General features: G+C 60.6%; 57 protein-coding genes and 1 pseudogene (2 of these 58 only partly in view). 26 read left to right on the top strand and 32 right to left on the bottom strand.

Going from position 1 to position 54120, the window contains the following annotated elements:
- Together QZW03_RS11970 and QZW03_RS11965 are read left to right on the top strand one after the other, a co-directional pair.
- Nucleotides 1-1625, top strand: the 3' portion of a protein-coding gene (locus QZW03_RS11970; protein WP_296510234.1) for an EAL domain-containing protein. 433 nt of this gene lie to the left of the window's left edge; only the last 1625 of its 2058 coding nucleotides appear in the window; the start codon falls outside the window, past its left edge; its stop codon occupies nucleotides 1623-1625.
- A 21-nt stretch (nucleotides 1626-1646) separates the two neighbouring features.
- Entirely contained in the window at nucleotides 1647-2252 is a 606-nt protein-coding gene (locus QZW03_RS11965) for a chalcone isomerase family protein (RefSeq protein ID WP_296510233.1), read from the top strand.
- On the opposite strand, the gene QZW03_RS11960 is transcribed toward QZW03_RS11965, so the two are convergent.
- From QZW03_RS11960 to QZW03_RS11950, 3 genes are all read right to left on the bottom strand, one after another.
- Nucleotides 2227-3396 carry an MFS transporter gene (locus QZW03_RS11960; RefSeq protein WP_296510232.1) on the bottom strand — a complete coding sequence of 390 codons (1170 nt, stop codon included), beginning with the start codon at nucleotides 3394-3396 and terminating at the stop codon, nucleotides 2227-2229. The genes QZW03_RS11965 and QZW03_RS11960 overlap by 26 nt on opposite strands.
- Complete coding sequence (locus QZW03_RS11955) at nucleotides 3393-4118, bottom strand: 16S rRNA (uracil(1498)-N(3))-methyltransferase (protein WP_296510231.1); 726 nt, start codon at nucleotides 4116-4118, stop codon at nucleotides 3393-3395. The genes QZW03_RS11960 and QZW03_RS11955 overlap by 4 nt, the downstream gene beginning before the upstream one ends.
- 61 nt (nucleotides 4119-4179) lie before the next feature.
- Nucleotides 4180-5304, bottom strand: a complete 1125-nt coding sequence (locus QZW03_RS11950) for a phosphotransferase (protein WP_296510230.1) — start codon at nucleotides 5302-5304, stop codon at nucleotides 4180-4182.
- A gap of 102 nt (nucleotides 5305-5406) precedes the next feature.
- On the opposite strand from QZW03_RS11950, the gene QZW03_RS11945 reads away from it, so the two are divergent.
- From QZW03_RS11945 to rsmA, 3 genes are read left to right on the top strand one after another with little or no spacing between them, the layout of a single operon-like run.
- Nucleotides 5407-7767: an LPS-assembly protein LptD gene (locus QZW03_RS11945; RefSeq protein ID WP_296510229.1), complete on the top strand. Its 2361-nt coding sequence runs from the start codon at nucleotides 5407-5409 to the stop codon at nucleotides 7765-7767.
- A complete protein-coding gene (locus QZW03_RS11940; protein WP_296510228.1) occupies nucleotides 7764-9083 on the top strand; it encodes a peptidylprolyl isomerase in 1320 nt (439 codons plus the stop codon). The genes QZW03_RS11945 and QZW03_RS11940 overlap by 4 nt, the downstream gene beginning before the upstream one ends.
- The gene (rsmA, locus tag QZW03_RS11935) at nucleotides 9080-9871 is read left to right on the top strand and encodes a 16S rRNA (adenine(1518)-N(6)/adenine(1519)-N(6))-dimethyltransferase RsmA (protein ID WP_296510227.1); all 792 of its coding nucleotides are present in this window, start codon (nucleotides 9080-9082) and stop codon (nucleotides 9869-9871) included. The genes QZW03_RS11940 and rsmA overlap by 4 nt, the downstream gene beginning before the upstream one ends.
- A gap of 90 nt (nucleotides 9872-9961) precedes the next feature.
- Here the strand turns inward: rsmA and QZW03_RS11930 are convergent, their stop codons facing one another.
- From QZW03_RS11930 to QZW03_RS11895, 8 genes are all read right to left on the bottom strand, one after another.
- Complete coding sequence (locus QZW03_RS11930) at nucleotides 9962-10177, bottom strand: hypothetical protein (protein ID WP_296510226.1); 216 nt, start codon at nucleotides 10175-10177, stop codon at nucleotides 9962-9964.
- Entirely contained in the window at nucleotides 10156-10557 is a 402-nt protein-coding gene (locus tag QZW03_RS11925) for a barstar family protein (RefSeq protein ID WP_296510225.1), read from the bottom strand. The genes QZW03_RS11930 and QZW03_RS11925 overlap by 22 nt, the downstream gene beginning before the upstream one ends.
- Before the next feature lie 34 nt (nucleotides 10558-10591).
- Nucleotides 10592-10930, bottom strand: a complete 339-nt coding sequence (locus QZW03_RS11920; RefSeq protein ID WP_296510261.1) for a ribonuclease domain-containing protein — start codon at nucleotides 10928-10930, stop codon at nucleotides 10592-10594.
- A gap of 201 nt (nucleotides 10931-11131) precedes the next feature.
- A complete protein-coding gene (locus QZW03_RS11915; protein WP_296510224.1) occupies nucleotides 11132-13492 on the bottom strand; it encodes an NADP-dependent malic enzyme in 2361 nt (786 codons plus the stop codon).
- Nucleotides 13493-13635: 143 nt separating this feature from the next.
- Nucleotides 13636-14823: an FAD-dependent oxidoreductase gene (locus tag QZW03_RS11910; protein ID WP_296510223.1), complete on the bottom strand. Its 1188-nt coding sequence runs from the start codon at nucleotides 14821-14823 to the stop codon at nucleotides 13636-13638.
- A complete protein-coding gene (locus QZW03_RS11905) occupies nucleotides 14820-15059 on the bottom strand; it encodes a DUF2061 domain-containing protein (protein WP_296510222.1) in 240 nt (79 codons plus the stop codon). The genes QZW03_RS11910 and QZW03_RS11905 overlap by 4 nt, the downstream gene beginning before the upstream one ends.
- A gap of 158 nt (nucleotides 15060-15217) precedes the next feature.
- Entirely contained in the window at nucleotides 15218-16591 is a 1374-nt protein-coding gene (locus tag QZW03_RS11900; RefSeq protein WP_296510221.1) for an ATP-binding protein, read from the bottom strand.
- 4 nt (nucleotides 16592-16595) lie between these two features.
- A complete protein-coding gene (locus QZW03_RS11895; protein ID WP_296510220.1) occupies nucleotides 16596-17129 on the bottom strand; it encodes a heme NO-binding domain-containing protein in 534 nt (177 codons plus the stop codon).
- 128 nt (nucleotides 17130-17257) lie between these two features.
- Here QZW03_RS11895 and QZW03_RS11890 point away from each other — a divergent pair, with 128 nt between their 5' ends.
- Both QZW03_RS11890 and ypfH read left to right on the top strand, forming a co-directional pair.
- Nucleotides 17258-18460 carry a multidrug effflux MFS transporter gene (locus QZW03_RS11890; protein WP_296510219.1) on the top strand — a complete coding sequence of 401 codons (1203 nt, stop codon included), beginning with the start codon at nucleotides 17258-17260 and terminating at the stop codon, nucleotides 18458-18460.
- Between the two features lie 29 nt (nucleotides 18461-18489).
- Entirely contained in the window at nucleotides 18490-19173 is a 684-nt protein-coding gene (gene ypfH / locus QZW03_RS11885; protein WP_296510218.1) for an esterase, read from the top strand.
- 34 nt (nucleotides 19174-19207) lie between these two features.
- On the opposite strand, the gene QZW03_RS11880 is transcribed toward ypfH, so the two are convergent.
- Together QZW03_RS11880 and QZW03_RS11875 are read right to left on the bottom strand one after the other, a co-directional pair.
- On the bottom strand, nucleotides 19208-20611 hold the full coding sequence (locus tag QZW03_RS11880) for an aminopeptidase P N-terminal domain-containing protein (RefSeq protein WP_296510217.1): 1404 nt from the start codon (nucleotides 20609-20611) through the stop codon (nucleotides 19208-19210).
- Entirely contained in the window at nucleotides 20608-21426 is an 819-nt protein-coding gene (locus QZW03_RS11875; RefSeq protein WP_296510216.1) for a nucleotidyltransferase family protein, read from the bottom strand. The genes QZW03_RS11880 and QZW03_RS11875 overlap by 4 nt, the downstream gene beginning before the upstream one ends.
- A gap of 165 nt (nucleotides 21427-21591) precedes the next feature.
- Between QZW03_RS11875 and QZW03_RS11870 the strand changes: the two genes are divergently transcribed.
- From QZW03_RS11870 to QZW03_RS11860, 3 genes are all read left to right on the top strand, one after another.
- A complete protein-coding gene (locus tag QZW03_RS11870; RefSeq protein ID WP_296510215.1) occupies nucleotides 21592-22386 on the top strand; it encodes a ParA family protein in 795 nt (264 codons plus the stop codon).
- A gap of 107 nt (nucleotides 22387-22493) precedes the next feature.
- Nucleotides 22494-24782 carry a PBP1A family penicillin-binding protein gene (locus tag QZW03_RS11865; protein ID WP_296510214.1) on the top strand — a complete coding sequence of 763 codons (2289 nt, stop codon included), beginning with the start codon at nucleotides 22494-22496 and terminating at the stop codon, nucleotides 24780-24782.
- Nucleotides 24783-24895: 113 nt separating this feature from the next.
- Entirely contained in the window at nucleotides 24896-25528 is a 633-nt protein-coding gene (locus QZW03_RS11860; RefSeq protein ID WP_296510213.1) for a PEP-CTERM sorting domain-containing protein, read from the top strand.
- Between the two features lie 58 nt (nucleotides 25529-25586).
- On the opposite strand, the gene QZW03_RS11855 is transcribed toward QZW03_RS11860, so the two are convergent.
- Entirely contained in the window at nucleotides 25587-26708 is a 1122-nt protein-coding gene (locus QZW03_RS11855; RefSeq protein ID WP_296510212.1) for an NADH:flavin oxidoreductase/NADH oxidase, read from the bottom strand.
- A 132-nt stretch (nucleotides 26709-26840) separates the two neighbouring features.
- Between QZW03_RS11855 and tkt the strand changes: the two genes are divergently transcribed.
- Together tkt and gap are read left to right on the top strand one after the other, a co-directional pair.
- A complete protein-coding gene (gene tkt, locus QZW03_RS11850) occupies nucleotides 26841-28931 on the top strand; it encodes a transketolase (RefSeq protein ID WP_296510211.1) in 2091 nt (696 codons plus the stop codon).
- A 97-nt stretch (nucleotides 28932-29028) separates the two neighbouring features.
- Nucleotides 29029-30027: a type I glyceraldehyde-3-phosphate dehydrogenase gene (gene gap / locus QZW03_RS11845; protein ID WP_296510210.1), complete on the top strand. Its 999-nt coding sequence runs from the start codon at nucleotides 29029-29031 to the stop codon at nucleotides 30025-30027.
- Nucleotides 30028-30106: 79 nt separating this feature from the next.
- Here gap and QZW03_RS11840 read toward each other — a convergent pair whose 3' ends face one another.
- Nucleotides 30107-30811: a Crp/Fnr family transcriptional regulator gene (locus QZW03_RS11840; protein WP_296510209.1), complete on the bottom strand. Its 705-nt coding sequence runs from the start codon at nucleotides 30809-30811 to the stop codon at nucleotides 30107-30109.
- Nucleotides 30812-30908: 97 nt separating this feature from the next.
- Here QZW03_RS11840 and QZW03_RS11835 point away from each other — a divergent pair, with 97 nt between their 5' ends.
- Genes QZW03_RS11835 through rarD form a run of 3 tightly spaced genes read left to right on the top strand, consistent with a single transcriptional unit; the run spans nucleotide 30909 to nucleotide 33184 of the window.
- Nucleotides 30909-31430 (top strand): Mpo1-like protein, encoded by a 522-nt coding sequence (locus QZW03_RS11835; RefSeq protein ID WP_296510208.1) that lies wholly within the window; start codon nucleotides 30909-30911, stop codon nucleotides 31428-31430.
- The gene (locus tag QZW03_RS11830; protein ID WP_296510207.1) at nucleotides 31427-32284 is read left to right on the top strand and encodes a bile acid:sodium symporter family protein; all 858 of its coding nucleotides are present in this window, start codon (nucleotides 31427-31429) and stop codon (nucleotides 32282-32284) included. The genes QZW03_RS11835 and QZW03_RS11830 overlap by 4 nt, the downstream gene beginning before the upstream one ends.
- 9 nt (nucleotides 32285-32293) lie before the next feature.
- The gene (gene rarD / locus QZW03_RS11825; protein ID WP_296510206.1) at nucleotides 32294-33184 is read left to right on the top strand and encodes an EamA family transporter RarD; all 891 of its coding nucleotides are present in this window, start codon (nucleotides 32294-32296) and stop codon (nucleotides 33182-33184) included.
- Here the strand turns inward: rarD and QZW03_RS11820 are convergent.
- From QZW03_RS11820 to QZW03_RS11800, 5 genes are all read right to left on the bottom strand, one after another.
- Nucleotides 33178-34686 (bottom strand): O-antigen ligase family protein, encoded by a 1509-nt coding sequence (locus tag QZW03_RS11820; protein ID WP_296510205.1) that lies wholly within the window; start codon nucleotides 34684-34686, stop codon nucleotides 33178-33180. The genes rarD and QZW03_RS11820 overlap by 7 nt on opposite strands.
- Nucleotides 34679-35554: a hypothetical protein gene (locus QZW03_RS11815; protein ID WP_296510204.1), complete on the bottom strand. Its 876-nt coding sequence runs from the start codon at nucleotides 35552-35554 to the stop codon at nucleotides 34679-34681. Before QZW03_RS11815 ends, QZW03_RS11820 begins: the two co-directional genes overlap by 8 nt.
- A gap of 1 nt (nucleotide 35555) precedes the next feature.
- On the bottom strand, nucleotides 35556-35960 hold the full coding sequence (locus tag QZW03_RS11810; protein ID WP_296510203.1) for a 5-carboxymethyl-2-hydroxymuconate isomerase: 405 nt from the start codon (nucleotides 35958-35960) through the stop codon (nucleotides 35556-35558).
- A gap of 84 nt (nucleotides 35961-36044) precedes the next feature.
- Entirely contained in the window at nucleotides 36045-36833 is a 789-nt protein-coding gene (locus QZW03_RS11805) for a tRNA-uridine aminocarboxypropyltransferase (protein WP_296510202.1), read from the bottom strand.
- The gene (locus QZW03_RS11800; protein WP_296510201.1) at nucleotides 36826-37311 is read right to left on the bottom strand and encodes a MarR family transcriptional regulator; all 486 of its coding nucleotides are present in this window, start codon (nucleotides 37309-37311) and stop codon (nucleotides 36826-36828) included. The genes QZW03_RS11805 and QZW03_RS11800 overlap by 8 nt, the downstream gene beginning before the upstream one ends.
- A gap of 69 nt (nucleotides 37312-37380) precedes the next feature.
- Between QZW03_RS11800 and QZW03_RS11795 the strand changes: the two genes are divergently transcribed.
- Together QZW03_RS11795 and QZW03_RS11790 are read left to right on the top strand one after the other, a co-directional pair.
- Entirely contained in the window at nucleotides 37381-37836 is a 456-nt protein-coding gene (locus tag QZW03_RS11795) for a hypothetical protein (RefSeq protein ID WP_296510200.1), read from the top strand.
- A gap of 61 nt (nucleotides 37837-37897) precedes the next feature.
- Complete coding sequence (locus QZW03_RS11790; protein WP_296510199.1) at nucleotides 37898-38536, top strand: dienelactone hydrolase family protein; 639 nt, start codon at nucleotides 37898-37900, stop codon at nucleotides 38534-38536.
- 79 nt (nucleotides 38537-38615) lie between these two features.
- On the opposite strand, the gene QZW03_RS11785 is transcribed toward QZW03_RS11790, so the two are convergent.
- Nucleotides 38616-38975, bottom strand: coding sequence for a restriction endonuclease (locus QZW03_RS11785; protein ID WP_296510198.1), 360 nt, complete (start codon nucleotides 38973-38975; stop codon nucleotides 38616-38618).
- 48 nt (nucleotides 38976-39023) lie between these two features.
- Between QZW03_RS11785 and QZW03_RS11780 the strand changes: the two genes are divergently transcribed.
- Nucleotides 39024-39194 (top strand): hypothetical protein, encoded by a 171-nt coding sequence (locus tag QZW03_RS11780; protein ID WP_296510197.1) that lies wholly within the window; start codon nucleotides 39024-39026, stop codon nucleotides 39192-39194.
- 64 nt (nucleotides 39195-39258) lie between these two features.
- Here QZW03_RS11780 and QZW03_RS11775 read toward each other — a convergent pair whose 3' ends face one another.
- From QZW03_RS11775 to QZW03_RS11765, 3 genes are all read right to left on the bottom strand, one after another.
- A complete protein-coding gene (locus QZW03_RS11775; RefSeq protein WP_296510196.1) occupies nucleotides 39259-39612 on the bottom strand; it encodes a DUF4148 domain-containing protein in 354 nt (117 codons plus the stop codon).
- Nucleotides 39613-40349: 737 nt separating this feature from the next.
- Nucleotides 40350-40703, bottom strand: a complete 354-nt coding sequence (locus QZW03_RS11770; protein ID WP_296510196.1) for a DUF4148 domain-containing protein — start codon at nucleotides 40701-40703, stop codon at nucleotides 40350-40352.
- 228 nt (nucleotides 40704-40931) lie between these two features.
- Complete coding sequence (locus tag QZW03_RS11765) at nucleotides 40932-41789, bottom strand: PA4780 family RIO1-like protein kinase (RefSeq protein ID WP_296510195.1); 858 nt, start codon at nucleotides 41787-41789, stop codon at nucleotides 40932-40934.
- Nucleotides 41790-41830: 41 nt separating this feature from the next.
- On the opposite strand from QZW03_RS11765, the gene QZW03_RS11760 reads away from it, so the two are divergent.
- A complete protein-coding gene (locus tag QZW03_RS11760; protein ID WP_296510194.1) occupies nucleotides 41831-42205 on the top strand; it encodes a hypothetical protein in 375 nt (124 codons plus the stop codon).
- An 83-nt stretch (nucleotides 42206-42288) separates the two neighbouring features.
- On the opposite strand, the gene QZW03_RS11755 is transcribed toward QZW03_RS11760, so the two are convergent.
- A complete protein-coding gene (locus QZW03_RS11755; RefSeq protein ID WP_296510193.1) occupies nucleotides 42289-42669 on the bottom strand; it encodes a VOC family protein in 381 nt (126 codons plus the stop codon).
- A 98-nt stretch (nucleotides 42670-42767) separates the two neighbouring features.
- Here QZW03_RS11755 and QZW03_RS11750 point away from each other — a divergent pair, with 98 nt between their 5' ends.
- Nucleotides 42768-43163, top strand: coding sequence for a YdeI/OmpD-associated family protein (locus QZW03_RS11750; protein WP_296510192.1), 396 nt, complete (start codon nucleotides 42768-42770; stop codon nucleotides 43161-43163).
- Nucleotides 43164-43180: 17 nt separating this feature from the next.
- On the opposite strand, the gene QZW03_RS11745 is transcribed toward QZW03_RS11750, so the two are convergent.
- The 3 genes and pseudogenes from QZW03_RS11745 to QZW03_RS11735 all read right to left on the bottom strand — a co-directional run.
- On the bottom strand, nucleotides 43181-43489 hold the full coding sequence (locus QZW03_RS11745; protein ID WP_296510191.1) for a type II toxin-antitoxin system RelE/ParE family toxin: 309 nt from the start codon (nucleotides 43487-43489) through the stop codon (nucleotides 43181-43183).
- Nucleotides 43486-43758, bottom strand: coding sequence for a type II toxin-antitoxin system ParD family antitoxin (locus QZW03_RS11740; protein ID WP_296510190.1), 273 nt, complete (start codon nucleotides 43756-43758; stop codon nucleotides 43486-43488). Before QZW03_RS11740 ends, QZW03_RS11745 begins: the two co-directional genes overlap by 4 nt.
- A gap of 117 nt (nucleotides 43759-43875) precedes the next feature.
- Nucleotides 43876-44046: pseudogene (locus QZW03_RS11735) on the bottom strand (DUF2130 domain-containing protein); the annotation flags it as partial.
- 148 nt (nucleotides 44047-44194) lie between these two features.
- On the opposite strand from QZW03_RS11735, the gene QZW03_RS11730 reads away from it, so the two are divergent.
- Both QZW03_RS11730 and QZW03_RS11725 read left to right on the top strand, forming a co-directional pair.
- Nucleotides 44195-44491 carry a ribbon-helix-helix protein, CopG family gene (locus tag QZW03_RS11730; protein WP_296510189.1) on the top strand — a complete coding sequence of 99 codons (297 nt, stop codon included), beginning with the start codon at nucleotides 44195-44197 and terminating at the stop codon, nucleotides 44489-44491.
- A gap of 31 nt (nucleotides 44492-44522) precedes the next feature.
- Entirely contained in the window at nucleotides 44523-44816 is a 294-nt protein-coding gene (locus tag QZW03_RS11725) for a type II toxin-antitoxin system RelE/ParE family toxin (protein WP_296510188.1), read from the top strand.
- Here the strand turns inward: QZW03_RS11725 and QZW03_RS11720 are convergent.
- The 3 genes from QZW03_RS11720 to QZW03_RS11710 form a co-directional block, all read right to left on the bottom strand.
- Nucleotides 44806-46233 (bottom strand): DUF2130 domain-containing protein, encoded by a 1428-nt coding sequence (locus QZW03_RS11720; protein WP_296510187.1) that lies wholly within the window; start codon nucleotides 46231-46233, stop codon nucleotides 44806-44808. The genes QZW03_RS11725 and QZW03_RS11720 overlap by 11 nt on opposite strands.
- A gap of 146 nt (nucleotides 46234-46379) precedes the next feature.
- Nucleotides 46380-48059: an AAA family ATPase gene (locus QZW03_RS11715; RefSeq protein WP_296510186.1), complete on the bottom strand. Its 1680-nt coding sequence runs from the start codon at nucleotides 48057-48059 to the stop codon at nucleotides 46380-46382.
- Nucleotides 48060-48175: 116 nt separating this feature from the next.
- Nucleotides 48176-48868: a 3'-5' exonuclease gene (locus QZW03_RS11710; protein WP_296510185.1), complete on the bottom strand. Its 693-nt coding sequence runs from the start codon at nucleotides 48866-48868 to the stop codon at nucleotides 48176-48178.
- 292 nt (nucleotides 48869-49160) lie between these two features.
- Between QZW03_RS11710 and QZW03_RS11705 the strand changes: the two genes are divergently transcribed.
- The 3 genes from QZW03_RS11705 to QZW03_RS11695 all read left to right on the top strand — a co-directional run bounded on the left by QZW03_RS11705 (nucleotide 49161) and on the right by QZW03_RS11695 (nucleotide 52504).
- Nucleotides 49161-51011, top strand: coding sequence for a diguanylate cyclase (locus QZW03_RS11705; RefSeq protein ID WP_296510184.1), 1851 nt, complete (start codon nucleotides 49161-49163; stop codon nucleotides 51009-51011).
- Nucleotides 51012-51154: 143 nt separating this feature from the next.
- Nucleotides 51155-51640: a GyrI-like domain-containing protein gene (locus tag QZW03_RS11700; RefSeq protein WP_296510183.1), complete on the top strand. Its 486-nt coding sequence runs from the start codon at nucleotides 51155-51157 to the stop codon at nucleotides 51638-51640.
- A 3-nt stretch (nucleotides 51641-51643) separates the two neighbouring features.
- Complete coding sequence (locus QZW03_RS11695) at nucleotides 51644-52504, top strand: AraC family transcriptional regulator (RefSeq protein ID WP_296510182.1); 861 nt, start codon at nucleotides 51644-51646, stop codon at nucleotides 52502-52504.
- Nucleotides 52505-52545: 41 nt separating this feature from the next.
- On the opposite strand, the gene QZW03_RS11690 is transcribed toward QZW03_RS11695, so the two are convergent.
- A complete protein-coding gene (locus tag QZW03_RS11690; RefSeq protein ID WP_296510181.1) occupies nucleotides 52546-52797 on the bottom strand; it encodes a hypothetical protein in 252 nt (83 codons plus the stop codon).
- A 137-nt stretch (nucleotides 52798-52934) separates the two neighbouring features.
- On the opposite strand from QZW03_RS11690, the gene yjjJ reads away from it, so the two are divergent.
- Nucleotides 52935-54120 carry the 5' portion of a type II toxin-antitoxin system HipA family toxin YjjJ gene (gene yjjJ / locus QZW03_RS11685; RefSeq protein WP_296510180.1) on the top strand. Its footprint extends 164 nt past the window's final position, so the window shows 1186 of its 1350 coding nt (coding positions 1-1186); its start codon is at nucleotides 52935-52937; its stop codon lies off the right edge, out of view.

Here is a 54120-nt window from a genome sequence, read left to right as displayed (position 1 = left end):
TCGGGACCCTGGTGGTGTGGTTCGATGCGTCCTATGGCCAGGGTTTGTTGCAAGCGCGGCGTGACCAGATGCTGGTGCTGGTGACCTTGCAGGCGCTGGCGATCCTGGCTGTGCTGATGCCGATTCTAGTGACGCGGGTGCTCAGGCCGATTGAGCGACTTAAGGAGCACGCCAGTGCTTTGCTCGATCACGCGCATCGCCCGGAGTCAGCCCAGGTTTTCGTGTGGCGGCGGCGGGATGAGCTGGGCTTGCTAGGGCGGCATCTTGGTCAGGTGCAGGAGGAATTGCGTGACCTGTTCGCCCAGCTGGGAAACAAAAATGCCCAGCTGCAGCAGATGGCGTTCTATGACCAGCTCACAGGGCTGCCCAATCGCTCCTTGTTCATCGACCTGGTGCAGCGCGAAATGCTGTCAGCCCAGCGCCATAACCAGCAGTTTGGTATCTTTTTCATTGATCTGGATCGCTTCAAGGCCGTCAATGATTCCATGGGCCACGCTGCAGGAGATACGTTGCTGATTGAAGTGGCACGCCGCTTGCGCGAGGTGCTGCGTGAGGTCGATGTCGTGTGCCGGCAAAGCGGAGATGAGTTTCTGGTGCTGGTGCGGGATATTGACCATTGGGAATCCTTGGGAGAGTTGGCCCAGCGGGTGTTGCGCGCCATCGAGGCCCCGGTGGTGTTGGCACAGGTGCCGGTCAAGGTGTCGGCCAGCATCGGCATCTCGCTGTTTCCGGAGGACGGCCAGGACTTTGAAACCTTGGTCAAGAACGCCGACATTGCGGTCTACCAGGCCAAGACGCTGGGGCGTGCACGCTACAGCTACTACCACTCTGAACTCAACTCTCGCTTGTTGGCCAACCTCGAGCTGGAAATGGAGCTGGCCTACGCCATCGGCCACAACCAGCTGGTGCTGCATTACCAGCCGCAAGTTTGCTCGCAGACCGGCATGATCGTGGCGGTCGAAGCCCTGGTGCGCTGGCAACACCCCACCCGTGGCTTGCTCTACCCGGCCCAGTTCATCGGGCTGGCAGAGGAGTCGGGGCGTATCGCAGAAATGGGAGTCTGGACTCTGCACGAGGCCTGCCGGCAGTTGGCCGACTGGACTGCGCGCGGCATTCACATCGGCAATATGGCGGTGAACGTCTCGGCCCTGGAGTTCCGGGATCATCGTTTGCTGGATAGCTTGCAAACCGCGCTGGACGCCAGCGGGGTGCCGCCACAGCGGCTGGAGATCGAGATCACAGAAAGCGTGCTGATGGCCGAGACCGAAACCAGCCAGCGCATTATTGAGCGACTGCGCCAGATCGGCGTCGGGATCGCGATTGACGATTTCGGTACCGGCTACTCATCACTGGCCTACCTGAAGCGACTGCGCCCTCACCAGCTCAAGATCGACCGCTCGTTCGTCAACGACACCGAGACGGACAGTGACTCCCGCGCGATTGTCAAAGGCGTAATCGGCCTGGCGAATGCCCTGGGCCTGAACGTTGTGGCTGAGGGCGTGGAGACTGCGGAGCAAAAAGCGTTTTTGAGTGAGGTGGGTTGCCACACCTTACAGGGATATTTCATTGCGAGACCACTCACCGTGGAGGCTTTGGAGAACTGGCTGCAACACAGAACTATTTAAATTCAATCAGGGAGATCAAGGATGACTACACACACAAATCCATCCAACAAGAAGCAAGCGATTTTTACTGCCTTGGTACTGGCGGCGCTCAGTGCGGCACCCCAAGGTGCGGCGGCGGCCGGCACCATGAGCAGCAGCTTTGAGGCCAAGTCGATGGTGCAAGGTGTACCTCTGCAAATGAATGGAGCAGGCACCCGCTACCGTGCCATCTTCAAGGTCTACGACATGGCCTTGTACACCTCGACCAAAGCGAACACGCCGGAGGCCCTGATTTCCATGCAGGGGCCTAAGCGCTTGAGTTTTGTGGCCTTGCGGGAGCTACCCGGAACCGACCTTGGGATGGCCTTTATCAAGGGGCTGGCCAACAACTCAGCGGCTGATTTGGTGCAAAAACATGCCGCTTCCAGCACCCGCTTGATTGAAATTTTCTCGGGCAAAGCCAAACTTGCGGCCGGCGACACCTTTGCCATGGAGTTCGTGCCCGGTAAAGGGACTACCTTCTACATCCAGGGGCAGGCCCAAGGGGCCCCTATCGGCGATGCGGAGTTTTTCAGCATGGTGCTCAAAATCTGGGTCGGCCCGGTTCCGGCCGACTTCAAGCTCAAGGACGCGCTACTCGGCCTTTAAGTTGCAGCCACAGCAGGCCGCCCGCGGTCAGGATCAGCGGGGGAATGGAGCCGATGTTGAGCCACGTCCACCCCTGTGTAATGACCAGCGCACCCGAGGCCAATGAACTCAGGGCCATGACCGCAAACACACAGAAGTTGATGGCCGCTTGCGCGCGGTCTTTTTCTTCGGGGCGGTAGGCGCTGAGTGCGAGCGTGGTGCTGCCGGTAAACAAGAAGTTCCAGCCGACACCCAGCAGAAACAGTGACACCACAAACTGCTGCAGCTCCAGGCCACTGAGCGCTATGGCCACACACAGCAGGTTCAACGCCACACCGGTAGCCATGATGCTCAGCGTGCCAAAGCGCTTGATCAAGTGGCCGGTAAAGAAGCCCGGCGCAAACATGCCGATCACGTGCCACTCCAGCACCAGTGCGGCATCGTCAAAACTCAGGCCACATTGCTGCATGGCCAGCGGTGTGGCGGCCATCAGCAGATTCATGACGCCGTAGCCCATGGCCGCGCTCAGGCAGGCCACCACAAATGCGGGTTGGCGGGCTATTTCGCCCAGGCTGCGCCCCGCGCTGGATTGCGGCCCGGGTGCCTGGTGCGGCGGGAACTGCACCCACGCCATCAGCACCATGGCCAGCAGCGCTACGGCGGCCAGTACCAGGTAGGCGCCGGTAAAGGGCACTTCCATCAGCGTGCGGGTGCGTGCCGCGAGATTGGGGCCTGCAATCGCGCCGATGAGGCCGCCCGCCAACACCAGCGACACCGCTTTTTCGCGGAAAGCTGGCAGGGCCAGCTCTGCAGCGGCAAACCGGTACAGCTGCCCGTTGGCGCTGTAGTACCCGGCCACCACGGTTGCAGCAACCAATCCCCAGAAGTGGTGGTTAGCAACCGCCCAGGCCCCGGCCAATGCGGACGCTACCGCCACGGCCAGACCGATCTGGAACGAGGTGCGCCGCCCGAAGCGTGACTGTGTAGCTGCGACCAAGGGGGTGGCCAGTGCGCCGCCGACCACATAGCCCATCACGGGCAGGGTAGCCATCCACCCGTAGGGCGCCATGCTGAGCCCGACCAGGCCATTGATGGCGATGAAGGTGACGTTGTTGGTGAGAAACAGCCCTTGGCACAGAGCGAGTAGCCAAAGGCTGCGGTTCATAGTTGGGTGAGTAAGGTGAGCGCTGCCAGTGCAGCGGTTTCGGCCCGCAGTACGCGGGGGCCGAGAGAGGCGGGCGAGAAGCCGGCCTGCAGAGCCAGCTCTTCTTCGGAGTGGCTCAAACCACCTTCAGGCCCCGATAGAAACCAGGCAGGGCCGGATGGTGGAGCCCACTGCGCAACGGGCGTGCTGCCCGGGCGCAAAGACAATAGCAAGCGCTGGCTTGAGGCCTCGACGGCAAGGGGGCTTTTCAGCCACTGGCTGAGGGTTTGCATCGCACGCACTTCGGGAACCCGGTTGCCGCCACATTGCTCGCAAGCCGCAATCGCCACGCTCTGCCAATGGGCTACCTTTTTCTCGGCGCGCTCGCCACTGAGTTTGAGCACACTGCGTTCGGTCATCAGGGGCTGGATCGAGGCGACCCCGAGCTCGGTGGCTTTTTCAATCAACCAGTCCATACGGTCATTGGCCGGCATGCCGACCGCCAAGTGGACTTGCCGCGCCGGTTCACGGGCGGCGCTGCGCGCTGCGCCGACGCGGACCTGTACGTCGCTGCGCCCCATGCGGGTGACGGTGGCGTCGAACTCGTCCTGGCTGCGTCCGTCGAACAGGGTGATGGAGTCCCCCGGCTGCAGGCGCAGCACTTGCACATGCCGGGCAGCGCCCGCGGGCAAATCGAGTTCAGAGTCACTCAGCAGAGGTGTTGCGCAATAGAAGCGAGGCATGGTGTGCTATGAATTCAGGAGCTGCTTGCGCAATGAATACGAGGGCTGGAGTGCGATTTGATCAAGAACGGCCGAATGCGAAGACATTGGGCACCTCAATGCCGTCCACCTTCTCGACCAGGCGCAACAAGGGTTTGAGCTGGATGTAGCGGCTGCAGGTGCTGCGGATGTAGTCGATAAAGCGCGGTGTATCGGCCAGGTATTTGGGTTTGCCGTCGCGCAGGGTGAGGCGGGCAAAAATGCCGGCGATTTTGAGATGGCGTTGCAGCCCCATCCACTCCACGCCCCGGTAAAACTCGCCAAAGTCGTCGCCGACCGGAAGGCCTGCCTTGCGCGCCTTTTCCCAGTAGCGGATGGTCACGTCCAGGCAAAAGTCTTCTTCCCAGGTCAGGAACGCATCGCGCATCAGGCTGGCAATATCGTAGGTAATGGGGCCATAGACGGCGTCTTGAAAATCCAGCACACCGAGATATCGCGGATCCGACTTTCCGGGCAGTGCGGCATCATCAGGCACCATCAGGTTGCGGGGCATGAAGTCTCGGTGCACGTAGACACTGGGCCACGACAGGTTGTTTTGAATTAACAGCGCAAAGGTGTCGTCCAGCGTTTTGCGCATGGCGGCATCGATGGGGACCTGGCGGTGGGCTCCGATGTACCACTCCGGGAAGAGCTCCAACTCGCGGCGTAGCAGTGCCTCGTCGTATGGCGGTAACACCTGCGGGGCGGAAGCCAGTTGCCACTGGACCAGCGTGTCCACCGCATTCAGGTACAAGTCCAAAGGTGGTTGTGCCGGGTCGATGGTTTGCATCATGGTGCGGGTGCCCAGGTCGCTGAGGAGCATGAAGCCATTCGCCTCGTCCCAGGCCAGAATCTTCGGCGCGCGCAGGCCTGCATGGTTCAGCAAAGCAGCAATATCCACGAAGGGCTTGCAATTCTCTTTGTCGGGCGGTGCATCCATGATGACCAGACTTCCGCGATTGCTTTCGACCCGGAAGTAACGGCGGAAACTTGCATCTGCGGACGCCAGGCCCAAGGTGTCCGGGATCAAGGCGAAACCTTCGCGCTGGTGTTCAAACCAGTCTTGAAAACGTTGCTGCCGCTGCGGATCGGTCCACAGAATAGCTTGTGGGGCGGAGGCGGACATAGCGGGGGTGGCAGTAGGCACTGTGTGGGGGCTGAGGGTCATGGATAATCCATTCTACAAAGCCATGCCGCCGCGCCTTGTGTGCAGCGCTCTGGTGTCATCTCCTCATAACGTGGTTTCTGCCTTTCGCCCATGCGTTTTTCTATGTGCGCTCTGCCCGTCGGGGCGCCTGATTGCCGGCCGCCTTTGACCCGCCTCGTGGCCCTGGTGGCGCTGGCATGCGTCCAGATGTCGGTGCACGCACAGGAGGCCGCGCAAAGTGAGCTGTTGCAACTCCGCGCTTCCCCCCGTCTGCAAGAAGCCGTGAACCCGGCGCAACTGGAGTCGGCACCGACTTTCTTGATCGGTGACACGCTGAGCGGACGCCCCGATTTAGAGACCGTGGTGCAAGGCAACGCTGAAATGCGTAAGTCCGGCACGGTGATCAAGGCCGATCGCCTGGAGTATTTCGCGCCGGACGACCTCGCACGTGCCACGGGTAACGTGCGGATCAACCGCAACGGGAATGTGTTCGAAGGGCCCGCCCTGGAGCTCAAAGTGGAGGCTTTTGAAGGCGAGTTTGAAGCCCCCCGCTACCAGTTTCTCCAGAACGGCGCACATGGGGAGGCCTCCAAGGCCGTTTTTCTGGACGAAAACCGGACCGTGGTGCAAAACGCCACTTACACCACGTGCCGGCGCAAGCCCGGCCCCGACTGGGTGCCTGATTGGGTGCTGCGGGCGGCGGACATTGAGTTTGATCGGGGCGAAGATGTCGGTATTGCCCATGGGGCGTATTTGCATTTCATGGACGTGCCTATCTTGCCGGTGCCGGCGATTAGTTTCCCGCTGAGTGACGCCCGCCGGTCCGGCGTTATGCCGCCCACCATCGGGTTGGGAGACGTCAACGGTACCGAAGTGACCGTTCCTTATTACTGGAACATCGCGCCCAACCGGGATGCAACGATCTCGCCCACGGTGATGACCGCACGGGGCGTGACCGTAGCGGGTGAGTTCCGGTACCTGGAGCCCACCTATTCCGGCGTGCTGCGGGGCAACTACATGCCCGCCGACAAGCTGCGCAGTGCCGACCGGTGGGGTGCAACGCTGAACCAAACCGGCAACCTCGGCCTGGACTGGGGCAATGTGGCCTATTCGCTGAACCTGAATCGCGTGAGCGATGACAACTACTGGAGCGACTTCACCAGCATTGGCCCCTTAACCTCGCGGACCTTGGCCAATGATGTGCAAGCAACCTGGAACCGCTCGGGCTACACCGTGTTGGGGCGCACCTTGCGCTGGCAGACCCTGCAGTCTGCGACTTCGGTCATTACGCCGCCTTATGACCTGACCCAGGTGAATGTGCTGAAGAGTCAGCTCAATGACCAAGGGTTTGACTGGTCGGTGCAGGGGGACTTGTCGCAATTTGAATCCGACCGCGCCTTGACCCAGCAGCCCAATAGCCAGCGCATGTATGGCTTGGCGCAGCTCAGTCGCCCGTTCATTGCGCCGCAGGGTTTCATCACGCCCAAGCTTCAGCTGCATACATCGGTGTACCAGTTTGATTCGGCACTCTCCAACGGCACGCGCTCTGCGGAGAGTACGGTGCCTACCTTCAGTCTTGACAGTGGTCTGGTCTTTGAGCGCGACACGGAATGGGGCGGGCGCGACATGACACAGACCTTGGAGCCGCGGCTGTTTTATGTGCGGACACCCTACCGCAACCAAAGCTACCTGCCCAATTACGACACGGCCGCGAGCGATTTCAACTTCGCCAGTATCTTTACGGAAAACGCGTATGTCGGGCACGACAAAATTTCAGACAACAACCTCGCCACCTTTGGCCTGACAACCCGCTTGCTGGATGCCCAGACGGGCGAGCAGTTGGCACGTTTTGGTGTCGCCCAGCGCTACCGCTTTGAAGACCAGCGCGTCACTTTGAATTCCAGCACGTCGCCGGCGCTGGCGGGCTGGAGCGACATCTTGTTGGGTGCCGGCGTCAATTTGTCCAAACAATGGGGGCTGGACTCGACCGTGCAGTACAACCCGCTGACGGACCAGTCGAGTCGATCCACCGTCGGTGCTCGCTACACCCCGTCGCCTTACCGGGTGTTGAATGCGGCCTATCGTTTCCAGCGTGAAGTCAGCGAGCAGATTGATGTGAGCTGGCAATGGCCGCTGAATGATCTCTGGGGTGACTCCGGCCGCACGGCTGTCCCCGGTGGCGGCTTGGGTGAGGGCCGTTACTACGGGGTAGGCCGTTTGAACTACAGCCTGAATGAAAACCGCATGGTCGATACCTTGTTGGGTGTCGAGTACGATGCGGGCTGTTGGCTGGCGCGGGTGGTCGTGGGGCGGGTACAGACCAGCGCCACCTCTTCAACCAGCAGCATCAAATTCGAACTGGAATTTGTCGGCTTCACCCGTGTGGGCGTCAGCCCACTCCAGACCTTAAAGTCGAATATTTCGCGCTACCAGAACTTGCGGGAAACAGGCGGCTCCAACAGCCGCTTTAGTAACTACGAATGAAAACCATGATTTCTCATGTGCGTGCCATCGCCATGGCTTGCCTGCTGACGGCGGTAACTCCAGCGTTGATTGCTCAGACCAACCGCGCGGCCGACTACATCGTCGCCGTGGTGAATTCCGAGCCCATCACATTCCAGGAGTTGTCCTCCGAAATCCGTCGGGTCGGGCAGCAACTCGCACAGCAGGGGCAGGCAAGCCCACCGGCGGAAGAATTGCAACGACTTGTGCTGGAGCGCATGATCAACGATCGCGCGCAACTGCAACTGGCCCGGGAACAAGGTATCCGGGTGGATGCGGCGGCCATCGATCGTGCAGAACAAAATCTGGCGAGCCAGAACGGGATGGACGTCGAGGCCTTGCGTCAGAAAGCCGCGAAAGACGGCTTGTCCAAAACCACCTTGCGCGATGGTTTGCGTGACCAGTTGATGTTGCGACGTTTGCATGAAAGGGAAGTGGACTCGTCCATCCGGGTGTCGGATGTTGATGTGGACCGCGCCATTCAGGAGCAGCAAGCCAGCAGCACAGACCCGTTTGCCCAGGAAATCAATCTCGCGCAAATTCTCTTAGTCTTGCCGGAAAAAGCCAATGGCGAAGAATCGGCAGCACTTTTTGTGAAGGCCCAGAAGCTGGTTCAGCGTGCCCGCAACGGGGAAGACTTCAACGCGCTGGTGCAAGAATTTTCCGCTGGCGATCGCAGAAATGGTGGACAGATCGGTTTGCGGCGCGGTGATCGCCTGCCCCCCGTGTTTGTGACCGCCACGCAGAATTTGCAGCCAGGCGGAGTGTCGGACGTGGTTCGCACTGCCTCTGGTTTTCACATTCTCAAATTGGTGGAGCGCAAAGCGCCGGACCGTTTGATCCAGACGGTGGTGCAAACACGGGCCCGCCATATTTTGTTGCGCACGGGCCCCCAGATTTCGCAAGAACAGGCCTTTGCACGGTTGATGGCGGAGCGTCAGCAACTCGTGTCCGGTAAAGCGGAATTCGCAGCCGTGGCTCGCAAGCTATCGCAAGACTCGTCAGCGGAACAAGGTGGAGATCTCGGTTGGGCGTCTCCCGGCATGTTTGTGCCAGAGTTCGAAGAAGCAATGAATCGCTTGCAAGAAGAAGGTGCCATCAGCCCACCGGTGGTGTCCCGCTTCGGCGTGCACCTTATCCAGTTGACGGACCGGCGCCGTGTTGAATTGAACCCCCAGCAGATTCGCGAGTCCGTGCGCCAGCAATTGCGCCAAAGCCGCTATGAAGAGGCTTACACCGCGTGGGCGCGTGACGTCCGGGCCCGGGCTTTTGTCGAAATGCGCGAGGCGCCGCTATGAAGCACCTCGCCCGCAAGCGCTTCGGCCAGCACTTTTTGTCCGATGGCGGCATCATTGAAGCCATTGTGCAAGCCATCCATCCCCTGCCCGGGCAGCCGATGGTGGAGATCGGACCCGGCCTCGCTGCGCTGACTCAGCCGCTGGTGGAGCGCTTGGGGCATTTGACGGTCATCGAGCTCGACCGAGACTTGGCCAAGCGTTTGCGCAGCCATCCGCAGCTGACGGTCATCCAGTCGGATGTGCTGAATGTCGATTTCAGCGCTATCGAAATAGCGGCTGCGACTCCCGCGGCCGGCATAGAGGGGGGTTCGCCCAAGCTGCGAGTGGTCGGTAATCTGCCGTACAACATCTCCACGCCGATACTTTTCCATCTGCTCGATCATGTGGACCGGATTGAAGACCAGCATTTCATGCTGCAAAAAGAAGTGATTGACCGTATGGTGTCGCCCCCGGACTGCGCTGACTTCAGTCGCCTGAGCGTGATGCTGCAGTGGCGCTACGCCATGGAGGATGTCCTGTTTGTTCCCCCGGAGTGTTTTGATCCGCCACCACGCGTAAACAGTGCCGTGGTGCGGATGGTGCCTTTAGCGCAGCCGCCAGTACTGAACGTTCCCTTATTTTCGGAAATGGTGCAGGTAGCATTCAGCCAGCGTCGCAAATTACTGCGTCATACCTTGGGCGCCTGGTTGGAGAGCAAGGGGTTTGCCGGGGACTTTGATGTTCAGCGCCGAGCTCAAGAGGTGCCGGTCGAAGAATACGTTGCTTTGGTTCAGGCACTTCCCGACTGAGGGGTGTGTCACTGTGTCGTCAGGTGGATGCACCTGACGTAAAAAAGGCCTGTCATTGACAGGCCTTTTTTGAAGTCGCTGGGCTGAATATCAGGCAGCTGATAGCCAGTAGCCCGCATTAAAAGGGCTGCTCATGCGCAGTGCCAAAGGCGATACATCCAACAATTTGTCGGTAGGCATTTTCTCGCCACTATCGGTCACAGGCTCTGCAATCACCGATTCGGTTACTGCGTCGCTGTTGGCCTCATTCGCCCGTTCTGCTTGGCTGGTGTGTGCAGAACGGGCTACAGAAAAGAATAGAAGCATCGGAAGGGTATCTTCCGGTCTCCCCAGTAATCCGCGGTGTCCCGGAAGATATCCAGCAACTGCTCGCGGGCTTCTTTGTCAAATTTCACATTGGCTGGAATGTGCTCCAACACGGCCACAAAACCCGGCTGCGGGCCGGATTTGTGAACCGGGTCGGTCAGGTTGTCGTAGAGCGAATCAAAGTTCTTGCTCACTGTGGTCGGGAGCATGAACTGCTGACCGATCATGTCCAGAACGTCTTGTTTGGTTTGCGCATTGGCCAAATTGGCATACAAAAAGTGGTGGCCCAGACCCTGAGCGGCTTCTTGTAAGTCCGAAACGCGAAAAGCGCGAATCGACTGAACGATATTCGTTCTAACAGTTCGAAGTGGCATGTCCATCCCCGATTCTCTTTCTCAAAGTACAAAATTCGATTCAGGGCACGATCTTGCGAAAACTCGCATAGTGATCGGCCGTGTAGTAACAAGCTTGGGGCGCAGTGACCTGACGCCCTCCGCACACAATTCTTCGCGCACCCCGATTCGAGGCGCCCGGTGTCTTCACGGTGTATTCGCGGTAAAACCCACGGGTCTGCAGGGGGAGAATTCGCTCCCTGTTACCAAAAACACTTCCGTCTTTGTCGTAGGGAAATGGGCCCCCTTGCAGTACCAGTTGGTAGGTCGTGCGCGCTTGGGGCGGTAGGCTGCTGAGAGCGACGATGCTGTCAGCAGCGAAGTCTGGCGTCTCTTTGGCAGATACTTGGCCAGAGGTCAGCGCTACCGATAAAAACAAGCCAGTGAGTACTAACTTGAAGACGCCCTTGTGCACCCAGAATCCTTTGCGACTACTGCGGGTAAACCCGAAAAACTAAGCCGCTAGTGTCGCGGAATCGGCACAAAAAAGCAAGGGCTTGCTCAATTAATAAGCAAGCCCTTACACAAAATTTACGTCGTCCGAGGGGTTTTCCCCTCACTTTCAACGCGTGGCGTTAGCGTCTGCCACGGTCAACGCTGTCATATTCACAATCCGCCGTACGGTGGTGCTGGCGGTCAGTACATGCACGGGTTTGGCGGCTCCCAACAACACGGGCCCGATGGCAATGTTGCCGCCGGCGGCCGTTTTCAGCAGGTTGTAGGCAATGTTGGCCGCATCGATGTTCGGCAGAACCAGCAGGTTGGCATCGCCTTGCAGGGTGCTATTGGGCATCAGGGCCTTGCGGGCTGCGCCGTCCAGCGCCACATCGCCATGCATCTCGCCATCGACCTCGAGCCATGGAGCCTGATCGCGCAAGAGCTCCAAGGTGCGACGCATCTTGACCGCGCTCGGCTCGTTACTGCTGCCGAAGTTGGAGTGGCTCAGGAGTGCAGCCTTGGGCTTGAAGCCGAAGCGCATCATTTCCTCTGCCGCCATCACGGTGATTTCGCACAGTTCTTCCGCTGTCGGGTCATAGTTGACATGGGTATCGACAAGGAACACCTGGCGATTGGGCAGCATCAGGCCATTCATGCAAGCATAGATCTGCACATCCTGTGGCGTGCTGGGGCTGCCGCCATGGCGCTTCCCGATGACCTGGTCGATGTACTGCAGGTGGGTTGCGGTAGTGCCCCAGGTGCCGCAGATCAAGCCATCCACATCGCCCTTGTGCAACAGCATGGAGCCGATCAGCGTCAAGCGGCGACGCATTTCGATTTTGGCCATCTGCACCGTGACGCCCTTGCGCTCGGTCATCTGGTGGTAGGTCTGCCAGAAGTCGCGGTAGCGGTGGTCCTGTTCAACATTGACGACGTTGTAGTCCACGTTTTCTTTCAGGCGCAAACCGAATTTTTCAATGCGCTCCGCGATCACGGCGGGACGACCGATCAGCGTCGGCAAGGCCAGGCGCTCGTCCACCACGATCTGTGCGGCACGCAGGACGCGCTCGTCTTCGCCTTCGGCGTAGGCCACGCGCTTCTTCAATGCCTTCTTGGCGGCATTGAAAATGGGTTTCATGGTCGTGCCGGAGGCGTAGACAAAACTTTGCAGTTTGTCGCGATACGCATCCATGTCCTGAATCGGGCGCAAGGCCACGCCACTGTCTGCCGCCGCTTGGGCCACGGCAGGGGCGATTTTCATCATCAGGCGGGGGTCAAACGGCTTGGGAATCAGGTACTCAGGGCCGAATGCCAGCTGCTCGCCTACATAGGCTGCGGCAACCACTTCGCTTTGCTCGGCCTGGGCCAATTCGGCAATCGCGTGCACTGCGGCGATTTCCATCTCGAGCGTGATGGTGGAGGCTCCCGCATCCAGCGCGCCGCGGAAGATATAGGGGAAGCACAAAACGTTGTTGACTTGGTTGGGATAGTCCGTGCGACCGGTGGCCATGATGGCGTCGTCCCGTACCGCTTTGACTTCTTCGGGAAGAATTTCTGGTGTGGGGTTGGCAAGCGCAAATATCAGCGGGCGCTCGGCCATGGACTGCACCATGTCTGCTTTCAGCACGCCGCCTGCGGACAAGCCCAGGAAGATGTCGGCACCTGCGATGACTTCACGCAAAGTGCGCGCGTCAGTTTTCTGCGCAAACTGGATCTTGTCTTCATCCATCAGCTCTGTGCGGCCCTCGTACACCACGCCTGCTAAGTCAGTCACGTAGATGTTTTCGCGGGGGATGCCCAGTTTCACCAACAAGCCTAGGCAAGCCAAAGCGGCAGCACCCGCGCCGGAGGTCACCAGCTTCACGGATTTGGGGTCTTTGCCGGCAACCTTCAAGCCGTTCAGAATGGCGGCGCCAACGCAAATCGCGGTGCCATGCTGATCGTCGTGGAAGACCGGGATTTTCATCCGCTCGCGCAACTTTCGCTCGACGTAAAAGCAGTCTGGCGCCTTGATGTCTTCCAGATTGATGCCGCCGAAAGTGGGCTCCAAGGAAGCAATGATGTCGACCAGTTTGTCGAGGTCATTTTTTTCGTCGATCTCGATATCGAACACATCAATACCGGCGAACTTCTTGAAGAGGACGCCCTTGCCTTCCATCACTGGCTTGGAAGCCAGTGGGCCGATGTCGCCCAAACCCAGTACGGCCGTGCCGTTGGTAATCACCGCCACCAGGTTGCCCCGGCTGGTGTACTTGAAAGCGTTGTTGGGGTCTTTGACGATTTCTTCGCAGGGAGCTGCAACGCCGGGAGAGTAGGCCAGCGCCAGATCGTGCTGGTTGATCAGTTGTTTGGTCGCTGCAATGGCGACTTTGCCCGGGGTTGGAAACTCATGGTATTCCAGGGCTGCCTGACGCAACTGAGCCTTCTTTTCAGCGGAATTGGAAACAGGGGGATGTGGCGTGAGCGGCTGGATCAAGTCTGTCATTCGGCTTCCTCTGCGGCTGGGGCTCTAGCAAAGGCGCGTGTCCCGCAGCACGTTAATGGGCTTTGCATTGTAGACCTCGCTTACAGACAGCTTGCATGCAAGGAGGTCAACTTTATGCGAATGGTGTATGGGGTTATGTTGCCTTAAGGGCTGGTCAGCTTGCTCATTTCCATACGGCGTGCAGTGCTTTTCCCCGCGAGCACGAAGCCTCTTTGCGCGCCTGCCTGGTCGACAAAACGCCATGCATTTTCACCCCCTTCGTCGTGCCACTCACCGATGACGGCAGGATGGGCTGCGGCGACCACCAGCGGCAAGGCCGGTGTTTTCACGCTCACGGGCATCAAGGGGAAAACCAGCTCCGTTGGGGTTCCGGCAAGCGTGGCGGCTAAGGCTCTGGCAGCCGTCATGACCGGCATGACGTAGGGGAGGGTGCGCTGACCGGCGCTTTGGTATTGCGCACAATCGCCAAGGGCATACACGCCTGCGGCGGAAGTTTCCAGCGTCGCCCCGACGACGATGCCCCGCTCGCAAACCAGGCCCGCCGCCCGCGCGAGCTCTGTGTCAGCGCGAAGTCCGATAGCACTCAGAACCAAATCTGCGGCCACCTGCTGACCGTCTGCCAGGGTGACGGACAAGCGGCCGTCAGCACCGTAGTTCACCGCGCTGACAGAGGTGCCAAAGTGCCATTTCACCCCGAGGTCCGAGAGAGCCGCTTGCAGCAGCCCGCTGGCGGCAGCCGGTAGCAGAGCCGCCAAGGGGCGGGCTGCAAGGTCGACCACATGGACATGGACACCCGCCTGAGCGAGGTCATTGGCGAATTCGCAGCCGATCAGGCCCGCACCCATCACCACCACGGTTTCGTTCGGGCTGCTCCCCGTGGCGCCGGCATCGATACCCAGCGCCGCATGAAACGCAGCAAAGTCATCCAGCGAATTGACCGAGCGCACGGCTCCAGCCGCATCGCCTGCCAACTCCACACGAATCGGGTGTGCGCCCGTGGCTATCACCAACTGCTGGTATTCCAGAGTTTCCAAGCCGCTTGGGGTTTGCACGGTGATGGTGCGCTTGGCCGTGTCCAGGCTGTGCACCCGCGTATGCGACACCAGCGTGAGCGCCAGTGTCTCTGCCATTTTGGCCGCCGGGGTGGTGACCAGCTGGGCCGGGGCACGCTTTTGCGCATAGGCGTTGGAAAGCGTCGGCTTGGCATAAAAGTCGCCACTGTCCGCAGTGACCAAGATCACGTCGGTGTCGGGTTGGAGTTTGCGGAACTCCCGTGCGGTGGTCCAACCGGCCACCCCGGCTCCGATGATGATGACTGCTGCCCCGCTCATGCCGGCACTCCTTCCAGGGCGCGAGCCGCCCGGCGAACGTTGATGCGCTCCCAGACCTTTTCATGAAAAAAGAAAGCAAAGGCCTGAACGGTGGGCTCCAGCAGGCTCAGGGTCAGGGATATCAACAGATCGCCTGTGACGGCATACGCCACCATGGCGGCAACACTGATGTGCACCAGGTAATAACTGGCGGTCTTTTGCAGGGTTGGCAAATTACTGCGGACAAAACGGGTCATGTCGCTCATTCCTCACGTGGATAGTCGGTTGCGCAATGGCAGGGAGTGCATCTCAGCACACAGTGGGGAATAGTAGCGGATCAAAATTACCTAAGCCAATCGAATTTGGCTATCCAATCCATAAAAACTATGAGCCTGACAGACTCGCCAGAACGAGCTCAGTTGGCCGGAGCTTGCGCAGAGCGCATTTCCATTGCGTTACCCAAGGTCTCGCGCAGCGTCTCGAGTTGTACCGGTTTGCTCAGAAAGAAGTCCATACCCGCCTCCTTGCAAGCGGCACGGTCCTCCGGATAGGCATTGGCTGTCATCGCAATCACCACCGGTTGCCGGTGCAGGGGCATGCCTCGCAGCGCCCGCGTTGCACTTAATCCATCCACCTCAGGCATTTGCATGTCCATGAGTACGACATCAAAAGGCTGCTCTTGCAGCCTCAATAGAGCCACTGCGCCGTTCTCTGCTTCTTCCAGCGGGGGGCAGCCCAAAATACGCAGCTGATTGCGTGCCAGCAAGCGGTTGATAGCCTGGTCGTCCACCAGCAGGATGCGCAAAGCATGTAGCTCAACGGTAGCTGCCAATTGGGGCGCCGGTGCAACCGGTTCCGGCGCTGTCCAGAACTCCGGAGCATCCAAGCCCAAGGCCTGCGCCGACAAAACGAAGCTGAACTCCGTGCCCTGCCCCGGTTGACTCTCCACTTCAAGCTCCGTCCCCATCTGCTTGACCAGCGCACGACAGATCACCAAACCCAAGCCGGTTCCGCCGAACTTGCGCGCAATCGAACTATCGCCTTGCTTAAAAGGCGAGAAAAGTTGTTGCAGGACCTCGGGCGTCATCCCAATACCACTGTCCTTGACGGCGCAGCGAAGGCCTGCGGGTGTGCAGTTGAGACTGACCTCGACGCCCCCTGAATCGGTGAATTTGAGCGCATTGCCCACCAAATTCATCCACACCTGACGCAAGCGGCTCGGGTCGCCCGTTGCCGCATGGGGCACATGGTCATCAATATGCAAGCGCAGCTGCAGCTGTTTGGCACTGGATTGGGGGCGGAACATATCCAGCGTCTCTTCCACCAGCTGCCGGGGGTTGAAGCTGATCCGCTCCAGCTCCATCTGGTCGGCCTCGATCTTGGAAAAATCAAGGATGTCGTTGATCAGGCTCAGCAGGGCATTGCCTGCCAGGAGGATGTTGTCTACAAAATGGCGCTGTTCGGAATCCAGGCTCGTACTTTTGAGCAATTCCGTGAGGCCGAGTGCGCCATTGAGCGGGGTGCGGATCTCATGGCTCATCATGGCCAGAAAGCGGCTCTTGGCTACGTTGGCAGCCTCCGCTTGGACCAATGCCGTTTGCAGCTCGGCGGTGCGTTCGCTGACCCGCTGTTCTAGGGCTTGATTCGCCTGATATAGGGCTAGGCTCTTTTCTTCTAGAAGTTGCTCTGCCTGCTTGCGCGCAGACTTTTCTCGGTCAAGCCGGGCCTGCACGCGCCTAAGCGTGTCGGCAGAGGCATCGGGGCCGGCTGAACCCGCGGAATCGGCCATGCGCTTAGGCCTTGTTGCGCAGCTCGAACCGGATGGCGCCGTCCGGAAGATTCACGCGCTGGAGTGTCACCGGATCGCCAAAATGGCTGATGGCCCCACCGATCAAGCCCTCTGCCAAGTCCCCGAAATGGCGGGGCGATGCGTACACCATGTCCAAGCCATCGGGCCGGCGCTCGCAGTCAAAGCTGGGGAGTTGAGCATCGGGGTAAAGCTTGCGCACCTCGGTGTGAATCACGGACTCAATGCCGTACAAGAAGTCGATTGCGGTCGGAATTCCGTTAAAAAATCCGGGGTACAGCGCATGAAACCGGCCGAATAAATGGGTGCCAAACGCATGCACCAGTGCCGGCACTGGCAGCCCCGAACGCTGGGACAAGGCCACCACCATACCGACCAGCTCCTGGTGGTCATAGGTGCCCACTGCCGTGTAGGCGCCACCGCTAGGCGGTTGGCTGTCATCGATGATGTCGTCCACCATGTCGGCAGAGAACTTGTCTTCGACCATTTCAAGAAACTCAGTAAAGACCATGCCTTTCATGCGCTATCTCCTTGAAGTTCTTTGGGTTATACCTGAGACATGGAGCGGTGTGTGCTCCGATTGCGTGTGCTGCAGCAAACACCACAGTGCGGGCGCGTGTAACGGCCCGAGGGTATGCTCGCCCCCCTATGAAAACTTCCTTCCTCGGCACCGCACTGGTGCTTGGCTTGCTGTCAGCCATCGGCCCCTTCGCCATCGACATGTACCTTCCCGCCCTGCCCTCCATTGGCCAGAGTCTCGGCGCATCGATGGGGGCGGTCCAGGCCAGCCTGATGGCTTTCTTTATTTCTCTGGGCGTCGGGCAGATCATTTATGGCCCGGTTTCTGACATGGTGGGCCGCAAGCCACCGCTGTATTTCGGGTTGGTGTTGTTCGGCATCGGCAGCGTGGGCTGCGCCTTGGCGCCGGATATTGAAACCTTGGTGGTCCTGCGCTTCATCCAAGGCTTGGGTGCCTGCGCGGGCATGGTCATCCCCCGGGCCGTCGTGCGGGACTTGCATACCGGTCACGATGCGGCACGGCTCATGTCCTTGCTGATGCTGGTGTTCAGTGTCTCCCCCATCCTGGCGCCATTGGCCGGCAGCGTCCTGATTGAAGCGGCGGGCTGGCGCGCCGTATTCTGGGCGGTGACCGTGGCTGCGGTGCTGGGCCTGGTCCTGCTGGCTACCAGCCTGCCCGAAACCCGCCCGGCCAAAGACCGGGTTAACAGCAGCGTAGGGAGCGCACTAGCGGCGTATGGCGTGTTGTTGCGGGACCGGCATTTCTTGGGGCTGGTGTTCATCGGGGCGTTCGGCATCTCCAGCTTTTTTGCCTATCTCGCCAATTCCTTTTTCATCTTGATTGACCACTACGGGCTGACCCCACGCCAATACAGCCTGGCTTTCGCCGCCAACGCAGCGTCGTTCATCGGCATTTCGCAGTTCACCGGCAAGCTCAGTGCCCGCTTCGGGCTGGTGGCGCTCGTCAAGTTTGCCGTGGTGGGCTATGCCGCCACCATGGGTCTGTTGCTGTTGGTAAACCTGGCCGGTGTGGAGCGGCTCGATGTCATGCTGGGCATGCTGTTTGTAGGCTACGGATTTTTGGGGCTGGTCGTGCCCACCACCGCCGTGCTGGCGCTGGATGAGCACGGTGAAATCGCCGGCACCGCCTCCGCCTTGATGGGCACCCTGCAGTTCGTGACAGGTGCCGTGGTGATGGGAATCACCGGCGCCCTGGCCGACGGAACCGCACGGCCTATGGTGGCGGGGATTGCCGGATCCGCTATCGTTGCGCTGTTGCTGACCCGGGTGACCTTGGGTACACCAGGGCGCGCAGCCTGCACCTCATCGTGACCCTTGAATTTGTTCGCAGGAGCGACCCTATGACTGACATCGTCATCCAACAACCCGCAGGCGCGGCCAAACAACTATTTCTGCTCCACCACGGTGTGGGCGCCACGCCCCAAGGTTTGCTACCGCTGGGGCGGCGCTTGGCCGCCGAGTTTCCAGATGCTTTGGTGGTCAGTGTGCAGGGACCACAGGCTTCTGACTTGGGTCAGGGCTTCCAGTGGTTTTCGGTGCGCGACATTACCGAAGAAAACCGGCCGGGTCGGGTCGCTGAGGCCTTGCCTGCATTTGTGCAAGCGGTGCAGGCCTGGCAAGCCCGTGCGCAAGTGGGGCCGGAGGCTACCGGGCTGGTGGGCTTTTCACAAGGCGCCATCATGGCGCTGGAGGCCACACAGCAAGACAGCCTGCTGGCCGGTCGGGTGGTGGGCTTGTCGGGCCGGTTTGCCCAGCTGCCACGCGCGCCCCATGCCCACACCACCTTGCACATGGTGCATGGCAAGGTCGATGGCGTCATTCACTACGGCTACACCGTGACTGCGGCGGAGCACCTGGTCGCTTTGGGTGTGGATGTGACGGCCGACGTGATTCCCTTTCTGGGCCACGAAGTCAGCGAGATCGCTATCGACACGGTGATCGAGCGCTTGCAAGGCCATCTGCCCAAGCGCCACTGGGCCGCAGCCCAGCAAGCCGCCGCGGAAGACGACGCGGCCGAAGATTGATCGGCCTCTGGGTGGGTGTCTAGCGCAGCAGCGCTTAACGCATCAAGGCTTCAATCGCACCCGCGTCCACCGGCACGCCGCGGCTGATGAGCTCGCAGCCGGTGTCGGTGACGATAGCGTCGTCTTCAATGCGGATGCCGATGTGGTGGAACTGCTCCGGTACCCCCGGTGCAGGACGCACATAAATGCCGGGCTCAATGGTCAGCACCATGCCGCTGCGCAGAATGCGCGCGGGCCGGTTTACGATCTCATTGCCGGTGAGCGCGTCTTTGCGGACATGCTTGGTGCCCAGCTCAGACGGCTCGGTGTACGAGCCGCAGTCATGCACATCCATGCCCAGCCAGTGGCCGGTGCGGTGCATGTAGAACTGGAAGTAAGCGCGCTTCTCAATCACATCGTCCAGGCCACCCACGGTGTTTTTGTTCAAGAGCCCCAGGTCCAACATGCCTTGCGCCAGCACGCGCACCGTGGCGTCGTGCGGGTCGGTAAAGCGCGCACCGGCTTTGGTGGCCTCAATCGCGGCCACTTGCGAAGCCAGCACCAGGTCGTAGAGCGCGCGCTGCGGGCCGGTGAACGTGCCGTTGGCGGGGAAGGTGCGGGTGATGTCGCTGGCGTAGCCGTCCAGCTCGCAACCGGCGTCAATCAGCACCAGCTCGCCGTTGCGCACCGGGGCCGCGTCGGCCCGGTAGTGCAGCACGCAAGCGTTGGCACCGGCGGCCACGATAGAGCTGTAGGCGGGGTATTGCGAGCCCTGCAGGCGGAACTCGTGCAGCAGCTCGGCGTCCAGGTGGTATTCGCGCACGTCTTTGCCTTCACGCAGCATGCGGGCAGACAGCTGCATGGCACGGATGTGGGCTTGCGCGCTGATCTGCGCGGCGTGGCGCATCACGTCTTGCTCATAGGCGTCTTTGATGAGGCGCATCTCGTCCAGCGGGCCGCACAAGTCGCGCACCTGCTCAGGCACCAGGGTGCCAAAGCGCACGCGGGCGCGCAGACTGCTGAGCCAGCCGTCGATGCGGGTCTCCAGACCTTTGTGGGTGGCAAAGGGGTACCAGACGGCGTCGGCGCCGTCCAGCAGCGCAGGCAGGCGCTGGTCCAGCTCGGCCACGGAGTAGGCGACATCTAAACCCAAGGTGCCCGGCGCAGCGTCCGGCCCCAAGCGGTAGCCATCCCAGATTTCGCGCTCCAGGTCTTTGGGCTGGCAAAACAGGGTGGTCGTGCCATCGCCTTGGATGACCAGCCAGCCTTGGGGCTCGCCAAAGCCGCTCAGGTAGTGGAAGTAGCTGTCGGCCCGGAACAAAAAGTCGCTGTCCCGGTTGCGCTGCTGCTCGGGGGCCGTGGGCAGCACCGCCACGCCATGTGGGCCGATGTGGGCGGCCAGGCGGGCACGGCGGCCGGCGTAGTCTGCAGAGAGTGCGGAGGTGGAGGGCTGAGTCATGGTGTCTGTGCGTTGAGTTCTGCCAGGCGCTCGGGGGTGCCGACGTCGGTCCAGCGGCCAGTGTAAATCTCGGCGCTCACCCGTGCACCCTGCATGGCCTTGCGTAAGAGCGGGGCCAGCGGCGCTTTGATGCCGTGCGGGTTGCCGGCCGGGATGTCGCACCAAGGCTGGGCAAACAGGTCGCGGTGGAAGAGCGCAAAGGTGCTGTAGGTGTAGCGGGGCGCGTTGCTGTCGGGCAAGGGGTCCACGCAGCGGCCTATGCCGTCGGCCCCTACATCTGCCAACCCGAAGTCGCCCCGGGTGTTGTGCGCCGGGTTGGGCACCAGCCACAGGTGGGCCAGCATGCCGCTGCGCGCAAAGCGCTCCAGGGCGCTGGCGGTGAACACCATGTCCGGCGCAAACACGTCGCCGGCCATGGACCAGAACACCGTGTCCAACTGCGGCAAGGCGCGGGCAATGCCGCCCGCTGTCTCCAGCGCGCCGCCGAAGTCGCGGCCTTCGTGGGAGTAATGCAGCCTGATACTGGCAGCATTTTGCTCACCTTTTGATAGCTGCTCGCGCATATTTTGCTTGGGTTGGAGGGCTAAAACACTCTGAAAAGCTGCCTCAATCTGCTCGCCCAGCCACGCGGTGTTGATGAGCGCTGAGGCAAAGCCACCGGCCGCCAGCGCTTCGAGGTGGTGTTGCATGAGCGGCTTGCCGTGCACCTGAAGCAGGGGCTTAGGGCTAGTGTCGGTCAGCGGGCGCATGCGCTCACCGCGTCCGGCAGCGAGCACGATGGCGGGGCTGGTGGTCGGGCCGGTGGTGGTGGACATGTCAGAGTGCGGAGCAATGGTGTCGGGCATGGGTCGGGAGCATAGCCCAGGCTTGGCGCAGTTTTTGCCTGCACCGGCGGGGCGGGATAGGGGTCAGCCGCCCGTCATGGCGCCCCTATAGACTCCATGCCCATCTCCGGTCCGGCTTCAGCAAAGGAATTCGTCATGCAGCACGTAGTTTTCAACCAGAAGGGTGGCGTCGGCAAGTCCACCATCACCTGCAACCTGGCGGCCATCAGCGCATCCCAAGGCTTGCGCACGCTGGTGATTGACTTGGACTCGCAGGGCAACTCCAGCCGCTATCTGCTGGGCGCCGATATGTCGCCCGATCTGCCCCACGTCGCCGACTTTTTTGAGCAAAGCCTGAAGTTCACCGTGCGCGAAAAGCCGGTGACCGACTACATCAGCGAAACCCAGTGGCCTCACCTCGATGTGCTGCCGTCCAGCCCGCTGCTTGATGAGCTGCACAGCAAGCTGGAGAGCCGCCACAAAATATACAAGCTGCGCGACGCGCTGGAGCTGCTGGCGGCCGATTACGACCAGATCTACATCGACACCCCGCCCGCGCTCAACTTCTACACCCGCAGCGCGCTGATTGCAGCCCAAGGCTGCTTGATTCCGTTTGACTGCGACGACTTTTCGCGCCGTGCGCTCTACACCCTGCTGGAAAACGTGCAAGAGATCAAGGCCGACCACAACAAGGCGCTGGAGGTGGAGGGCATTGTGGTCAACCAGTTCCAGCCCCGCGCCAACCTGCCCCAGCGCATGGTGCAAGAGCTGATTGCCGAGGGCTTGCCGGTGCTGCAACCGAACTTGGGTGCCTCGGTGCGGATCCGCGAGTCGCACGAGCAGTCCAAGCCCATGATCTACCTGGACCCTGCCCACAAGCTCACCCAGGAGTTTGTAGCCTTGCATGACGCCTTGCTGCCCAAGAAGAAAACAAGCAAAAAAGGCAAGTAGCCCTCGTAGATATTGCGCGAGTAGCTCCTGTTTTCATAGCGTTTACAAAGTGCTTGCCGGAGCGCGACCGGCACTGCCCATAATGCGCGGTCCATTGGTGAACCGCTATGCAAACTATTTCTCCGGGCCCGTGGCCCATGCGCATCTTCAAAACCGGCCTGCTGTTGGCGGTACTGGGGGCTTTGTTGCTTGCCGGTGCCGTCGTGTTTTTTTCAACCCAGCTGCCTGATACGTCGTCACTGTCGAACTACCAGCCCAAGCAGCCTTTGCGGGTGCTGACGGCCGATGGCGTCGAGGTGGCCGGCTTCGGTACCGAACGCCGGGTCTACAAACCCATAGACCAGATTCCGAAGCTGATGAAAGACAGCTTGTTGGCGGTGGAGGACTCGCGTTTTTACGAGCACGGCGGTCTGGACCCGATTGGCGTGGCCCGCGCGCTGGTGTCTAACCTGACCGGCGGGCGCACCCAGGGCGCCTCCACCATCACCCAGCAGGTGGCGCGCACCTTCTTTTTGAGCCGCTCACGCACTCTGGAGCGCAAGATCAAAGAGGCACTACTGGCCTACAAAATTGAGGCCCAGCTGAGCAAAGACCAGATTCTGGAGCTCTACATGAACCAGATCTACCTCGGCGCGCGGGCTTACGGGTTCGAAGCTGCGGCCCAGGCCTATTTCGGCAAAAGCCTGACGGCGCTGAGCGCTGCCGAGTGCGCCATGTTGGCCGGGCTCCCGCAGAACCCCTCGTTTGCGAACCCTATTCAAAACTATGAGCGCGCCCGCTCGCGCCAGCTGGTGGTGCTGGGCCGCATGCGGTCGCAAGAGGTGATTACCGAGGCGCAGTTCCAGAGCGCCAAAGCGGAAAAGCTGCTCATCCGCAAGCGCAATGAGGTCGATGTGCATGCCGAACACGTCGCCGAAATGGTGCGCCAGCAGGTCTATGCCCAGTTCGGAGAAACCAGCTACACCGCCGGCCTCAATGTCACCACGACCTTGCGGGCCGCCGATCAGCAAGCTGCCTTCAAGGCTTTGCGCCACACCATCGTGGAGCACTCGCTGCGCCAAGTCTGGCGTGGCCCCGAGGGCCAGGAGTCACTGCCCGCCGATCTGAAAGACGACGACCCGGCCATCTCCCAGGCGCTGGCGGATTACGACGATGACGAAGACTTGCGCATCGCCATCGTTACTCGCGCCAGCAGCAAAGCCGTGACTGTGGTGCTGGGCTCCGGCGAGGTGCTGACGGTGGAGGGGGCCGGTCTGCGCCCTGCCCAATCCGGCCTGGGGGATGCGGCTGCGGCCAAACTGCGCGTGCGCCGGGGTGCGGTGGTGCGCGTGGTCCAGCAGGGTAAAGCCTGGAGCTTGGTGCAGTGGCCGGAAGCCGAGGGCGCGCTGGTCGCCATGGACCCGACCAATGGCGACATCCGCGCGCTGGTGGGCGGGTTCGACTTTCATCGCAACCAGTTCAACCATGTAACCCAAGGCTGGCGCCAACCCGGGTCGAGCTACAAACCATTTATTTACTCCGGCGCCATCGAGAGTGGCATGCAGCCGGAGTCGCTGGTGAACGATGCGCCCATGGAAAACGTGGGTGACTGGGCTCCCGAGAACGACGATGGCAGCACCGATGGCCCCATCACCCTGCGCCGTGCGCTGGCGCGCTCAAAGAACCTGGTGTCCATCCGCTTGATGCAATTGCTCTCGCCCGTGGGCGCCCGCGAGTGGGCCAGCCATTTTGGCTTTGACCCCGAGCGCCAGCCCGACAACCTCACCCAAGCCCTAGGCTCAGGCTCTACCAACCCCCTGCAAATGGCAGGCGCTTACGCGGTGCTGGCTAATGGAGGGTATCGCTTGAATCCGGTGCTGATTCGAAAAATCGCCCGAGCCAATGGCGAGGTGTTGTTTGAGGCACCGCCCCAGGTGCTCGACGAAACCTTGCGCACGGTGCCCGCCCGCAATACTTTCATGGTCTCCAGCCTGCTCCAGGAGGTAACCCGCAATGGCACGGCAGCCAAGGCGCAGGCTATCTTGAAACGGCCCGACCTCTACGGAAAAACCGGAACCACCAACGACATGGTGGACGCCTGGTTTGCGGGCTACCAGCCCGGCGTGGTGGCGGTAGTGTGGGTGGGGTATGACACCCCGCGCAGCCTGGGCAGCCGCGCCTCCGGCTCCGCGCTGGCACTGCCCGCCTGGATTGACTACATGACGGTTGCCCTGCAGGGTGTGCCGGTCCAAGAGGTGCAGCCCCCCGAAGGCGTGGTGCGCGCGGGTGACGATTGGCGCTACGCCGAATGGTCTTACGGCGGTTTCATTCAAAGCCTGGGTGTGGACGGCGAGGCGATTTCGCCTGCTCTGGCGGTACGGCCCAGTGCAGTGGATCAGGCGCCAGTGAGTCAATAGTGTGATGTTTGTCACATTTTTTGCAATCTGTTAGTCCATACGGACTACGTCTGTTTTGAGCCCCTTTTCATAAAATCGCACCGTTACGACTTGTTATAACTATCGGGAGATTTATGAAAAAGTTTGCAATTGCTGCAGTTCTGGCTGCCAGCGCCTTCGTTTCCGCCCACGCGGCGTCTATCACTGGTTTGGTGAACACCGGTACTTTTGCCAGTGGTTCGCAAGACACCAACTATTCGTTGAATGGCACCGGCTTTGGCTATGTGACCAAAGACAATGTTTGGCCGATTGGCCCTTGGATTGCTAACACCACCACTTCCAAGTGGATCACCCCTACTAAAAACCAAGGCGATTCGTTCGACGCTACTTCCAACGGTACCTATTCTTGGAAATTGAGCTTCGACCTGACCGGTTTCAACGCTTCTACCGCAAGCTTCTCGGGTAAGTTTGCTGCTGATAACTCTGCGTTAGTGAAGCTGAACGGCGTTCAGCTGGGCGCCTCTACCGGGTTCAATAGTTTTTCTGCCTTTAGCGCAAGCAACGGCTTTAACAGTGGCGCGAACACTTTGGAATTTGTGGTGACCAACTTGGCTCAAAGGAGTGGCAACCCAACTGGTTTGCGCGTGGAGTTCACGGCTTCCAATGTGACTGCAGTACCAGAGCCTGAAACCTACGCCATGTTGTTGGCGGGCCTGGGCTTGATGGGTGCTATCAGCCGCCGCCGCGCCAAGCGCAACGCAGCATAAGCACGGCTTCGGCCATGTTCATGGAATGGGGAGCTTAGGCTCCCCATTTTTTTGCCATTTAGCGCGTGCCCACCGCCACCTGGCCAAACACACTCTGCGCCTCTCGCGGCAGGCAGCGCCAGTAGACCGGGTTGCCTTCTACTTGGCCACCCAATGCGGCAGCGGCGTGCCAACCCCAGCGCGGGTTGTAGAGGAAGGCGCGGGCCAGTGCGATCAGGTCGGCGTCGCCGGCTTGCAAAATGGCTTCGGCTTGTTGCGGCTCGGTGATCAGCCCGACCGCCGTGGTGGCCATGCCGCTCGCAGCGCGGATGTCGCGCGCAAACGGCACCTGGTAGTTGGCACCCAACGCAATTTTTTGCTGGGGCGACACCCCGCCACTGGACACGTGGATGAAGTCGCAGCCCAGTGCTTTCAGCTGCTGTGAAAACACCGCGCTCTGCGCCACATCCCACGCGCCTTCGACCCAGTCACTGGCCGAAATGCGCACGCCCAAGGTCCCGTCAAACGCCGCGCGCACAGCCTCAAATACCTCCAGGGGAAAACGCATGCGGTTCTCCAGACTGCCGCCATAGGCGTCGGTGCGCTGGTTGGCCATGGGCGAGAGAAACTCGTGCATCAAATAGCCGTGGGCGGCGTGCAGTTCAATGGCGTCCACCCCCATGCGCGCGCTGCGAATCGCAGCTTGTACAAACGCCGCCTTGACGCGCTCCATGCCCTCCAAGGTCAGCTCGACCGGGGGCGCTTCGTGCGGCAACTGGGGCAGGGCTGAGGGACCTACAGGCTGCCACCCACCCTGCTCCGGAGCCAGCAGTTGCCCGCCTTGCCAAGGCAGATTGCTCGATGCCTTGCGCCCCGCATGGGCCAGCTGAATACACACCGACATGGACGGCGCAAGGGCGCGGGCGCGGTGCAGTTTGTCGGCCAGTGCGGCCTCGGTGCGGTCATCCCACAGGCCGAGACAGCCGGGGCTGATGCGCCCTTCCGGCAACACGCCGGTCGCCTCGATGGTGAACAGCCCCGCGCCGCTGTTGAGCAGGTTGGCCCAGTGCATCAAATGCCAGTCGGTGGCTTCGCCGTGCACCGCCTGGTATTGGCACATGGGCGCGATCACGATGCGGTTGGGTAATGTCAGCCCGGCGCGTGGTGAAGGCAGGGTGTAAGGCGTGAAAAGTAAGCTCATGCACAAAAGCATAGCCGAGCGGTCAAATTCCGTGCAGTACGGGTCTGTAACAGCCTCCAAACGCAGACCGGTAAAATTGCGCCAGTTTTACGCTTCTGCACTTTTCTAACCTTACCCCTGGAGTCGCCCTGAATGGCCACCACCCCCAACACCAAAGACATGGCGAATGCCATCCGCGCACTGTCCATGGACGCTGTGCAACAAGCCAACTCCGGCCACCCCGGCGCCCCCATGGGCATGGCCGATATGGCAGTGGCTTTGTGGGGTGAGCACCTGCGCCACAACCCGACGAACCCCCACTGGGCCAACCGCGACCGTTTCATTTTGTCCAACGGCCACGGCTCCATGCTGATCTACGCACTGCTGCACCTGACCGGCTACAAGCTGCCCATCACTGAGCTGAAAAACTTCCGCCAGCTGCACAGCAAGACCGCCGGCCACCCCGAGTTCGGCATTACCCCCGGCGTAGAAACCACCACCGGCCCGCTGGGTCAGGGCATCACCAATGCTGTGGGCTTTGCCTTGGCTGAAAAGTTGTTGGCCCAAGAGTTCAACCGCAAGGTGGGCGATGTAGACCACACCATCGTCGACCACCACACCTATGTGTTCATGGGCGACGGCTGCTTGATGGAAGGTATCAGCCACGAAGCCGCCGCTTTGGCCGGTGCCTGGAAGCTGGGCAAGCTGATTGCCCTGTACGACGACAACGGCATCTCCATCGACGGCCAAGTGGCTCCTTGGTTCATCGACAACACCGCCCAGCGTTTTGTCGCCTACGGCTGGAACGTGGTCGGCCCCGTGGACGGCCACGACGCCGCTGCGGTGTCGGCTGCCATTGCGCAAGCCAAGGCCGGCACCGACAGCCGCCCCACGCTGATCATCAGCAAGACCCACATCGGCAAGGGCAGCCCGAACCGTGCCAACACCTCCAAGGCCCACGGCGAGCCTTTGGGTGCGGAAGAAATCAAGCTCACCCGCGAATCCATCGGCTGGAGCCACGCACCCTTCGTCATCCCCAAAGAGGTCTATGGCGACTGGGATGCCAAGGACAAAGGCAAGGCCGCAGAAGCTGCGTGGAACGACAAGTTCGCAGCCTACAAAGCAGCTTTCCCTGAGCTGGCCAAAGAGTTTGTGCGCCGCATGAAGGGCGACCTGCCCAAGAAGTTTGTGCAGACCGCCGTGGACACCGTGATTGCCGCCCACCAAAAGGGCGAAACCGTGGCCAGCCGCAAGGCCAGCCAGTTGGCGCTGGAGTCGTTCACCGCAGCCCTGCCCGAAATGCTGGGTGGCTCTGCCGACCTGACCGGCTCCAACCTGACCAACACCAAGAGCACGCCCAATCTGCGTTTTGACGCACTGACCGGCGATGTGGTTACCAACGAAGCCGGCCAAGGCGGCCGCCACATCAACTACGGTGTGCGCGAGTTCGGCATGGCTGCCATCATGAACGGCGTGGCTCTGCACGGTGGCTACATTCCTTACGGCGGCACCTTCCTGACCTTCAGCGACTACAGCCGCAACGCCATCCGCATGGCCGCGCTCATGAAGCTGCGCGTGGTGCACGTGTTCACCCATGACTCCATCGGTCTGGGCGAAGACGGCCCGACCCACCAGTCCATCGAGCACGCTGCCAGCCTGCGTTTGATTCCTAATCTGGACGTGTGGCGCCCTGCGGATACGGCCGAAACTGCCGTGGCGTGGACCGTCGCTTTGCAAAACAAGGCCAAGCCTACTGCTCTGCTCTTGAGCCGCCAGAACATTGCCTACATCGCCAAGGGTGACTCCGCTGTGGCGCCTGACGCATCCGGCCTGGACGCCATCAGCAAGGGTGCTTATGTGTTGGCTGAGCCCGCTGACGCTGGTCTGAAGAAGAAGGCCCAGGCCGTCATCATCGCCACCGGCTCCGAAGTGCAACTGGCCATCGCCGCGCAAAAGGTATTGGCCGAGCGCAAGATTGCGGTGCGCGTGGTCTCCATGCCCTCCACCACCACCTTCGACTTGCAAAGCGCCGAGTACAAGTCCAGCGTGCTGCCGGCCGGTGTGCCCCGCGTAGCGGTCGAAATGGGTTCTACCAGCGGCTGGTGGAAGTACGGCACGGCTGCCGTGGTCGGCCTGGACACTTATGGTGAATCCGCTCCCGCACCGGTGCTGTTCAAGCACTTCGGCTTCACGCCTGAAAACGTGGCAGACACCGTGCAGGCCGCATTGACCCGCAAAGCTTGAGTTAGCTCAAGCGGCGCGTATTTCTTGATGAAAAGCGCCGCTTACCAAGTGGTTACACCCGCTTATAGTTTCTAGTTGATTTTTATTGAGGTATTTCATGGCAATCAAAGTAGGTATCAATGGTTTCGGTCGCATCGGCCGTATGGTGTTCCGCGCAGCGGTGCAAAACTTCGACGACATCGAAATCGTCGGCATCAACGACTTGTTGGAGCCTGACTACCTGGCCTACATGTTGCAGTACGACAGCGTGCACGGCCGCTTCAAAGGTGAAGTGACCGTCGACGGCGGCAACATCATCGTCAACGGCAAGAAAATCCGCCTGACCCAGGAGCGCGATCCTGCGAACCTGAAGTGGTCTGAAGTCGGTGCCGACATCGTGGTCGAATCCACCGGCCTGTTCCTGACCAAGGAAACTGCGCAAAAGCACATCGACGCTGGCGCCAAAAAGGTCATCCTGTCGGCTCCTTCCAAAGACGACACCCCCATGTTCGTGTTTGGCGTGAACGACAAGACCTATGCCGGCCAAGCCATCATCTCCAACGCGTCTTGCACCACCAACTGCCTGGCGCCTTTGGCCAAGGTGATCAACGACAAGTTTGGTATCAAGCGCGGCCTGATGACCACCGTGCACGCTGCCACTGCTACCCAGAAGACCGTGGACGGTCCGTCCAACAAAGACTGGCGCGGTGGCCGCGGCATTCTGGAAAATATCATTCCTTCTTCCACTGGCGCAGCCAAGGCCGTGGGCGTGGTGATTCCTGAGCTGAACAAAAAGCTCACCGGCATGGCCTTCCGCGTGCCCACCAGCGATGTGTCCGTGGTCGACCTGACCGTCGAGCTGAACACCTCTGCCACCATTGCCGAAATCAACGCTGAGTTGAAGGCGCAGTCCGAAGGTGCTTTGAAGGGCGTGTTGGGATACACCGAAGACAAGGTGGTGGCGACCGATTTCCGTGGCGACAGCCGCACCTCCATCTACGACGCAGAAGCCTCCATCGCCCTGGACGGCACCTTCGTCAAGCTGGTGAGCTGGTACGACAACGAATGGGGCTACTCCAACAAAGTGTTGGAAATGGCCCGCGTGGTGTCTAAATAAGGTTCACTCTTTGGCGGCTTTGCCGCCTCCAAAAAAGCGCCTTCCGGCGCTTTTTTTATGCGCAGGTGATGGGCACGCTCTACTCGCACTCCACCCGCAGTGCGGCGACATCCAGCAACTCAATGCTGCCGCGCTGCAGCCGCAGCACACCGCGGGTTTTGAAGTCGCGCAATATCTGGTTGGTGGTTTGGCGGGAGATGCCGATCATCAGCGCCAGTTGCTCCTGGGTCACGCTCAGCACCCTGTGGGTTCGGTCGGTGTCTGCAGCCTGGCCGTAGCCCTGGGCCATGGTCAGCAGGCGCCGCGCCAGGCGCTGGGGCGCGGGGAGCACGGTTTGCTCCTCCATGCTGACAAAAGCCAGGCGCAGCTTGTCGGCCATCAGCACCGCCAGATCGCGCCAATGCGTGGGGTGCCGTTCCAGCCAGGCCAGCAGATCGTCGTGCGGCACCTGCAACAGCGTGCTGGCCTCGGCAGCGTGGGCGTCGTGGGTGCGGGCCGAACCGTCAAACACCGAAATTTCACCAAACCATTGCGGTGGGGATAGCAGCACCAGCACCGCCTCCCGGGTGGTATGGCTGCCACCGGTCTGCCCCGAAATGCGGATACCGCCGCGCAGCAGACCGTACAAACCGCAGGGCGGAGCATCCCGTAGAAACAGGCTTTCCCCCGCTTGCAAATGGCGCAGCCGGGCCATGTGCAGCAAGCCGTCGGCGAATGCCGGGGGCAGCCCTCCGAACCAACGTCCAGTGCGCAGCAGGGGCAAATGGTGGTCCAAAGCGGGCATCAGGGCTTTCACTAGGTGCGGGGTGTTGTGTCGGTTACTTGACAGACGACAAGCATACCTGCACCCATCATCCCCGCCATAACCCATGGAGACTTGCATGAAAACCCTCACCGATCACCTGACCCAGTATGCGGCCTACCACCAGAACGGTCGCAACGTGGCCACGCACTTCGTGGGCATCCCCATGATCGTGCTGGCGGTCACCATTCTTCTGTCCCGTCCGCAGTGGGTGGCGGGTGCACTTGCGCTGAGCCCTGCGGTGCTGGTGGCCTTGGCGTCTACCTGGTTCTACACCCGGCTGGATGCCCGCTTTGGCATCACCATGGCCGTGTTGCTAGCCGCCGCGCTTGCGGCCAGCCAATGGTTTGCGGCGCAAAGCACCGCGGTTTGGCTGGGCTGGGGCGTCGGCCTGTTTGTGGTGGGCTGGGCCTTTCAGTTTGTGGGCCACTACTACGAGGGTAAAAAGCCCGCCTTTGTGGATGACCTGATCGGCCTGTTGGTCGGCCCCTTGTTTCTGGTGGCCGAAGTGGCTTTTCACCTGAATATGCGCACCGAGGTGCGCGATGAAATCCGCCGCCGCTTGGGCGCGACACCGGCTGCTACCGGCCTGGCAGCATGAGCTTTACCGCGGTACTGCCCACCTTGCTCCTGCTGGCGCTTGCGCTAGTGATGTTCGGGCTCGGCCTGTCGTTGACGGTGCAGGACTTTGAGCGCCTGCGCGAGCATCTACGCGCCGTGGTGCTGGCGCTCGTACTGCAAATGCTGGTCTTACCCGCCGCTGCAGTCGGGCTGATTGTGCTGCTGGGCGTGCAGCCAATTTATGCAGTGGGGCTGATGCTGCTGGCCGCCTCGCCCGGCGGCGTGTCGGCCAACCTGTTCAGCCATTTGTTTGGCGGCAATGTCGCCATGAACATATCGCTCACCGCCATCAACACCGTGCTCTCGATCGTGAGCCTCCCGCTCATTGCCAACTGGGCGATCGCAACCTACCTGCAAAGCGGGCAGGTGGTGCCACTGCAGACCGGCAAAGTGCTGGAGGTGGTGGGCGTGGTCATGGTGCCGGTGCTGATCGGCATGGTGGTGCGTTACCGGCAGCCGGGCTTCAGCGAGCGCATGGGCGCGCCCATGAAGGTGTTCAGCGCAGTGGTACTGGCTGCGTTCTCACTGATTGCTATCGTGAAAGAGTGGAGCGCGCTCACCGCCTCTATCGGCAGCTTGGGCCCGGTGGTGCTGGCCTTCAATCTGGTGAGCCTGTTAGTGGGCTACTACCTGTCGCGCGTGGCAGGCCTGACCAAGCCGCTGGCGACCGCGGTGAGCTTTGAGATCGGTATCCACAACTCTACGCTCGCTATTTTTGTGGCCCTGTCGGTGCTGGGCAATCTACAGCTCGGACTGCCTGCCGCCATCTATTCGGTGAGCATGTACCTCACGGCGACAGCTTTCGGCTTTCTGGTGCTGCGGCGGGGCGGGTAAGCTCGCTGCATGCAAACTGGTGTTCTCTATGCGGCCCTGGCCTACCTGGCTTGGGGCCTTTTCCCCATTTATTTCAAACAACTCTCCGCTATCCCGGCCTTGGAGGTGGTGATGCACCGCACCGTCTGGTGCATGGTGCTGCTGCTCGCGGTGCTGGCCCTGCGCCGGCAATGGGCGTGGCTGGGCGCGGTGTGGCGCACGCCCAAAGTCATGGGCGCGTTTGCCTTGTCGGCCTGCTTGCTGGGGGTGAATTGGCTGGTCTATGTGTGGGCGGTGCAAAACGGCCATGTGCTGGACGCGAGCCTGGGCTATTTCATTCTCCCGCTGGTCAATGTGGGTCTGGGTTTTGTGTTTCTGCACGAGCGCCCGCGCCGGGGGCAATGGCTGGCCGTAGCAGTCGCTGCTGCCGGGGTGCTTTGGCTGGCCTTGCTGTCGGGTCATGTGCCGTGGGTGGCGCTGGTACTGGCCGTCACCTTCGGGTTCTACGGCTTGCTGCGCAAAGTGGGTGCCTTGGGCGCGCTGGAAGGTTTGACGCTGGAAACTCTGGTGCTCGCACCGCTGGCAGCCGGCCTGTTGCTCTGGTGGGCCCTGCAGGGTCGGGGCGCGCTGGTGCAGGGCAGTGCAGCGGACATCGGTTGGCTGCTGCTGGCCGGGCCGTTCACCGCCATCCCCCTGCTGCTGTTTGCGGCGGGGGCGCGCCGGGTGTCGATGTCGACCATGGGCATCCTGCAATACATCTCGCCCAGCCTACAACTGCTGATCGGTGTGTGGCTGTATGGCGAGCCTTTCGAGGCTGCGCGGGCCATCGGCTTTTGCCTGATTTGGGCCGCACTCGGGGTGTACAGCCTGGAGGGCTGGTGGTTCAGCCGCCGCACGGGGGCTGCAGCGGCTGCTCAGTAGCCTTCCGGGTAGGCCACCCGCCACTGCCGCCGGATGTGCTCGGTGAGCGGGCTCTCCAGGTTGAGCAGGGCGGCACTCTCCAGCAGTACTGCGATTACCTTCGGCTCCGGCGAGTAGTGCAGCACTTGCCATGAGGCCGTGTACAAGGCGCGGGCTGTTTCGGGTGTGACTGGGGTGGTGGTCACATACGCAAACTGCACGCTGTTGCGAAACAGTACCGAGTCCTTCACCTTGTCATAGGTGTTTTCTTTCCAGCGCTCGGCGCGGAACTGGGGTGGCAGGTACAGCTGGCTGACCCGGGCGTAGTCCCAGCCGGTGTAGGCCGTCATAGCGATCAGCACCCCGGCCACTGCGCAAGCTGCCAGCCGCAAGCCACGCCACTGCAGCAGGCGCTCACTGCACAACATGCAGATTGCCAGCACGGCAGCTACTTGAAACGGCCCGTACCACAGGGGGTACTCCAGCACACTGTGCAATGCGATCACCAGCAACACGCCCCACGCCAACTGGCGCGTGGGTTGGCGCTCCTGCCAGGGCTTGGCTCGAAGGGCGAGGGCAAGTGCGCCCCCACACAGCAGCAGCGCTGCGGGCACCCCCAGCTCTACCGCCAGATGCAACGGCAGGTTGTGCGCATTGTCCAGAATCACGCTGAAGCGCTCGCCCGCATAGGGGTGCATAAAGTGGGCAAACTTCAACTCTCCCCAACCCCAGCCCAGCCAGGGGTGCACACGCGTGAGCTCGATCACGTTGGCCCACAGCACCGTCCGGCTTTGCGAGCCCGCATCTTCCCCAAAGCGCTCCAGCGCGTTGGCGGGTACCTGGCCGGTCAGCGCCTGCAAGGCCAGTGGCAGCACCAGGTTCGCCACCAGGTACAAACCCAAGGCCAAGCCGCTCCAGCGCAGCGCTGTGCGCTGCTCACCGCGGCCCCACCACCAGGCCAGCACCGCGATCAGCAGCCATTGCAGTGCACCGGTGCGCGAGCTGCTGCAGGCATTGCCCACTGCCAACAACGCCACCGCAACGCACAGGGCGCTCGTGCGCAGCGCGGGCAAGGCGAGCGGGGTCGCACCCGGCGGCCGGTGCGCCAGCCACAGCAGGCTCAGCAAGCCGATGGAGGTGAGCGACGCAAACTGGTTGCGTTGGCGCAGGTTGGCATACGCGGTGCCGATGTCGGTGCGCATCACCCACTCCGACCAAGCGGCATCGGCCACACCGAAGTACTGCACCACGGCCATGCCCGCGCTCAACAGGGCTGCCAGCAGCCAACCCCAGGCGACGGTGCCCACCAACGCCGACCGCGATAGCAAGTGCCCCCCCAGCGCCGCAGCGAGCAGCAACACCGCCACACTGCCCCCGGTCGCCAAGTGCTGCAGCATGTCGGGGTTGGGCCCCCACGACAAAGGGCTCACCCAGGGGAAAGCCACTGCCGTCAGCAACAAGCCGGCGGTGATCTGCACTGCCACGAGAGTCGTGATGCTCTGGCTCGTGGGCTCGCTATTCATGGTTCCAGCAGTTTTGTGTTTTATCGATGTCGTTGTGCACCCAGTACTCCATACCGTCGCCGAGCGAGCCCTTATCCGTCAAGCCACTTGCGCGCGCCACGCGATAGCCCGGTCCCCAGGTTTGTGCGCACGCGGCGTCAGCTGCTTGCTGGGTGGCGAAGTCGTTACCCCGGTAGTCGGTGTTGCTGGCTTTGAAGTCGGTGCGAACGCTATTGCCCTCGCGCAACTCACCGGTGCAGGCCAAGGGGCGTGGGGTTACGCAGCTTTGGGGTTTGACGCACTGAAAGCCACACCTTCTCAGCTCGGCCGGAGGTGAAGGGACCACCACAACACTGCCGAGACTCACCCCGACTGCCAGCGCAGTTCCGGATGCGCTCTGCACAGGCGGCAAGTTGGCAAGTACCTGCTCATTGGCGTCGAGTTGAGCGCGGATGTCTGCAAAGGACTTCACGACCTCCGGGCGGCAAAACTGCTGAATCAGCACTGTTGGCGCTTCACTCACACAGTCAAACAGAATCACCTTTGCATTGCGGATCACCGGCACATAGCGCAGCTTGACCGGGCGCCCGTCCAGTTTGGCTTCTAGCTCGACACTCACGGTGGAGTCGGCCGACAAGCCCCATGATTTCACGCCTATGCCTGCAGGTACCGGCGGCAGAGTCACATCGCCTGCCACCGCAGCCCTGTGCTGCTTCAAGAAATAGGAGCTCAAGGGGGCCAGTAGCGTGCCGACGTGGCTCTCCGACCAGTTTCTGTAGCGTTCCAGATTGGCCACTGTGGACCGGGCGCTCAACTGATTCCAGCTGAACAGGAGCAGTAGCGGCACCGATACAGCCAACAACAGGCCCCATCCACGTAGGCGCTGCATATCAGGCCTTGTTAAACAAGGGGTGCAGGCTGCTGTGCTTGCCGTCGAAGACCTCGTGGCCCTCGTCGATCTGAACCGTGATCCCCAAGGGCTTACGCGCCAGCAGGTCGGCCAGGCGGGTGCCCACGGCGGCCTTCAGGGCCTCGCCCATTTGCTGGTGCACCACCGGGCTGCGACCCTTGGCCATGCGCAGGTTCATGTACAAAAACCCGTAGTCGCCCTGGCCGTCTGCCACGGCACTGTGGGCGGCGGGGTAAGCCAGCACCCGTGTGCCCCCGGTCGGAAACACCTGTTTGCCGCTCTCATCTCGCTGCGCCAGCATGGTGTCGCACAAGGTGCGGCACAGGCCGGACATATCGACCTCGCGGTCCAGGTTGGCGGTGTACAAAACGACCAGGTGCGGCATGGGGGGAATCTCCGGGAGTTGAGTGCCAAATCGGCTTCTAGCCCACGTTTTATGTGCGCAAGCAGCTATCAAAACAGGAGCGCATTATCCACCGGCCGGGGTGGCCTCTTGCGCCAAATGTTGTAACGCGAGGTGCGCCGGTGTGTCCAGTTGCGGCGGCAACTGGTGTTTGGCCTGCAGGTAGTGGTGGGTGTACACCTCCAGCCAGGCCTCCAGCGCCAGCGCGGCCCGGGTGTCGCCCGCCAGCTCCAGGCACAGGGCGCCCACCTCGCTCGTGCAAAAGTGGTCTTCGCGGCGGCTGCGGCGCAGGCGGTAGCGCGACATCTGCTCGGGCTGCAAGCTCAGTACCGGCAAGGCATCAAGGTAGGGGCTCTTGCGGAACATCTTGCGCGCCTCGGGCCAGGTGGCGTCGAGCAAGATAAACAGCGGCCGCTTGCCCGGCGCGGTGCTTGTGCCCTGGGGCGCCTGGGCGGCAGGCGGCAGGGTGTGAACCACCCGCCCCGGCACCACAAACTCCCCCGGAAACACCACCACCGGCAGCCACTGCGGGTCGGCCAGCAGGGCCAGCAGGGCGGGGTCTACCTCCGTGCGCGCCCAGCCGAAAGCAAAAGTGTCGGCCACCACATCGGCAATCAGCCAGCCGGTGTTGCTGGGTTTGAGAGCCTCAATGTCCGCCATGATCAGGCACACCCCCGCACGGGCCGGCACCTGCGGCTGCAGCGGGCAAATGCAGTGCGCCGGGTTGATGCGGCAGCCCGGGCAGCGCTCGCCCTTCATGCCGCCGCGCGCCAGAAACGGTTTGCTGCTGCGGGCCAATCGCGCCGCACGCAAGCGCGACACCGCATGGGGTGCTGCTGGGGCTGGCTTAAGCATGGGCTTCCATTCCGTCCACGCGGGCCTGCACTTTTTGCAACATGGCTAACAGCGACGCCAGCTCACCCTCGCCCAGCGTGCCAAACAAGTCTTGCGCCAGGGTCGCCTCCAGAGCCAGAAAGCGGGTGCACCGGAGCTCGCCTTCCGGCGTGACACTGAGCCGCCACACCCGGCGGTCGTTCGCATCAGGGGTGCGCAGCAGCAGTTGGCGGTCTTCCAGCTCGCGGATCAAGCGGGCCATCTGGCCCTTGTCCCGCCCCATGGCCTGCACCAGCTGCTGCTGGGTGGCGCCGGGGCTGCGCTGGCACAGGCACAGCGCGTGCAGATGCAGCGGCCCCAGGCCTTGCTCGGCGTCAGCCGCCAGCATGCGGGCCTTGAGGATTTGCTGGGCATTGCCAGACGCGGTCATGAACGCCACAAACGTGGCCACGGGCAGCGCCGTGTCGGGCAAGGGGGCGGAAGGGGATGCAATCGGCATGGCTATTTATGGTTGACTTTATCAACCAATATTTCTACAATGTTGATATTGTCAACTATTAATATATTTATGCCTATCTCCGCATTCCGCAAAATCCCGGCCCCTGTTCTGATTCTGCCCACCATCGCACTGCTGCTCAGCGCCTTCATGACCTGGGCCAACGCCGCAGCCGGCACTGTATTTGTTGCCCTGTGGGCGCGCAACTTCGCCACCAGTGTGGTGGTCTTGCCGCTGATCTTGCTGGGCATCGGCCAGCTCGAAAAGCTGGTGGCATGGGTGGCCCCGGGCATGCGGCCGTTTTGGCGCAAGGTGGTGGTGTCTCTCCTGAGCTCCCTGGCCATTGAGAGCCTGCTGGCCCTGGTCATTTCGCTGATCAACAGCCCCTGGGACGCCAGCCTGCCGCTCTACTGGTGGCACGCCTTCAGCCGCTCACTGCCCATCGGCCTGCTGATCGGGTTTTTCATGGGCTTCTACATGAAGCCCAAGCTCGACGCCATGAAGCGCGCCGCACTGAATTCCCTGTAACTCCTAGGGCGCGCGCGCGAGGTAAGAATGTGCAGGTACTTTTTACTTCATAGGAGCAGCAATGGGAACCATGGTTGAATTTCAGCGGCCTGACGGCAAAGCCGTGCAAGGTTATCTGGCCGTCCCGGCCCACGTATCCAATGCCCCGGCCATCGTGGTCATCCAGGAGTGGTGGGGCCTGAACGACCAGATCCGTGGCGTCGCCGACCGGCTGGCCCTAGCGGGTTTTCAGGCATTGGTGCCGGATCTGTACCGCGGCAAATCCACCGTCGAGGCCGAAGAAGCCCACCACCTCATGACCGCGCTTGATTTCGGCGACGCCGCCGGCCAAGACATTACCAGTGCGGTGCAGTTCATGAAAACCCGCGCCCCCAAAGTCGGTCTCACCGGCTTCTGTATGGGCGGTGCGCTCACGCTCCTAGGTGTGACCCAGTCGCCGGATATTGATGCGGCTGTGGTCTGGTACGGCTGCCCGCCGCTCGACTACATCGACGCCGGCAAAATCAAGGCGCCTTTGCAAGGTCACTGGGCTACTCAAGACCAGTTCTTTGCCATTGACACCGTAGACGGGCTAGAGGCCAAGCTCACCGTCGCGGGTGTGGGCTTTGAGTTTCACCGCTATCTGGCACACCACGCTTTTGCCAATGAAACCGCTGTGGGCGCCGGCCGCACCCCCGCAACACAGTTCGACCCGGTCTAGGCCCAGCAGGCGTGGGACCGCACGCTGCACTTTTTCGGCAAACACTTGGGTTAAGCCCGCTGCCGCAGCGCTGTGTGCTTCAGAGCCCTAGTTGGAAGGCCTTGTCTTTGGCAAACTTGGCCGCTTGCGGGCTCACAGAGCCCAAGCACACATACACAGCAAAGTCCGCACCCAGCGCTTCTTTTTGGGCCACCAAGGCTTCGAGCGGTTCCACCCCGTGGGTGGCCGCTTTGTAGCGCTTGGCAGCTACCAGGGTGACCTGTCCTGCCTTTTCCAAGCGGAAGTCGGCTGCGCCCCCAGAGGCGTTGGTCCCTAAACGCATCATGCTATAGCCTTGGCGGGCAAATTTGGCGTCCAACTCTGCGGAAAACTCTCGCCAAGACAAGCCCGCCACGCGTGCTGTCTCGGCCGCTACGGCCGCCGCTGACGGGGTGTCCATTGCCGCTTGAACGCCATTGCCCCGATCACCAAGAATGGGAATGCGCCCATGATGCCAAAGACAACCAAGTCTTTGGGCATCAGTGATGCGCACAGAACACTGATGACGCCTGCAATCAAAACGCTGTACCACCACGGGTTGCGCAGCAAGATCGCAAACAGTGAATTGGGAGCCATTTTGTATTTCATCGACGCGTTCTTCGGGAATGGAAACCCGTGATTTAACCGCACTGCATGAAGGCACCATGCGGGCTGCAGTCTTCACGGGCTCCAAGGCAGAAAGATTAGCCCTCGAAGCCAGAGATCAGGGCCATCAAGTCGGTCTTGCCAGACTTCTGTGCGGCGATCAATTCGTTCTGCACATCGAGGCGGGTTTTTGTCGACACGGGCTTGGCAAACGCCTTAGGGCTTGTCAGCTCTGTGAACTGCACAGGGGCGATGTCCAAGTTCTTCACCAGCATCTCAGCGCGCACTTGGGCGCGGGTCTTGTCGCTGTGCACACGGGCAAACGCCTGGGGGCTGATCAAGTCGCTGTAATTGAAAGTTTGCACAGCAGCAGCGCTAGGAGCTGCCATTGCGGAAGAAGCAGCCAAAGAGAAAATGGCGACAGCGATAGAAGAAGTAAAAGTTTTGGTCATGATGAAGTTCCTTCCAAGTGGTTGATTTGGCTGCGGCGGTCAAGCACCGTCTGAACAGCATCGATGGGGCGTTTATTGAAGTTGCGTCTCGTCGATGGGATGAATTGTGCAATTTCTATTTAAGAACATAAACAGTCTAAATTGCAATTAATAGTTGCGTATTCAGCAACAAACGACGCCAGTCAGGAGCTGGCTACCCCTGCGTTGTGCACTAGTTGCTGTGGGCGGACGGTATCCGGGTCGAAATGCTCGTGAACAAGGGGGCCATCGGTTCAATAGCGGTTTGCGACATAGGGTGCTCACCACCATGCTCCAACGCTCTGTAAAGCGGAGACGGGCGATTCAGTCGCAACGGATTTAAAAGCTTGAGGGCGGACCTGTCCGCAGCGCAAAGCGCGCTAGCCACGATCTCCGTTGAGGGGCAGGCTTATTTCGATGGCTGGCTGGGTAGCCTTGTCGAAAGTAGGAGGTTTTCTATCTCGCAACACCCCGAACTCAAAATCTACGGGGCGCGCTGAAAACGGCATTACCGACCGCTGCAAAGGCGGTGAAGGCAGAGCAAAAGTGTCGGAAGCGTGGGGACTATCAGGGCGGAGTCTCGGCAAAGCCTGAGAGGCGCTGTGTCCGAATACGAGAACTGCCAGCAAAGCAATACGATAGGTAGCAGTAGTCATGGTTGTCTGATGAATCGATCACCGCAGGGAGGACGCTGCTAGAGCATCCACCCCGCGATCAGATTAGCCCTCGAAGCCAGAGATCAAGGCCATCAAGTCGGTCTTGCCAGACTTCTGTGCGGCGATCAATTCGTTCTGCACATCGAGGCGGGTTTTTGTCGACACGGGCTTGGCAAACGCCTTAGGGCTTGTCAGCTCTGTGAACTGCACAGGGGCGATGTCCAAGTTCTTCACCAGCATCTCAGCGCGCACTTGGGCGCGGGTCTTGTCGCTGTGCACACGGGCAAACGCCTGGGGGCTGATCAAGTCGCTGTAATTGAAAGTTTGCACAGCAGCAGCGCTAGGAGCTGCCATTGCGGAAGAAGCAGCCAAAGAGAAAATGGCGACAGCGATAGAAGAAGTAAAAGTTTTGGTCATGATGAAGTTCCTTCCAAGTGGTTGATTTGGCTGCGGCGGTCAAGCACCGTCTGAACAGCATCGATGGGGCGTTTATTGAAGTTGCGTCTCGTCGATGGGATGAATTGTGCAATTTCTATTTAAGAACATAAACAGTCTAAATTGCAATTAATAGTTGCGTATTCAGCAACAAACGACGCCAGTCAGGGGCTGGCTACCCCTGCGTACTGTCAGAACGGAAGGCTTCCGCTAGCCGCCGGCCATGCGCAGCCGGCGTGCTGCATCCTCGGCGCGAGCGTCGTCAATTTCGCGCAGCACGGCTTGCATGTCCACATCGGCATGGGCGCGCTCGTAGTGGCCGGTGAGCGGCGTCTCAACGCTGAGCATGCCCGCTTGGTACAGGCTCCAGATCTCGGGGCCGTAGTCGGTGCTGAGCAGCGCGGGGGCAAACTGGCCGAAGAAATCGCGCAGGTTGCCGACATCGCGCATCAGCATGCGCTGGGCGTGGTTGTTGCCTGCGGCGTCTACCGCTTGGGGCAGGTCGATGATCACGGGAAAGTCCACCCCGTCAGCATGCGCCAGCAAGATGTTGAACTCCGACAAGTCCCCGTGCACCACCCCCGCACACAGCATGCGCACCACCTCGCCAATCAGCGTGGCGTGGTGGGCCAGCGCCTGCTCGGGGGTAAAGGCCACATCGTTCAGGCGCGGGGCGGCGTCGCCCCCGGAGTCGGTTACCAGCTCCATGAGCAGCACGCCATCGTGAAAGTTGTAGGGCTGGGGCACGCGCACACCGGCGGCGGCCAGGCGGTAGAGCGCATCGACCTCGGCGCTTTGCCACGCAGCCTCTTGCTCCTGGCGGCCAAACTTGCTGCCCTTGGCCATGGCGCGGGCTGAGCGTGAGTTTTTGACCTTACGGTTCTCGGTGTAGTCCACCGCCTGGCGGAAGCTGCGGTGGGTGGCTTCTTTGTAGATCTTGGCGCACAGGGTGTTGTCACCACTGCGCACAACAAACACCATGGCCTCTTTGCCGCTCATGAGCTGGCGCACCACGGAGTCGATAAGGCCTTCTTCAACCAAAGACTGGAGTCGGGGGGGAGCTTTCATCCAAGGATTGTGGGGCATTCCAAGGCATGTGGAGAGTGGACGTGGTGCCGGTGTTGACTGAAAGCAAAAGCGCCAAGCGCTACTGGTCTGACTTGAAGCGGAAGCTTGCGCAGGAAGCCGGGTCGGAGCAACCGTACGAGGAAATCGTACGGTTGAAATTAACGGCGGCAGATGGCAAGCAGCGAGAAACGGATTGCGCCCTCGCGGAGACACTACTTCGCATCATCCAATCCGTCCCCAGCCCCAAAGCCGAGCCCATCAAGCTGTGGCCCGCCAAAGTGGGCTACGAGCGCATGCAGGAAATGGCCGACCCCGCGCTTACGTTCAAGCCCGCCAGCAACTGGAGAACCAAACCGGCAAATCCGTGGTGTCGGGCGACAACTATCTGCCACCCGCTTCGGGAGCTAAGAAATTGAAGAAAAACAAGCCCTAGCCCAAGTGGAATATGCGCAAATTGCTACTAAAAACGTAGCAATCCCAAGCAGTTTTTCGCCCATGCTCAGCCCATAGGCGTGCACAGCTCCACCAAAAAGCCGTTGATATCGGCCACATAGGCAATCGTCTGGCCCCAGGGCATGACCTCCACCGGGCGCATGGGCGTGGCCCCGGCGGCGATGGCGCGCTCCAGTGCGGCGGCCACATCGGGCGTGCACAGCGCAATCTCAAAGCTGGGCGCAGTGGGGCTGGCGGCCTGCGGGTTCTTGCCCAGCTGCTGCATCAGGCTGTGGCTGGAGAACGCCAGCGCCGTGCTGCCGGTCTCTAGCTCACCGTAGTCCCCGCCTTCATGCAGAAAGCGCGTGGTGAGCCCAAAGGCCGCTTCATAAAACTTGAGCGTGGCGGGCACGTCAGGCACATAGAGGATGGTGTAGCCGAGTTGCATGGCAAGTTTCCCGTGGGTTGGTAAACCCGCACGATACGCGGTGTGCGGCGCGGGCACACAATCATGAACCACCCGCCCCCATTCAGCAGGCACCCCACATGAGCGACAAGGTCCTCCACACGTTCGAAACCCCCGAGCAATTGCACACCTGGCTGCAGGCGCACCACGCCAGCGAGCCCGAGCTGTGGGTGCGCATCTACAAAAAGGGCAGCGGCCTGCCCAGCGTGACGTGGGACGACTGCGTGGTGGCCGCCCGCGCCGACGGCCGCTGGGCCAGGGCCACCGCCTATGCAGGCAGCGCCACCATGGAGATTCCCGAAGACTTTTTGGCCGCGCTGCAGCAACACCCCGCCGCCTTGGCTTTCTACGCCACCCTGAAGCGGCAGCAGCTGTTCACCATCTACTACCGGCTCACCAGCGCTAAGCGGGCGGAGACGCGGCAGAAGCGAATCGTGGAGTTTTTGGAAAAGTTGGGGCGGGGAGAGAGTCTTTGAAAGCCACCACCAGCGGGCTACAGGTGTGCAGGAACATCCATGCGCTGGTTCAAGATGCGCACCACTTCCACCGTGTCGCCCGCCGGGCATCTAAAAAATATCACGTGTGAACCTATCAAGTGTTTGTGGTAGCCCGCGCGAATGTGCTCTGCGCTTTGCCCGACCTGGCGACCTTTTGCCAAGGTCTGCGCCAATCCCTCACATGCCGCATGGATCGCCAGCACATAGGCATCGGCCTGGTCTGCCCCCCAGTTGCTGAAGCTGTAGTCCCAAATATCTGAAAGATCCGCCAGGGCAAGCGGAGAAAAAAGGTGGTCGCTACTCACTGGGCAGCCGCGTCTTTGGCGGCTGTGCCGGCCATTTTTTGCCGCTTGGCCTTCAAGAATGCATCTACATCCAAGGGGGTACTGGCTCCACTGTTTTCTCCATCCGCCAGCGCTGCGCGCAAGGTCGAAAGTCGCGCTTCATGCTCTTCTAGCTGCCGCAATCCAGCGCGCACCACCTCACTGGCAGAGCCGTAGCGCCCTCGGCTGATTTGTTGCGCAATGAATGCGTCGAAATGCTCACCGAGCGAAATGGATGTGCTTCGGGTCATGGGCTTGCTCCGAGATGGATGGGGTAACGAAGTGCCAAATAGTACCAATAACTGGTATTTGTCGGTAATTTCGGAGGACGCGGCTCAAAAAATTAGGCGTATTTGCAAAAATACGCCTCAGTCTTCGCCAGTCCCTTGCAGCTCCGCAAACTTGGTCGCCATCGTCGGGTTGCCGCGGGTGAGCTTCTTGATGGTCAGGTCATCGGCCTTGTCGTTGGCCAGGCGCAGGTTGTTGGCTGACTTGTGCAGCGCTTCCTTGGTTTTTTCCAGGTCCTTGATGGCTTTCTCTTTCAACTGATTTCTCACGGAGATGAGACAAGGGCCTCCATTTTTTTTTGTCATCCACAAATCCGGGTTGAGCGGCGATTGGCAAACGCTCGGAGGATTAGGTATAGCACGTTTGTGCTACATTGATGTCGAACCAACCGGAGCCGCCATGTCCACGACCACCATCCGCATTGAAGACGACCTCAAAGCCCGCGTAGCCGCTGCGGCGCAGCAAATGGGTAAATCGGCCCACGCCTTTATCGTCGATGCCCTTGCCCAGACGGTAGAGCAAGTGGAGCTGGACGCTGCCTTCCACACGCTGGCCGAAGAGCGCTGGGCCAACATCCGAAACACCGGCAAAACGGTGGCGTGGGACGAGGCCAAAGCCTACCTGATCGCCCGTGCCAACGCGAAGACTGATAGCGAACGCCCCCGCAAGCCCACTGCGCGCAAGCTCGGCAAATAACCATCTGCTGCCGCTTATCGCCCACCGCCGCATGACCCGCATTGAGCTTGCCCCGGAAGTCTTTGACGATTTCGACCGATTCTTCGACTACATCGACCAGCATGACCCTGGCACTGCGCCCGAACGCATCGGCGAAATTGTGGACGCCATTCAAATCCTGACCCACAGCCCCCAAATCGGTCGCCCCGTAAAGGGCGGCAAGCGCGAACTGGTGATTGGCCGGGCATCGCGCGGTTACGTGGCGCTGTACCAGTATGTGGAGGCGATGGATACAGCATTTGTGCTGGCGGTGCGCAGCCAGCGAGAGGTGGGCTTCAGGCGTTGATGTCTGGCCCCGGCAACTCCGCAAACTTGGCCGCCATCGTGGGGTTGCCCCGTGTGAGCTTCTTGATGGTCAGGTCGTCGGCCTTGTCGTTGGCCAGGCGCAGGTTGTTGGCGGACTTGTGCAGCGCTTCCTTGGTTTTTTCCAGGTCCTTGATGGCTTCGTCAATGCGTTTGATGGCTTCTTCAAAGCCTTCTGAGGCCAGGCGCCAGTTGCGCCCAAACGCCGTCTTGAATTCGTCGAGCTGGGTTTCGAACTTGGTGATGTCCACATTCTGCGAGCGCACCAGCGCCAGCTCGGACTTGTATTTCATGGAGTTCAAAGCGGCATTGCGCAAGAGCGTGATCAGCGGCACAAAGAACTGCGGGCGCACCACATACATCTTGGGGTAGCGGTGCGACACATCCACAATGCCGCTGTTGTACAACTCACTCTCCGGCTCCAGCAGGGACACCAGCACCGCGTATTCGCAGGCCTTTTCCGTGCGGTCTTTGTCCAGCTCTTTCAGAAAATCTTCGTTGCGCTTCTTGGTGGCGGTTTCATCGCTCTCGTTCTTCATCTCGAACATGATGGAAACGACTTCGGTGCCCGACTCGTCCACGTCGCGGAAGATGTAGTCGCCCTTGCTGCCGGTGCGGGCGTCGTTGTCTTTCTCAAAATGCGCCCGCTGAAAGGCCGCCGCACGGATGCGGTTGAACTCAATCTCGCAGTGCTGCTCCAGCGTCTCGCCCACCATCTTGGTCGATAGCCGCGCCTTCATGTCCCGCAGGCGCTCAATCTCGCCATCACGGTCGCGCAGCTGCAAGGCGTATTGCTCCTTGATGGCCTTCTCTTCCAGCTGATTTTTCACGGCGATGAGGGTGAGGTCGCTCTTCAAGGCATCGCGCTCCTGGGCCACCACACCCACGGCAGCGTTGACCGCCTCTGTGACGGCCAACTGGCGCGCCACATCGCTGGCCGCCAGCTTGGCTTGCAGCGCCTGAATCTCGGCGTCCTTCTTGGCGGCTTCGGCCTGCAGCGCTTGGGCCAGCTTGGCTTCGGCCAACTGGGCGGCCGCTTGCTGCGCGTTGCGGGCTTTTTCTAGTTCGTTCTTCAGCTCGTTGGCCAGCGCGTCGCGCTCTTGGCTCACTTTGCTCAAAGCCTCGGTGACAGCCAGCTTGCGCTCCACCTCGCCCGCGTCGAGCTGGGCTTTCAGCGCCTGAATCTCGGTGTCTTTGGCAGCCGCCGCCTTTTGCAGCGCATTGGTCACCTCGGCCTTGGCCAGGGCAATGGCGTCGCGCTTTTCGCGCTCGGCCAATTCAAGGCGCTCGTGCAAAGCCTGCTCAAACTCGCCATCGCGCACCTGCTTGAGGATGTCGGCATACCCCGCCTCGTCGATCTTGAAGGCTTTGCTGCAGTGGGGGCAAATGATTTCGTGCATGGGCGATGGGCCTTTTTATTGGCTGGGCTGAAATTGGGACTGCCTGCTGTGCAGCCGCAGGGAGAGTATGGCAGCAACATTCCTCTTGGAGATACAAAGGCCCTTGCGATCAAGTATTACATTGCTGATCTTGATAGTTAATCAGCTTAATTACCTGATATGGCTTGGGTCTTGTGGGCAAGCAATTCATCGATTTTATCGAACAACTTTATAAAGCTAGCCGCCCACGCATAATGTTTTTTCGTTGTGGTTTCAGTATCTGCCTTGCGCATTAAGGCACCTTGAAGTGAATGTTTATTACTATCTTTAATTTTTAAATCAACAATCATTCCATTCAAATTGCAAATGAAGCTATCAAACCAATTTGGATTTGATTTATGCAATTCGATGAGCCAATCCCTAGGAAAAAGTCCTTCAATGGGTAGTCCGTCTGGGAGAATAATAAATTCCTCGTTTGACGAAAATTTTATTTTCTTTTGGCCGAAATAACCTGTAAGGGCTCTTGAGCTTCTGATGCCAGCCTCATCGCCGTCCAATAACACTATTATTGGGCGCTCTTTTTGCATGAACTCATAGGACGCTCTTAAGAAGTCCTCCAGCTTTGATATTCCAGAAAAATCTAAGATACTGGCCTCTCTAAGGTGGGTGAATCTATTTGTTGTGCCTTTGGGCTTGATTATTGATAGCGCCCATTGAATAATTTCACGATCACTCTTTCCTTCAACAAATAAGTTCTTCAATCCTAGGTTGTAGAAGTCGCTAAATCTAAGTCCTAGTGCAGCCCTGATTGATTGAGTGGCCTCTGAATAGGTGGTAAATAGTTTAACCTTAGTTTCTCCATCGCTTATGAATGTTTCTGCAACTTTAAGTGGATCCTGGTCGACAAAAGCAATAGAGTGGGTTGTGGTAACTACCAAATAATTTAAAGAGAGATTGTTAAGGATTGTTTTGCACGCTGTCGCCAAATTAGGATGAAGATACGATTCAGGCTCTTCTATGAGCCAAATAACTGAACGGCCATCGTTTCTTTCTTTTTCACTTATCCAGTTAAGTGAGGCAAGCAGTGTTGTCGCTTGGATTCCAGAGCCTTTGAATTCAGCACCAGTTGAGTTTCCGTCATCAATATCGAAGTCAAATTTCGACAAAACGGATTCCATTAAATCGCCGGGGACTTTGAAAATAGATTTAATATTTTTTACGCCGCCGTTATTTAACTGTTGGTTGATGTTTTCAGATATTTTTTCAAGTTCGGCAGTTACGCTGGAAATTTTTTCCTGAATGATTTCTGCAACCCCCTTTTTTATAAAGGGTAGAAGGAATGATTCATATAGGAATGAGCTGCTCTTTTCTGATGGGATGTATTTGCAAACAAACGAACTTAATAGGGAGTCAAGGGATTCTTGGTGTAATTTTTGGAAACTTTGACTCAATTTTGGTTTTATTTTGTCATTTGAAAAGAATTTATATACCGGCTTTCCCGTGCTGGTGAAATATAGAAATAATGGTATCTCCTTCGTAAGTTGTTTTGATCCTTCTATATGACTTAGCATTTTGATGTATGTCTTAAGAAAATTTGAATCTTGTCTTTCTTCGTGTAAGAAATATATGGTGATGCTTGTCTGCTCATTAGTGCTACCAAATGGAAGATCACGGTGTAGGTTGTACAGCGAGCCATTAGGGCCGGAAAAAAACAATTGAAGTGACTTGAGAATATTTGTCTTGCCGCTATTGTTTGGTCCCACGAGCGTAAGACCATTTTCCAAGTTTACTGTTACTTCTGATTTAATGCTGCGGTAGTTTTTAACTCTTAGTCGAATGGGTTTCATTTTTGTTCAGTGGTCGATTGAGATGATTTGTTTGAGTTCTTAATGAATGTGCAGTTTTTGGATTTATTCGTTGTGATAGATATTTGTGCTGCGATGCTTGAGAGTAAATCGACGAACTAAGTGCTTAAGTCATGGAGTTTCTGTATGCGTAATCCAATGTCACCGTTGCCGCCGACTCCCAGCAACAGGAAATGGGTAGCCCTAGTCGCCGCCACATAAAACACCCGCGCCGCTTCCTTCTCATCCTCCCCCGCCGCAGGCATATGTCCCATACCGGGTAGCGCCACCAAGGGGAACTCCAGGCCCTTGCTGACCTTCATGGTCATTACCTTGATCTTGTTGCTGGTGGGGTCAAAGTCGCCAACTCCCAGCCGGTTCTCTACGGGGAGCTTGCGTTGCGCCAGGGTGCGGGCGCACAGGTCGCGCGTTTTGGTGTCTGCGCACAGCACGGCCATGTCGCCCCACGCAAAGCCTTCTTTGTGGGCTTGGGCCAAGTGGTCGGCAATGGCTTCTGCCTCTGCTTGCAGGCTGGGCAGTTTGATGATGAGGGGTTCTTGCCCCTCGCGCCCGCAGCTCACGGGTTTGAGCAAGGGGATGCCGTCGTCGTCTTTGTCGTCTGCGGTCAGCAGGTCGGCCGCCACCAGGCTGGCGGTGTGCAATATCTGGTGGGTGTTGCGCGGGCCCATGGGCACGTCGTACCAGAGCAGGTAGTCGTCGTCGAGCTTTTGCTCCAGCCGCTCGGCCAGCTTGCGTTCGCCACCCGTCATGCGTGAAACGCACGACCCCAATGTTGGAATCAATGTCGCCATAAAAAACCTGCTACCCTGCGTGCGTTTTTAGTTGTGCGAGATCATGCCTTCCAAATTCGGGTTATTCGGTGCTTTTGGTTACTCTTTTTAATATTTAAGTCAAAAGAGCCGCTAGCCCATATAAAACCTGCGCCAGCAGCTCCTGAAAACATAGCAAAAACAGGGCGGCAGGGCCCGGCATTCCGCTCAGCGGCTGGGCTGTGCGGCGGTACTCAGGGTGGGCACCAGTGGGGCCCCGGTCTGAAAGGGCGTAAGCTCGCGCCACGGTGGGTAACCACATCAAACAGAGGCCATGGCGGTGAACTGGATGCTCAGGCTTGCAAATCGGCTGGTGCGCACGGCGCTCATGCTGCTGTGGCCGCTGGCGTGGTCGGCACTGGCTATGCCGGTGGTGCAGCCTGGCAACGGCGCACAAGACGCTATTGCCCACGCGCACCTGCTGGAAGACCCGACCGCCGCACTCACCTTGGCCCAGGCGCAGCAGGCCTTTGCCCAAGGCAAGTTCACCAGCACTGCCGACAGCAAAGACGCACTGGCGCTGGGCTTTACGCGCTCTGCGTTTTGGCTGCGCCTGGAACTGTCCAACGCCACGCCCGAGGCGGCGCGCCAGATGCTGGAGGTGGTGAACGCGCGCATTTCCTACGTAACGCTCTACGCCCCCGGCCCGGACGGCCGCTATGTGGAAACCGCTACCGGCAGCGACATGCCGTTTGCCACCCGTGCGCACGAGAACCGCCATTTTGTGTTTCCCCTGCAAGTGCCGGCCCAGACCTCGCTCACGCTGTATGTGCGGGCGCAGTCCACCATCGGGCTGATCTTGCCGGTGCGCTTGTGGGCCCACGCGGACTTTGAGCACCATGAGCGGCACGACTACATGGTGCAGGCCATGTACTTTGGGGTGGCGCTGGCCATGGCCCTGTTCAACCTGATGCTGCTGGTGGCGCTGCGCGACCGGGCCTACGCCTTGTATGTGTGTTTTGTGGCGTTTTCGGTGCTGGCGGTGGGGCAGAAGACGGGCATGGCCTCCGAGTTTTTGTGGCCGCAGCACCTTACCTGGACCAACCCCAACTACTACATGGCCACCTCGTGGGGGCTGCTGTGTTTCATGGCCTTCATGCGCAGCATGCTGGGCACGGCGCAGCACCTGCCTCGCATCGACCTGGGCTTGCGTGCGGGCATGGTGTTGCACGCGCTCATGCCCGTCTTGTATTGGACGGTGGTGCAGTCGGTGGCGCGCTTCACTATTTGGCTATTCGTGGTGTCGTGTGTGCTGCTGCTGGGCGTGGTGGCTTGGTGCATCTTCCGACGCATGCGTGCGGCGTATTTTTTTGGCGGTGCGTTTGCAGTGCTGATGGCGGGCTCGCTGATGACGCTGCTGCGCGCGCTGGGCATTTTGCCGACCAACGTGCTCACGGTAGATGGTTTGCAGGCGGGCTCTACCCTGGAAATGCTGCTGCTGGCTTTTGCGTTAGCCGACCGCTTTATTCAAATGCGCCGCGAAAAGCTCAAGGCACAACGCGACCTGGTGCTGGCCAAACAAAAGCTGGTGGAGACCCTGCAGGCCTCGGAGCGCGAGCTGGCCCAGCGGGTGGACGACCGCACAAGTGAGCTGCAGGCGCTGAATGAAAAACTGGAAGCGCTCAGCATGGTGGACGGCCTGACCGGCATTGCCAACCGCCGCCAGTTTGACCAGGAGCTGCACAAGGCCTGGGCGCGCCTGGAGCGCCTGGGCCAGCCACTGGCGCTGGTGATGCTGGATGTGGACCTCTTCAAGCGCTACAACGACCACTACGGCCACCAGGCGGGAGATGAGTGCCTGCGCAAGGTAGCGCAGGCCATGGCCAGTGTGGGCCGCGCCACCGATGTGGTGGCCCGCTATGGTGGCGAAGAGTTTGTGATGGTGGCCCCGGCCTCCGACGGGCCCAGTGCCTTGCTGCTGGCCCAGCGCGCCTGCCAGGCCGTGCAGGCGCTGGGTGAGGCGCATGCCCAGTCGCCGTTCGGGGTGGTCACGGTGAGCTGCGGCGCCGCCAGCGTGGTGCCCGGTGTTGGCGTCACGCCCCAAGACCTGCTGCGCCTGGCAGACGCCGCGCTCTACCAAGCCAAAGCCCGTGGGCGCAACCAGGCGGTGTTGGCGGATTCTTAGTAAAAAGAGCCGCTAGCCCATATAAAGACTGCGCAAGTAGCTCCTGAAATCATAGCAAGCAGTGGCCCCTGCAACTCCGCAAGAAATGTCAGGCCCGCCTTCGTAGACTGCAGCCTGTGTTCAACCCCGCAGGCCATCGCTCTATGTCTACGCCCCAAACCCCGTCCGAGTTTCCCCACCACGTTGCAGACCAGCCAGAGGCGATCACGGTCGTTGGTCTCGAGCTGCGCACCACCAACCCGGAGGCTATGCAGACCATTCCGCCGCACTGGCAGCGCTTTGGGCAAGAGGGGGTGCTGGACCGCATCAGCGGCCGGGTGGATGGCGATGTGCTGGCCGTGTACACCCACTTTGCCAATGCCGGGCGCGACAACACAGGGCTGTATTCGCTGGTGATTGGTGCGCAGGTAACGCCCGACGCACCGGTGCCTGCGGGCATGGTGCGGGTGGTGGTGCCCGCCGGGCCGCGCGCCATTTTTCCGGTGCTGCCTGCCAGCTTTGACAGGGTGGGCCCGGCCTGGGGCGCCGTGTGGGCGCAGACTGCCTTGCCCAAAACCTTTGTGGCGGAATTTGAGCGCTACGGCGCCCATGGCGACATCAGCATCTCCATCGGGCTGGGGCGACACTAGGGCATGAACAAAGCCCATAGCTGGACAGACTACGCCGAGCGCCTGAGCCGGGTGCAGGCCTACATTCACGACCATCTGGACCAGCCGCTAGACCTGGCCCGCCTGGCCGAGGTGGCCCACCTCTCGCCCTACCACTGGCACCGTGTGTACAACGCGCTCTATGGCGAAACCATTGCCGCCACCGTGCGCCGCCTGCGCTTGCACCGCGCCACGGGTTACCTGGCCAACACGGTGCTGCCCATTGAGCAGGTGGCGCGCAAGTGTGGCTACCCCAATGTGCAGTCGTTCACCCGCGCTTTTGGCGGCATGTATGGCACCAGCCCTTCGCGCTACCGGGCCGAGGGCGGGCACACGGTGTTCCGCCAGGGGCTGGCGCAGGTAGCGGCCGCGGGCCACACGGTGCAGGTGCGCCATGTGCCTGCAGTGCCGCTGGCGGGTGTGGGGCATGTGGGCTCGTACATGCGCATGGGCAAGGCTTTCGGGCAGACCCACGCGTCCATGGCGGCACAAGGTCTGATGCGGCCCGACACGCGCTGGATGGCCGTGTACTACGACGACCCCTACGCCGTGCCCGAAGCGCAGCTGCACAGCCGCGCGGGCCTGAGCTTGCCGCCGGGTCACAGTGGCGCAGTGGCCGCGCCGCTGGAAACATTTACCTTGGGAGGCGGCCTGTGTGCGGTGTTGCGGCACCAAGGGCCTTACGCCACCATGCGCGCGGCCTACCAGTGGCTCTATGGCCAGTGGCTCGTCCAATCAGGCCACGAGGCAGCCAATTTGCCCGTGTTTGAGGATTACCTGAACCACCCCGGCAACACGGCACCGGCGGATTTACTGACCGACATCTACCTGCCGCTGGCGGGGTAGGGTGGATCTCGGTGGCGGCGATATAGAGGGTGAGGGGCTGCTCAGCGGGTGGGCAGTGACCAGCCGGCTTGCTGGTTGTTTTTGTCGTTTTCGTAGTCCCAGATGCTGCCGCAGCGGTCGCAGCGGTGGCGGGTGATGGTCACCGGCTTGCCATCGCGCTCTTCTTTCCAGTTTTGGGTTTGCACCAGTTCGGCGTGGCCGGGCGCGCGGCGCCAGTTGCGTTGGATGCCGCGGCAGGGTTCGCACAGGGCGGCTTCGCGGGCTTCGGCGGCGGCTTTGTATTTGTCAGTCATGGGCCCGATTGTCGCTGCCCTTGCCGGTGGTGCCAATGCGGGCAGCAGCCAGTGGCTGGTGTATCTATGCAACATCGCGGCTAAGTAGCTGATTTAAATAGAGTTTTATTAAAATATATCTATTCATATAATCATTCATGCCCGCCACTTCCGACTTGTCTCCCGCCATCGTGCAAGCCTTGCGCCGCCAGGGGGGCGCGCTCAGCAGCGCCGAGCTGCAAAGCCTGTTGCGGGTGAGCCAGCCCACGGTGTCGCGGGCGCTGGCGCCGCTCATTCAGGCGGGCGAGGTGCAAAAGGTGGGCGCGGCCCGCAAGCAGCGCTATGTGCTGCCCCGCACCGTGCGCGATGTGGGGCGCAGCGTGCCGGTCATGCGCATCGACGCGCAGGGCCAGCCAGGCCCCTTTGGCCGCATGGTGCCGCTGGCTGGCGGCGCGGTGTGGGTGGATGAAGAAGACGGCCTGAGCGCCCGCTTTGACGGCCTGCCCTGGTTTCTGGACGACATGCGCCCCCAGGGTTTTATGGGCCGCACCTTTGCCAGCACCCACCCCGAGCTGGCCTTGGGCAACGACCCCCGCTTCTGGAGCGACGACGATGTGCTCCGCGCCCTCGCTTTGTGTGGCGACGACCTGCCGGGCAACCTGGTGGTGGGCGAGGCGGCGTTTGCCCGCTTTCACTCGCTGCCCGGGCGGGCCAGCCGCGCGGCGTCGCCTGTCGATTACCCGGCCTTGGCCGAGGCGGCCATGCAGGGCAGCATGGTCGGCTCGTCGGCAGGGGGCGAGCAGCCTAAGTTTTGCACCATCGTGGGCAGTGGAGACACGGCCCGCCATGTGCTGGTCAAGTTTTCTCCGGGGGGCGATGCGCCGGCAGACCAGCGCACCCGCGACCTGCTGGTGTGCGAACACCTGGCTTTGCAGACGCTGGCCAGCGCGGGTATTGCCGCGGCGGTGAGCCGCATCAGCACCGGCGCGGGGCGTGTGTTTTTAGAGGTGGAGCGCTTTGACCGCACCCCCATCGGCCCGGCCAATCCGCAGGGGCTGGGGCGCATCGGCATGGTGTCGCTCATGGTGTACGACGCCGAATACGTGGGCGCCATGGACAACTGGGCCGCCACCGCCAACCGCATGCAAGAGCGCCAGTTGCTGCGCCCCGCCGACGCGCGCACCCTGCGCCTGCTAGAAGCCTTTGGCGTGCTCATTGCCAACACCGACCGGCACTACGGCAACATCTCCTTGCTGCTGGACGACGACGACTGGGCCCTGGCCCCCGCCTACGACATGCTGCCCATGCTTTACGCCCCGGTGGGCGGCGAGCTGGTGCCCCGCC

It is taken from the genome of Rhodoferax sp. (genome assembly GCF_013297935.1).
Lineage (GTDB): Bacteria > Pseudomonadota > Gammaproteobacteria > Burkholderiales > Burkholderiaceae_C > Allorhodoferax.
This window is presented reverse-complemented; position numbering and strand designations above follow the sequence as displayed.

Excerpts from the sequence above, each read along its gene's own strand:
- QZW03_RS11895 (WP_296510220.1), bottom strand. The coding sequence starts at position 17,129 with ATGAAAGGCATGGTCTTTACTGAGTTTCTTGAAATGGTCGAAGACAAG.
- QZW03_RS11830 (WP_296510207.1), top strand. The coding sequence starts at position 31,427 with ATGAGCTTTACCGCGGTACTGCCCACCTTGCTCCTGCTGGCGCTTGCG.
- QZW03_RS11890 (WP_296510219.1), top strand. The coding sequence starts at position 17,258 with ATGAAAACTTCCTTCCTCGGCACCGCACTGGTGCTTGGCTTGCTGTCA.
- QZW03_RS11815 (WP_296510204.1), bottom strand. The coding sequence starts at position 35,554 with ATGCAGCGCCTACGTGGATGGGGCCTGTTGTTGGCTGTATCGGTGCCG.
- QZW03_RS11785 (WP_296510198.1), bottom strand. The coding sequence starts at position 38,975 with ATGGACACCCCGTCAGCGGCGGCCGTAGCGGCCGAGACAGCACGCGTG.
- QZW03_RS11950 (WP_296510230.1), bottom strand. The coding sequence starts at position 5,304 with ATGACCCTCAGCCCCCACACAGTGCCTACTGCCACCCCCGCTATGTCC.
- QZW03_RS11930 (WP_296510226.1), bottom strand. The coding sequence starts at position 10,177 with ATGCTTCTATTCTTTTCTGTAGCCCGTTCTGCACACACCAGCCAAGCA.
- QZW03_RS11940 (WP_296510228.1), top strand. The coding sequence starts at position 7,764 with ATGAAAACCATGATTTCTCATGTGCGTGCCATCGCCATGGCTTGCCTG.
- QZW03_RS11795 (WP_296510200.1), top strand. The coding sequence starts at position 37,381 with ATGCCTATCTCCGCATTCCGCAAAATCCCGGCCCCTGTTCTGATTCTG.
- QZW03_RS11945 (WP_296510229.1), top strand. The coding sequence starts at position 5,407 with ATGTGCGCTCTGCCCGTCGGGGCGCCTGATTGCCGGCCGCCTTTGACC.
- QZW03_RS11925 (WP_296510225.1), bottom strand. The coding sequence starts at position 10,557 with ATGGACATGCCACTTCGAACTGTTAGAACGAATATCGTTCAGTCGATT.
- QZW03_RS11805 (WP_296510202.1), bottom strand. The coding sequence starts at position 36,833 with ATGCTTAAGCCAGCCCCAGCAGCACCCCATGCGGTGTCGCGCTTGCGT.
- QZW03_RS11720 (WP_296510187.1), bottom strand. The coding sequence starts at position 46,233 with ATGCACGAAATCATTTGCCCCCACTGCAGCAAAGCCTTCAAGATCGAC.
- tkt (WP_296510211.1), top strand. The coding sequence starts at position 26,841 with ATGGCCACCACCCCCAACACCAAAGACATGGCGAATGCCATCCGCGCA.
- QZW03_RS11750 (WP_296510192.1), top strand. The coding sequence starts at position 42,768 with ATGAGCGACAAGGTCCTCCACACGTTCGAAACCCCCGAGCAATTGCAC.
- QZW03_RS11740 (WP_296510190.1), bottom strand. The coding sequence starts at position 43,758 with ATGACCCGAAGCACATCCATTTCGCTCGGTGAGCATTTCGACGCATTC.
- QZW03_RS11955 (WP_296510231.1), bottom strand. The coding sequence starts at position 4,118 with ATGCCTCGCTTCTATTGCGCAACACCTCTGCTGAGTGACTCTGAACTC.
- gap (WP_296510210.1), top strand. The coding sequence starts at position 29,029 with ATGGCAATCAAAGTAGGTATCAATGGTTTCGGTCGCATCGGCCGTATG.
- QZW03_RS11840 (WP_296510209.1), bottom strand. The coding sequence starts at position 30,811 with ATGCCCGCTTTGGACCACCATTTGCCCCTGCTGCGCACTGGACGTTGG.
- rarD (WP_296510206.1), top strand. The coding sequence starts at position 32,294 with ATGCAAACTGGTGTTCTCTATGCGGCCCTGGCCTACCTGGCTTGGGGC.
- QZW03_RS11965 (WP_296510233.1), top strand. The coding sequence starts at position 1,647 with ATGACTACACACACAAATCCATCCAACAAGAAGCAAGCGATTTTTACT.
- QZW03_RS11910 (WP_296510223.1), bottom strand. The coding sequence starts at position 14,823 with ATGAGCGGGGCAGCAGTCATCATCATCGGAGCCGGGGTGGCCGGTTGG.
- QZW03_RS11820 (WP_296510205.1), bottom strand. The coding sequence starts at position 34,686 with ATGAATAGCGAGCCCACGAGCCAGAGCATCACGACTCTCGTGGCAGTG.
- QZW03_RS11690 (WP_296510181.1), bottom strand. The coding sequence starts at position 52,797 with ATGACTGACAAATACAAAGCCGCCGCCGAAGCCCGCGAAGCCGCCCTG.
- QZW03_RS11700 (WP_296510183.1), top strand. The coding sequence starts at position 51,155 with ATGTCTACGCCCCAAACCCCGTCCGAGTTTCCCCACCACGTTGCAGAC.
- QZW03_RS11705 (WP_296510184.1), top strand. The coding sequence starts at position 49,161 with ATGGCGGTGAACTGGATGCTCAGGCTTGCAAATCGGCTGGTGCGCACG.
- QZW03_RS11915 (WP_296510224.1), bottom strand. The coding sequence starts at position 13,492 with ATGACAGACTTGATCCAGCCGCTCACGCCACATCCCCCTGTTTCCAAT.
- QZW03_RS11695 (WP_296510182.1), top strand. The coding sequence starts at position 51,644 with ATGAACAAAGCCCATAGCTGGACAGACTACGCCGAGCGCCTGAGCCGG.
- QZW03_RS11960 (WP_296510232.1), bottom strand. The coding sequence starts at position 3,396 with ATGAACCGCAGCCTTTGGCTACTCGCTCTGTGCCAAGGGCTGTTTCTC.
- QZW03_RS11765 (WP_296510195.1), bottom strand. The coding sequence starts at position 41,789 with ATGAAAGCTCCCCCCCGACTCCAGTCTTTGGTTGAAGAAGGCCTTATC.
- QZW03_RS11860 (WP_296510213.1), top strand. The coding sequence starts at position 24,896 with ATGAAAAAGTTTGCAATTGCTGCAGTTCTGGCTGCCAGCGCCTTCGTT.
- QZW03_RS11725 (WP_296510188.1), top strand. The coding sequence starts at position 44,523 with ATGACCCGCATTGAGCTTGCCCCGGAAGTCTTTGACGATTTCGACCGA.
- QZW03_RS11875 (WP_296510216.1), bottom strand. The coding sequence starts at position 21,426 with ATGTCCACCACCACCGGCCCGACCACCAGCCCCGCCATCGTGCTCGCT.
- QZW03_RS11790 (WP_296510199.1), top strand. The coding sequence starts at position 37,898 with ATGGGAACCATGGTTGAATTTCAGCGGCCTGACGGCAAAGCCGTGCAA.
- QZW03_RS11730 (WP_296510189.1), top strand. The coding sequence starts at position 44,195 with ATGTCCACGACCACCATCCGCATTGAAGACGACCTCAAAGCCCGCGTA.
- QZW03_RS11810 (WP_296510203.1), bottom strand. The coding sequence starts at position 35,960 with ATGCCGCACCTGGTCGTTTTGTACACCGCCAACCTGGACCGCGAGGTC.
- QZW03_RS11755 (WP_296510193.1), bottom strand. The coding sequence starts at position 42,669 with ATGCAACTCGGCTACACCATCCTCTATGTGCCTGACGTGCCCGCCACG.
- QZW03_RS11775 (WP_296510196.1), bottom strand. The coding sequence starts at position 39,612 with ATGACCAAAACTTTTACTTCTTCTATCGCTGTCGCCATTTTCTCTTTG.
- QZW03_RS11855 (WP_296510212.1), bottom strand. The coding sequence starts at position 26,708 with ATGAGCTTACTTTTCACGCCTTACACCCTGCCTTCACCACGCGCCGGG.
- QZW03_RS11870 (WP_296510215.1), top strand. The coding sequence starts at position 21,592 with ATGCAGCACGTAGTTTTCAACCAGAAGGGTGGCGTCGGCAAGTCCACC.
- QZW03_RS11865 (WP_296510214.1), top strand. The coding sequence starts at position 22,494 with ATGCAAACTATTTCTCCGGGCCCGTGGCCCATGCGCATCTTCAAAACC.
- QZW03_RS11780 (WP_296510197.1), top strand. The coding sequence starts at position 39,024 with ATGATGCCAAAGACAACCAAGTCTTTGGGCATCAGTGATGCGCACAGA.
- QZW03_RS11880 (WP_296510217.1), bottom strand. The coding sequence starts at position 20,611 with ATGACTCAGCCCTCCACCTCCGCACTCTCTGCAGACTACGCCGGCCGC.
- QZW03_RS11770 (WP_296510196.1), bottom strand. The coding sequence starts at position 40,703 with ATGACCAAAACTTTTACTTCTTCTATCGCTGTCGCCATTTTCTCTTTG.
- rsmA (WP_296510227.1), top strand. The coding sequence starts at position 9,080 with ATGAAGCACCTCGCCCGCAAGCGCTTCGGCCAGCACTTTTTGTCCGAT.
- QZW03_RS11835 (WP_296510208.1), top strand. The coding sequence starts at position 30,909 with ATGAAAACCCTCACCGATCACCTGACCCAGTATGCGGCCTACCACCAG.
- QZW03_RS11905 (WP_296510222.1), bottom strand. The coding sequence starts at position 15,059 with ATGACCCGTTTTGTCCGCAGTAATTTGCCAACCCTGCAAAAGACCGCC.
- ypfH (WP_296510218.1), top strand. The coding sequence starts at position 18,490 with ATGACTGACATCGTCATCCAACAACCCGCAGGCGCGGCCAAACAACTA.
- QZW03_RS11715 (WP_296510186.1), bottom strand. The coding sequence starts at position 48,059 with ATGAAACCCATTCGACTAAGAGTTAAAAACTACCGCAGCATTAAATCA.
- QZW03_RS11710 (WP_296510185.1), bottom strand. The coding sequence starts at position 48,868 with ATGGCGACATTGATTCCAACATTGGGGTCGTGCGTTTCACGCATGACG.
- QZW03_RS11900 (WP_296510221.1), bottom strand. The coding sequence starts at position 16,591 with ATGGCCGATTCCGCGGGTTCAGCCGGCCCCGATGCCTCTGCCGACACG.
- QZW03_RS11800 (WP_296510201.1), bottom strand. The coding sequence starts at position 37,311 with ATGCCGATTGCATCCCCTTCCGCCCCCTTGCCCGACACGGCGCTGCCC.